This window comes from Streptomyces sp. NPDC025784 (genome assembly GCF_055558435.1).
Map to the genome: position 1 here is coordinate 211,811 of NZ_JBVHMN010000011.1, position 55,309 is coordinate 267,119.

58 protein-coding genes (1 of these 58 only partly in view) are annotated in these 55,309 nt (G+C 71.2%); 39 read left to right on the forward strand and 19 right to left on the reverse strand.

Annotated elements, in window-relative coordinates:
- From proS to ACZ4IF_RS25165, 18 genes are all read left to right on the forward strand, one after another.
- On the forward strand, positions 1–1,018 hold the 3' portion of the coding sequence (proS, locus tag ACZ4IF_RS25080) for a proline--tRNA ligase (RefSeq protein ID WP_467566420.1). It extends 398 nt beyond the left edge of the window; 1,018 of the gene's 1,416 nt are visible here — the last part of the coding sequence; its start codon lies beyond the left edge, outside the window; it ends in the stop codon at positions 1,016–1,018.
- 250 nt (positions 1,019–1,268) lie between these two features.
- On the forward strand, positions 1,269–1,865 hold the full coding sequence (locus ACZ4IF_RS25085; RefSeq protein ID WP_028802448.1) for a hypothetical protein: 597 nt from the start codon (positions 1,269–1,271) through the stop codon (positions 1,863–1,865).
- 296 nt (positions 1,866–2,161) lie between these two features.
- On the forward strand, positions 2,162–2,581 hold the full coding sequence (rpsP, locus tag ACZ4IF_RS25090) for a 30S ribosomal protein S16 (protein WP_028802449.1): 420 nt from the start codon (positions 2,162–2,164) through the stop codon (positions 2,579–2,581).
- A 2-nt stretch (positions 2,582–2,583) separates the two neighbouring features.
- On the forward strand, positions 2,584–2,823 hold the full coding sequence (locus ACZ4IF_RS25095; protein WP_003973401.1) for an RNA-binding protein: 240 nt from the start codon (positions 2,584–2,586) through the stop codon (positions 2,821–2,823).
- Between the two features lie 84 nt (positions 2,824–2,907).
- Entirely contained in the window at positions 2,908–3,450 is a 543-nt protein-coding gene (rimM, locus tag ACZ4IF_RS25100) for a ribosome maturation factor RimM (protein WP_359492397.1), read from the forward strand.
- The gene (gene trmD, locus ACZ4IF_RS25105; protein ID WP_467566424.1) at positions 3,450–4,271 is read left to right on the forward strand and encodes a tRNA (guanosine(37)-N1)-methyltransferase TrmD; all 822 of its coding nucleotides are present in this window, start codon (positions 3,450–3,452) and stop codon (positions 4,269–4,271) included. Before rimM ends, trmD begins: the two co-directional genes overlap by 1 nt.
- Before the next feature lie 132 nt (positions 4,272–4,403).
- Positions 4,404–4,754 (forward strand): 50S ribosomal protein L19, encoded by a 351-nt coding sequence (gene rplS, locus ACZ4IF_RS25110; RefSeq protein WP_028802452.1) that lies wholly within the window; start codon positions 4,404–4,406, stop codon positions 4,752–4,754.
- Between the two features lie 83 nt (positions 4,755–4,837).
- Positions 4,838–5,554: a signal peptidase I gene (lepB, locus tag ACZ4IF_RS25115; RefSeq protein WP_467566427.1), complete on the forward strand. Its 717-nt coding sequence runs from the start codon at positions 4,838–4,840 to the stop codon at positions 5,552–5,554.
- A complete protein-coding gene (gene lepB / locus ACZ4IF_RS25120; RefSeq protein ID WP_467566430.1) occupies positions 5,547–6,638 on the forward strand; it encodes a signal peptidase I in 1,092 nt (363 codons plus the stop codon). The genes lepB (ACZ4IF_RS25115) and lepB (ACZ4IF_RS25120) overlap by 8 nt, the downstream gene beginning before the upstream one ends.
- Positions 6,532–7,467: a signal peptidase I gene (gene lepB, locus ACZ4IF_RS25125; protein ID WP_467566696.1), complete on the forward strand. Its 936-nt coding sequence runs from the start codon at positions 6,532–6,534 to the stop codon at positions 7,465–7,467. The genes lepB (ACZ4IF_RS25120) and lepB (ACZ4IF_RS25125) overlap by 107 nt, the downstream gene beginning before the upstream one ends.
- Before the next feature lie 74 nt (positions 7,468–7,541).
- Positions 7,542–8,315 carry a signal peptidase I gene (gene lepB, locus ACZ4IF_RS25130; protein WP_359492385.1) on the forward strand — a complete coding sequence of 258 codons (774 nt, stop codon included), beginning with the start codon at positions 7,542–7,544 and terminating at the stop codon, positions 8,313–8,315.
- Between the two features lie 76 nt (positions 8,316–8,391).
- Positions 8,392–8,868 carry an NUDIX hydrolase gene (locus ACZ4IF_RS25135; RefSeq protein ID WP_028802456.1) on the forward strand — a complete coding sequence of 159 codons (477 nt, stop codon included), beginning with the start codon at positions 8,392–8,394 and terminating at the stop codon, positions 8,866–8,868.
- Between the two features lie 55 nt (positions 8,869–8,923).
- Positions 8,924–9,232 (forward strand): DUF2469 domain-containing protein, encoded by a 309-nt coding sequence (locus ACZ4IF_RS25140; RefSeq protein ID WP_003965949.1) that lies wholly within the window; start codon positions 8,924–8,926, stop codon positions 9,230–9,232.
- 179 nt (positions 9,233–9,411) lie between these two features.
- Entirely contained in the window at positions 9,412–9,813 is a 402-nt protein-coding gene (locus ACZ4IF_RS25145; protein ID WP_467566433.1) for a YraN family protein, read from the forward strand.
- A complete protein-coding gene (locus ACZ4IF_RS25150; protein WP_467566435.1) occupies positions 9,813–11,438 on the forward strand; it encodes a YifB family Mg chelatase-like AAA ATPase in 1,626 nt (541 codons plus the stop codon). Before ACZ4IF_RS25145 ends, ACZ4IF_RS25150 begins: the two co-directional genes overlap by 1 nt.
- Complete coding sequence (gene dprA / locus ACZ4IF_RS25155; RefSeq protein WP_467566438.1) at positions 11,435–12,580, forward strand: DNA-processing protein DprA; 1,146 nt, start codon at positions 11,435–11,437, stop codon at positions 12,578–12,580. The genes ACZ4IF_RS25150 and dprA overlap by 4 nt, the downstream gene beginning before the upstream one ends.
- A gap of 272 nt (positions 12,581–12,852) precedes the next feature.
- The gene (gene whiG / locus ACZ4IF_RS25160; RefSeq protein WP_028802460.1) at positions 12,853–13,695 is read left to right on the forward strand and encodes an RNA polymerase sigma factor WhiG; all 843 of its coding nucleotides are present in this window, start codon (positions 12,853–12,855) and stop codon (positions 13,693–13,695) included.
- Positions 13,696–13,835: 140 nt separating this feature from the next.
- The gene (locus ACZ4IF_RS25165; protein WP_359492483.1) at positions 13,836–14,393 is read left to right on the forward strand and encodes a TetR/AcrR family transcriptional regulator; all 558 of its coding nucleotides are present in this window, start codon (positions 13,836–13,838) and stop codon (positions 14,391–14,393) included.
- A 131-nt stretch (positions 14,394–14,524) separates the two neighbouring features.
- Here ACZ4IF_RS25165 and ACZ4IF_RS25170 read toward each other — a convergent pair whose 3' ends face one another.
- Positions 14,525–15,175, reverse strand: coding sequence for a murein hydrolase activator EnvC family protein (locus ACZ4IF_RS25170; protein WP_467566441.1), 651 nt, complete (start codon positions 15,173–15,175; stop codon positions 14,525–14,527).
- A 270-nt stretch (positions 15,176–15,445) separates the two neighbouring features.
- On the opposite strand from ACZ4IF_RS25170, the gene rpsB reads away from it, so the two are divergent.
- From rpsB to ACZ4IF_RS25200, 6 genes are all read left to right on the forward strand, one after another.
- Positions 15,446–16,345 carry a 30S ribosomal protein S2 gene (gene rpsB, locus ACZ4IF_RS25175; RefSeq protein ID WP_359492375.1) on the forward strand — a complete coding sequence of 300 codons (900 nt, stop codon included), beginning with the start codon at positions 15,446–15,448 and terminating at the stop codon, positions 16,343–16,345.
- A 96-nt stretch (positions 16,346–16,441) separates the two neighbouring features.
- Positions 16,442–17,278, forward strand: a complete 837-nt coding sequence (tsf, locus tag ACZ4IF_RS25180) for a translation elongation factor Ts (protein WP_359492373.1) — start codon at positions 16,442–16,444, stop codon at positions 17,276–17,278.
- Positions 17,279–17,469: 191 nt separating this feature from the next.
- A complete protein-coding gene (gene pyrH / locus ACZ4IF_RS25185; RefSeq protein ID WP_095936924.1) occupies positions 17,470–18,240 on the forward strand; it encodes a UMP kinase in 771 nt (256 codons plus the stop codon).
- A 188-nt stretch (positions 18,241–18,428) separates the two neighbouring features.
- Positions 18,429–18,986 (forward strand): ribosome recycling factor, encoded by a 558-nt coding sequence (frr, locus tag ACZ4IF_RS25190; protein ID WP_028802465.1) that lies wholly within the window; start codon positions 18,429–18,431, stop codon positions 18,984–18,986.
- Complete coding sequence (locus tag ACZ4IF_RS25195) at positions 18,986–20,125, forward strand: phosphatidate cytidylyltransferase (RefSeq protein ID WP_359492370.1); 1,140 nt, start codon at positions 18,986–18,988, stop codon at positions 20,123–20,125. Before frr ends, ACZ4IF_RS25195 begins: the two co-directional genes overlap by 1 nt.
- 306 nt (positions 20,126–20,431) lie before the next feature.
- Complete coding sequence (locus ACZ4IF_RS25200; protein WP_467566445.1) at positions 20,432–20,704, forward strand: hypothetical protein; 273 nt, start codon at positions 20,432–20,434, stop codon at positions 20,702–20,704.
- A gap of 230 nt (positions 20,705–20,934) precedes the next feature.
- On the opposite strand, the gene ACZ4IF_RS25205 is transcribed toward ACZ4IF_RS25200, so the two are convergent.
- A complete protein-coding gene (locus ACZ4IF_RS25205; protein WP_467566447.1) occupies positions 20,935–21,675 on the reverse strand; it encodes a hypothetical protein in 741 nt (246 codons plus the stop codon).
- Between the two features lie 111 nt (positions 21,676–21,786).
- A complete protein-coding gene (locus ACZ4IF_RS25210) occupies positions 21,787–22,125 on the reverse strand; it encodes a DUF6233 domain-containing protein (protein ID WP_467566450.1) in 339 nt (112 codons plus the stop codon).
- A 154-nt stretch (positions 22,126–22,279) separates the two neighbouring features.
- Between ACZ4IF_RS25210 and ACZ4IF_RS25215 the strand changes: the two genes are divergently transcribed.
- Positions 22,280–24,031 (forward strand): flavin monoamine oxidase family protein, encoded by a 1,752-nt coding sequence (locus ACZ4IF_RS25215; protein ID WP_467566452.1) that lies wholly within the window; start codon positions 22,280–22,282, stop codon positions 24,029–24,031.
- 442 nt (positions 24,032–24,473) lie between these two features.
- On the forward strand, positions 24,474–25,127 hold the full coding sequence (locus ACZ4IF_RS25220) for a hypothetical protein (RefSeq protein ID WP_467566699.1): 654 nt from the start codon (positions 24,474–24,476) through the stop codon (positions 25,125–25,127).
- A 140-nt stretch (positions 25,128–25,267) separates the two neighbouring features.
- Here ACZ4IF_RS25220 and ACZ4IF_RS25225 read toward each other — a convergent pair whose 3' ends face one another.
- Complete coding sequence (locus ACZ4IF_RS25225) at positions 25,268–25,810, reverse strand: hypothetical protein (protein WP_467566455.1); 543 nt, start codon at positions 25,808–25,810, stop codon at positions 25,268–25,270.
- Positions 25,811–25,894: 84 nt separating this feature from the next.
- On the opposite strand from ACZ4IF_RS25225, the gene ACZ4IF_RS25230 reads away from it, so the two are divergent.
- From ACZ4IF_RS25230 to ACZ4IF_RS25250, 5 genes are all read left to right on the forward strand, one after another.
- Positions 25,895–26,155: a hypothetical protein gene (locus ACZ4IF_RS25230; protein WP_467566458.1), complete on the forward strand. Its 261-nt coding sequence runs from the start codon at positions 25,895–25,897 to the stop codon at positions 26,153–26,155.
- Positions 26,156–26,326: 171 nt separating this feature from the next.
- Positions 26,327–27,433 (forward strand): dual-specificity RNA methyltransferase RlmN, encoded by a 1,107-nt coding sequence (gene rlmN / locus ACZ4IF_RS25235; RefSeq protein ID WP_467566461.1) that lies wholly within the window; start codon positions 26,327–26,329, stop codon positions 27,431–27,433.
- Positions 27,434–27,850: 417 nt separating this feature from the next.
- Positions 27,851–28,951, forward strand: coding sequence for a thiamine ABC transporter substrate-binding protein (locus ACZ4IF_RS25240; protein WP_467566464.1), 1,101 nt, complete (start codon positions 27,851–27,853; stop codon positions 28,949–28,951).
- 143 nt (positions 28,952–29,094) lie between these two features.
- A complete protein-coding gene (locus ACZ4IF_RS25245) occupies positions 29,095–30,705 on the forward strand; it encodes an ABC transporter permease (protein ID WP_467566467.1) in 1,611 nt (536 codons plus the stop codon).
- Positions 30,706–30,707: 2 nt separating this feature from the next.
- A complete protein-coding gene (locus ACZ4IF_RS25250) occupies positions 30,708–31,739 on the forward strand; it encodes an ABC transporter ATP-binding protein (protein WP_467566470.1) in 1,032 nt (343 codons plus the stop codon).
- Positions 31,740–31,911: 172 nt separating this feature from the next.
- Here ACZ4IF_RS25250 and ACZ4IF_RS25255 read toward each other — a convergent pair whose 3' ends face one another.
- From ACZ4IF_RS25255 to ACZ4IF_RS25285, 7 genes are all read right to left on the reverse strand, one after another.
- Positions 31,912–32,577: an LAETG motif-containing sortase-dependent surface protein gene (locus tag ACZ4IF_RS25255; protein ID WP_467566473.1), complete on the reverse strand. Its 666-nt coding sequence runs from the start codon at positions 32,575–32,577 to the stop codon at positions 31,912–31,914.
- A 159-nt stretch (positions 32,578–32,736) separates the two neighbouring features.
- Positions 32,737–33,849 carry an LOG family protein gene (locus tag ACZ4IF_RS25260; RefSeq protein WP_467566476.1) on the reverse strand — a complete coding sequence of 371 codons (1,113 nt, stop codon included), beginning with the start codon at positions 33,847–33,849 and terminating at the stop codon, positions 32,737–32,739.
- Positions 33,850–33,937: 88 nt separating this feature from the next.
- On the reverse strand, positions 33,938–34,345 hold the full coding sequence (locus ACZ4IF_RS25265; protein ID WP_467566479.1) for a VOC family protein: 408 nt from the start codon (positions 34,343–34,345) through the stop codon (positions 33,938–33,940).
- A gap of 95 nt (positions 34,346–34,440) precedes the next feature.
- Positions 34,441–36,108 carry a hypothetical protein gene (locus ACZ4IF_RS25270; protein ID WP_467566482.1) on the reverse strand — a complete coding sequence of 556 codons (1,668 nt, stop codon included), beginning with the start codon at positions 36,106–36,108 and terminating at the stop codon, positions 34,441–34,443.
- Positions 36,090–36,827 (reverse strand): ABC transporter ATP-binding protein, encoded by a 738-nt coding sequence (locus ACZ4IF_RS25275; RefSeq protein ID WP_095936936.1) that lies wholly within the window; start codon positions 36,825–36,827, stop codon positions 36,090–36,092. The genes ACZ4IF_RS25270 and ACZ4IF_RS25275 overlap by 19 nt, the downstream gene beginning before the upstream one ends.
- A gap of 282 nt (positions 36,828–37,109) precedes the next feature.
- Positions 37,110–38,492 carry an aspartate aminotransferase family protein gene (locus ACZ4IF_RS25280; protein ID WP_028802479.1) on the reverse strand — a complete coding sequence of 461 codons (1,383 nt, stop codon included), beginning with the start codon at positions 38,490–38,492 and terminating at the stop codon, positions 37,110–37,112.
- Positions 38,477–38,992 (reverse strand): Lrp/AsnC family transcriptional regulator, encoded by a 516-nt coding sequence (locus ACZ4IF_RS25285; RefSeq protein ID WP_095936937.1) that lies wholly within the window; start codon positions 38,990–38,992, stop codon positions 38,477–38,479. The genes ACZ4IF_RS25280 and ACZ4IF_RS25285 overlap by 16 nt, the downstream gene beginning before the upstream one ends.
- 214 nt (positions 38,993–39,206) lie before the next feature.
- Here ACZ4IF_RS25285 and ACZ4IF_RS25290 point away from each other — a divergent pair, with 214 nt between their 5' ends.
- Both ACZ4IF_RS25290 and ACZ4IF_RS25295 read left to right on the forward strand, forming a co-directional pair.
- The gene (locus ACZ4IF_RS25290; RefSeq protein WP_467566485.1) at positions 39,207–40,646 is read left to right on the forward strand and encodes a gamma-aminobutyraldehyde dehydrogenase; all 1,440 of its coding nucleotides are present in this window, start codon (positions 39,207–39,209) and stop codon (positions 40,644–40,646) included.
- Positions 40,647–40,872: 226 nt separating this feature from the next.
- A complete protein-coding gene (locus ACZ4IF_RS25295) occupies positions 40,873–42,063 on the forward strand; it encodes a polyamine ABC transporter substrate-binding protein (RefSeq protein ID WP_467566488.1) in 1,191 nt (396 codons plus the stop codon).
- 61 nt (positions 42,064–42,124) lie between these two features.
- Here ACZ4IF_RS25295 and ACZ4IF_RS25300 read toward each other — a convergent pair whose 3' ends face one another.
- The 5 genes from ACZ4IF_RS25300 to ACZ4IF_RS25320 form a co-directional block, all read right to left on the reverse strand.
- Positions 42,125–42,994: a carbohydrate ABC transporter permease gene (locus ACZ4IF_RS25300; protein ID WP_467566490.1), complete on the reverse strand. Its 870-nt coding sequence runs from the start codon at positions 42,992–42,994 to the stop codon at positions 42,125–42,127.
- A complete protein-coding gene (locus tag ACZ4IF_RS25305) occupies positions 42,991–43,962 on the reverse strand; it encodes a carbohydrate ABC transporter permease (RefSeq protein ID WP_467566493.1) in 972 nt (323 codons plus the stop codon). Before ACZ4IF_RS25305 ends, ACZ4IF_RS25300 begins: the two co-directional genes overlap by 4 nt.
- A complete protein-coding gene (locus ACZ4IF_RS25310; protein ID WP_467566496.1) occupies positions 43,956–45,296 on the reverse strand; it encodes an ABC transporter substrate-binding protein in 1,341 nt (446 codons plus the stop codon). The genes ACZ4IF_RS25305 and ACZ4IF_RS25310 overlap by 7 nt, the downstream gene beginning before the upstream one ends.
- Positions 45,293–46,297 (reverse strand): GNAT family N-acetyltransferase, encoded by a 1,005-nt coding sequence (locus ACZ4IF_RS25315; protein ID WP_467566499.1) that lies wholly within the window; start codon positions 46,295–46,297, stop codon positions 45,293–45,295. The genes ACZ4IF_RS25310 and ACZ4IF_RS25315 overlap by 4 nt, the downstream gene beginning before the upstream one ends.
- 150 nt (positions 46,298–46,447) lie before the next feature.
- The gene (locus ACZ4IF_RS25320) at positions 46,448–47,644 is read right to left on the reverse strand and encodes an exo-beta-N-acetylmuramidase NamZ family protein (protein ID WP_467566502.1); all 1,197 of its coding nucleotides are present in this window, start codon (positions 47,642–47,644) and stop codon (positions 46,448–46,450) included.
- 314 nt (positions 47,645–47,958) lie between these two features.
- Between ACZ4IF_RS25320 and ACZ4IF_RS25325 the strand changes: the two genes are divergently transcribed.
- The 4 genes from ACZ4IF_RS25325 (at position 47,959) to ACZ4IF_RS25340 (ending at position 50,033) form a co-directional block, all read left to right on the forward strand.
- The gene (locus tag ACZ4IF_RS25325; protein ID WP_467566505.1) at positions 47,959–48,348 is read left to right on the forward strand and encodes a sortase-dependent protein; all 390 of its coding nucleotides are present in this window, start codon (positions 47,959–47,961) and stop codon (positions 48,346–48,348) included.
- On the forward strand, positions 48,345–48,959 hold the full coding sequence (locus ACZ4IF_RS25330; RefSeq protein ID WP_467566508.1) for a class F sortase: 615 nt from the start codon (positions 48,345–48,347) through the stop codon (positions 48,957–48,959). The genes ACZ4IF_RS25325 and ACZ4IF_RS25330 overlap by 4 nt, the downstream gene beginning before the upstream one ends.
- Before the next feature lie 98 nt (positions 48,960–49,057).
- Positions 49,058–49,549 carry an RNA polymerase sigma factor gene (locus tag ACZ4IF_RS25335; RefSeq protein WP_467566511.1) on the forward strand — a complete coding sequence of 164 codons (492 nt, stop codon included), beginning with the start codon at positions 49,058–49,060 and terminating at the stop codon, positions 49,547–49,549.
- Positions 49,533–50,033, forward strand: coding sequence for a hypothetical protein (locus ACZ4IF_RS25340; RefSeq protein WP_467566514.1), 501 nt, complete (start codon positions 49,533–49,535; stop codon positions 50,031–50,033). Before ACZ4IF_RS25335 ends, ACZ4IF_RS25340 begins: the two co-directional genes overlap by 17 nt.
- 24 nt (positions 50,034–50,057) lie before the next feature.
- Here the strand turns inward: ACZ4IF_RS25340 and ACZ4IF_RS25345 are convergent, their stop codons facing one another.
- The 3 genes from ACZ4IF_RS25345 to ACZ4IF_RS25355 all read right to left on the reverse strand — a co-directional run bounded on the left by ACZ4IF_RS25345 (position 50,058) and on the right by ACZ4IF_RS25355 (position 52,795).
- On the reverse strand, positions 50,058–51,341 hold the full coding sequence (locus ACZ4IF_RS25345; protein ID WP_467566517.1) for an FAD-dependent oxidoreductase: 1,284 nt from the start codon (positions 51,339–51,341) through the stop codon (positions 50,058–50,060).
- Positions 51,342–51,684: 343 nt separating this feature from the next.
- Positions 51,685–52,317 (reverse strand): DUF305 domain-containing protein, encoded by a 633-nt coding sequence (locus ACZ4IF_RS25350; protein ID WP_467566519.1) that lies wholly within the window; start codon positions 52,315–52,317, stop codon positions 51,685–51,687.
- Between the two features lie 85 nt (positions 52,318–52,402).
- Positions 52,403–52,795: a DUF6153 family protein gene (locus ACZ4IF_RS25355; RefSeq protein ID WP_467566522.1), complete on the reverse strand. Its 393-nt coding sequence runs from the start codon at positions 52,793–52,795 to the stop codon at positions 52,403–52,405.
- A 373-nt stretch (positions 52,796–53,168) separates the two neighbouring features.
- On the opposite strand from ACZ4IF_RS25355, the gene ACZ4IF_RS25360 reads away from it, so the two are divergent.
- Entirely contained in the window at positions 53,169–54,533 is a 1,365-nt protein-coding gene (locus ACZ4IF_RS25360; RefSeq protein WP_467566525.1) for an FAD-dependent oxidoreductase, read from the forward strand.
- Positions 54,534–54,661: 128 nt separating this feature from the next.
- The gene (locus tag ACZ4IF_RS25365; RefSeq protein WP_467566528.1) at positions 54,662–55,213 is read left to right on the forward strand and encodes a hypothetical protein; all 552 of its coding nucleotides are present in this window, start codon (positions 54,662–54,664) and stop codon (positions 55,211–55,213) included.
- Positions 55,214–55,309: the final 96 nt, after the last annotated feature.

Consider the following 55,309-nt stretch of genomic DNA (forward strand, 5'->3'; position numbering starts at 1 on the left):
GATCAACCAGTGGGCCAACGTGGTGCGTTGGGAGATGCGCCCGCGCGTGTTCCTCCGTACGACTGAATTCCTCTGGCAGGAGGGCCACACCGCCCACGCCACCTACGAGGACGCCCGGGACTACGCCGCGTACATCCACCGCGAGGTGTATGCGGACTTCATGGTGAACGTCCTCGGCATCGACGTCGTCCTCGGCCGGAAGACGGCGAGCGAGCGGTTCGCCGGCGCCATCAACACCCTCACGCTCGAAGGGATGATGGGCGACGGCAAGGCCCTCCAGATGGGCACCAGCCACGAGCTCGGACAGAACTTCGCCAAGGCCTTCAACACCCAGTACCTGTCCAAGGAGGGCAAGCAGGAGCTCGTCTGGCAGACCTCCTGGGGGTCCTCGACCCGCATGGTGGGTGGCCTGATCATGTCGCACGGCGATGACAACGGGTTGCGGGTGCCCCCGCGGCTCGCCCCCGTGCAGGCCGTCGTCCTCGCGATCAAGGGGGACGAGGCGGTTCTGGCCAAGGTCCGCGAGATCGGCGACCGGCTCAAGGCGACGGGCGTACGCGTCCAGGTGGACGACCGCACGGACACCCCCTTCGGCCGCCGCGCCGTCGACTGGGAACTCAAGGGCGTACCCGTCCGCATCGAGGTCGGGCCCCGTGACCTGGAGAACGGCACCGCGATGCTCGCCCGGCGCATCCCCGGAGGCAAGGAGCCGGTCGCCATCGACGCCCTGACGAGTCTGCTCCCCACGGTCCTCGAAGAGGACCAGGCGCTGCTGCTCAGGCAGTCGCGCGAGCGCCGCGAGTCCCGGACCTCGGACGTGACGACGATCGAGGAGGCCGTCGAGGCCGCCGCCGCGGGCGGCTGGGCCCGCATCCCCTGGGCCGACCTCGGCGAAGAGGGCGAGGCCAAGCTCGCCGAGCACTCCGTGACCGTACGGTGTCTGGTCGCCGAGGACGGGTCGGTGCCCGATGCCGACGACGCACCGGGTAACGTCGCCGTCGTGGCGCGCGCTTACTGAGTAGGTCCCAGGCCGACCGAAAGACCTCTTGCGCATCTGCTGACTCCAGGTGCCCCGGCGCGCCGACCCCGTCTACGCGCCGGGGCGTACGTGTCCCTACGTACCGCCTTGGTACGAGCTGCGAGGCTTCTCCGCAGATCAGCGCACCCGCCCTCGTCAGGACACATCAGCGGCAACTGACGGGTACGTGCAAATTATTTGGGATGCCCCGGAATAGGAACACAGAGGCACCCCGGCTCGTTGTCACGACGTGAGCACGACACCACCTGTTCTCGCCGCAGAGCTGGCAGGGGCGTGGGCCGACATTCAGCGGCACCACCCCGAGCTGCCCGATCTTGCCGCGCCAGAGTCCCTGATCGGGGAGTCGTCGTCCGCCTGCGGGCACGAACTCTCCTTCGAACGACTGCTTCACGAGGCAGTCCACGGCATCGCCGCCGCCCGCGGAGTCCGCGACACCTCGCGCGCCGGCCGGTATCACAACCGCAGGTTCCTCGCGATCGCCGAGGAGTTGGGTCTCGACCATCCCGAGGAACCGCATCCCAGCAGCGGCTTCTCCCTGGTCACGCTCAACCCCGAGGCGAAGCGCCGGTACCGCCCCACCATCGAGCGGCTCCAGCGCGCGCTGAAGGCGCACTCGGCCGCGACCGCCGCCGACAGCGCCCGGTCGTTCCGCGGCCCGGCCGCGCGCCACGGCTCCTCCGGAGGGGGCGTCCGCGTCAAGGCCGTGTGCGACTGCGGCCGCAATGTGCGCGTCGTCCCGTCGGTGCTGGCCCAGGCGCCGATCGTGTGCGGAGGGTGCGGCAAGCCCTTCCGGATCCCCGAAGTGGTGGGCGCGGCGGCGTCCTGAGAGCACGGCTGCTCGTGGCAGCCGTGCTCAGCCGTCCAAGACGGCGGCACCTTGGGGCGCCGGGCGGCGTGACGGGCGCCCGGGGGCCGGCGCCGGGTGCCGATGAGCCATGGCCGGGCGCACCCCGCGGGTGAGGGCGACCCGCGGGGATGTGGCACAATGGCTAGCTGTACTCGACAGCCGCACAGGACCCCTCTCTCCTCCGGCTGACGCGTCCATCGGGCACTCGGGTACCGCAACCCCACGCGGCCATCTCGCCGTGCCCAACCACGTCAAGACCAGGAGACACCACTTCCGTGGCAGTCAAGATCAAGCTGAAGCGTCTGGGCAAGATCCGTTCGCCTCACTACCGCATCGTCGTCGCCGACTCCCGTACCCGCCGTGACGGCCGGGCCATCGAGGAGATCGGTCTGTACCACCCGGTGCAGAACCCCTCGCGCATCGAGGTCGACTCGGACCGCGCGCAGTACTGGCTGGGTGTCGGCGCGCAGCCGACCGAGCCCGTGCTCGCGATCCTGAAGCTGACCGGCGACTGGCAGAAGTTCAAGGGCCTGCCGGCCCCGGCTCCGCTGCTCGTGGCCGAGCCGAAGGCCACGCGCCCGTCCTTCGACGCCCTGGGCGGCGAGGACGAGGGCAAGGGTGAGGCCATCACCCAGAAGAAGAAGGCTGAGAAGAAGGACGAGGCCAAGGCCGAGTCCGAGTCGACCGAGGCCTGAGCATGCTCGAGGAGGCTCTCGAGCACCTCGTGAAGGGCATCGTCGACAACCCCGACGATGTGCAGGTCGCCTCGCGCAACCTGCGCCGCGGGCGCGTACTCGAGGTCCGGGTGCACCCCGACGACCTCGGCAAGGTGATCGGCCGCAACGGCCGCACCGCGCGCGCTCTGCGCACCGTCGTGGGCGCCATCGGCGGCCGCGGCGTCCGCGTCGACCTCGTCGACGTGGACCACGTCCGCTGATGTAACAGGCAGCACCGGCTCGGGCCGGGGAGGGCTTACGAGCCTTTCCCGGCCCGTAGTCGTATCGACAGGAGATCAAGCACAGTGCAGCTGGTAGTCGCTCGCGTCGGCCGCGCCCACGGCATCAAGGGCGAGGTCACCGTGGAGGTGCGTACGGACGAGCCGGAACTCAGGCTCGGACCGGGCGCCGTCCTGCTCACCGACCCGGCCTCCGCCGGACCGCTGACCATCGAGACGGGCCGCGTCCACAGCGGCCGTCTCCTGCTGCGCTTCGAAGGCGTACGGGACCGGAACGCCGCCGAGGCGCTGCGCAACACCCTGCTCATCGCCGACGTCGATCCGGAGGAGACGCCGGAGGACCCCGAGGAGTACTACGACCACCAGCTGATCGACCTGGACGTGGTCACCGCGGACGGCGTCGAGGTCGGGCGGATCACGGAGATCTCGCACCTGCCCTCGCAGGACCTGTTCGTGGTCGAGCGGCCGGACGGGACCGAGGTCATGATCCCGTTCGTCGAGGAGATCGTCACCGGCATCGATCTCACGGAACAGCGGGCCGTCATCGACCCGCCGCCGGGACTGATCGACGACCGCGCCGAGATCGCCTCCCCCAGGGACGAGGCGTAATGCGGCTCGACGTCGTCACGATCTTCCCCGAGTACCTGGAACCCCTGAACGTCTCGCTGGTCGGCAAGGCACGCGCGCGTGGACAGCTGAACGTGCACGTGCACGATCTGCGGGAGTGGACGTACGACCGGCACAACACCGTCGACGACACCCCGTACGGCGGCGGCCCCGGCATGGTCATGAAGACCGAGCCCTGGGGCGACGCGCTGGACTCCGTCCTGGCCGACGGCTACGAGACGGGCTCCCACGGGCCCGCCCTGGTGGTCCCCACGCCCAGCGGACGCCCCTTCACCCAGGAGCTCGCCGTCGAGCTCTCCGCATGCCCCTGGCTGGTCTTCACCCCCGCCCGCTACGAGGGCATCGACCGCCGGGTCATCGACGAGTACGCCACCCGCATGCCCGTCCACGAGGTGTCCATCGGCGACTACGTGCTCGCCGGCGGCGAGGCGGCCGTCCTGGTCGTCACCGAGGCCGTGGCGCGGCTGCTGCCCGGTGTCCTCGGCAACGCCGAGTCCCACCGCGACGACTCCTTCGCCCCCGGAGCCATGGCCAACCTCCTGGAGGGCCCGGTGTACACCAAGCCTCCGGCCTGGCGCGGCCGGGAGATCCCGGAGGTGCTGCTCAGCGGCCACCACGGGAAGATCGCCCGCTGGCGCCGCGACGAGGCGCTGCGCCGTACGACGGCCAACCGTCCCGACCTGATCGAGCGCTGCGACCCCGCCGTCTTCGACAAGAAGGACCGCGAGATGCTCTCGATCCTCGGCTGGCAGCCCGGCCCCGACGGTCGATTTTGGCGCACGCCCGAGGCCGTGGAAGAATAGACCGCTGCTGTGCGTCGTCCGGCGTGCGCCCCTGCCACAGGGGGACACGACGCCCGCCCCGGCGCGGCAGCGACTTCCGGAAAACCTAACTCCCGTTGATGACCTGTGGCATCAGCGAAGAAAGCAGACGAAATGTCTCACCTGCTCGACTCCGTCGACAGCGCGTCGCTGCGCAGCGACATCCCGGCCTTCCGCCCGGGTGACACCGTCAACGTCCACGTGCGCGTCATCGAGGGCAACCGCTCCCGTGTGCAGCAGTTCAAGGGCGTAGTCATCCGTCGCCAGGGCGCCGGTGTCCGCGAGACCTTCACGGTCCGCAAGGTCTCGTTCTCCGTCGGCGTCGAGCGCACCTTCCCGGTGCACACCCCGATCGTCGAGAAGATCGAGCTCGTCACCCGCGGTGACGTGCGTCGCGCGAAGCTGTACTACCTGCGTGACCTGCGCGGCAAGGCGGCGAAGATCAAGGAGAAGCGCGAGAACTGATCTGGCGCCGCCGCACGGGAGAACCGCTGGTGAACCCGTCGGCGCGAAGGTGTCACAGCGGGGCCGGATAACATCTGGCTCCGATGGACACCGAAGCACAGCACGTGGAGCGCGACCGCTCCTCCCGCCCTTCCGGATCCGAGGAGATCCCGGACACAGAGGGGCCGGAGGGACGGTCGCGTTTCGCGTTGGTGGACCGCGTCGCCGACCGGCTCCCGGGCGGGCGGATCACCTTGACCGTACTGGCCTGCCTGGCCTTCCTGCTCCTCGTGAGCCGCTTCGTGATGCAGCCCTTCGAGATTCCCAGCGGCTCGATGGAGTCCGGATTGAGGATCGGGGACCGCGTTCTCGTAAATAAGTTGGCGTACCGTTTCGGTGCCGAGCCGCGACGGGGCGATGTCGTCGTGTTCGACGGCACCGGCTACTTCGGAGACGCCGACTACATCAAGCGCGTGGTCGGTGTGGGGGGAGACCATGTGGTCTGCTGCGACCAGGAAGGGAGGCTCGAAGTGAACGGCCAGTCGGTCGACGAGTCGGCGTTCGTGCATCACGGGGACAGCCCGTCCGACGTCGCCTTCGACGTCGTCGTGCCCGCCGGCACTCTCTTCGTCCTCGGTGACCACCGCAGCGACTCCAGCGACTCCCGTGACCACCTGGGCTCACCCGGCGGCGGCATGGTCCCCGTCGACGACGTCATCGGCCGGGCCGACTGGGTCGCCTGGCCCGCCGGTCACTGGACACGGCTGACGCGCCCCGACGCCTACGCGCGCGTGCCCGCCGCGGACGGTGCCCATGGGTAACCGCGGCAAACCGCGCGGCGTGCCGACCAGCGCCGCCGAGAACCTGCTGCCCACCGGCACCCGGAGGGCCTCCGGAGGCGTCGCGCGCACCGGACGCGCCGAGCGGCGCAAGCTCCAGCGCAAGGTCAAGCGGCGCAGGCGCCGCTCGGCCATCAAGGAGATACCCCTCCTCGTCGGCGTCGCCGTCCTCATAGCGCTCGTGCTCAAGACCTTCCTCGTCCAGGCCTTCGTGATCCCGTCGGGCTCCATGGAGAACACGATCCAGATCGGCGACCGCGTCCTGGTCGACAAGCTCACCCCGTGGTTCGGTTCCGAGCCCCAGCGCGGTGACGTCGTGGTCTTCAAGGACCCCGGAGGCTGGCTCACCGCCGAGGAGACCAAGAAGAAGGACGACCCCGTCGTCGTCAAACAGGTCAAGGAGGGGCTCACCTTCATCGGCCTGCTCCCCTCCGACAACGAGAAGGACCTGATCAAGCGCGTCGTCGGGGTCGGCGGAGACACGGTCAAGTGCTGCGACGCGCAGGGCCGCGTCACCGTCAACGGCACGCCGCTCAGCGAGCCCTACATCCATGCCGACAACAAACCGTCGGACTTCGCCTTCGAGGTGAAGGTGCCCCAGGGACGCCTGTTCGTCATGGGCGACCACCGCGCCAACTCCGCCGATTCCCGCTACCACCGCTCCGACAAGTTCAGCGGCACCGTCTCCCTGAAGTCGGTCGTCGGCCGAGCCAGGTACATCGCGTGGCCCCTCGGACACTGGACCAGCCTGGAGGAGCCGGGCACGTACGCGTCCGTGGCCGACGCGCCTGGAGGGTCGACCTCCGCTCTCGCTCAGTCGCATAGGGTGGCCCCTGCGGATCCAGACGGATTGACCCCGCTCCCGACCCCTGCGGAACTCCCGCTCGTTATGGGAGTGGTGGGCCTGCGCCGAATACGGCGTGGGCGGCGGCACGGAGTGAGGAGTGGATGTGGGGGATGTGGCGGTCGGCGCACGGTCCGGACAAGACGGTCCCGAAGGGAAGCCGGAGCGGCCCGACGATTCGGCTTCCCCGGCCGTAGAGGACGCGTCGAATTCCGGGAGTGACGCCGCGGACGGCGGAGCCGCGGCCGAGCGGGACACGAAGTCGAAGAAGCAGCGCTCCTTCTGGAAGGAGCTGCCGATCCTCATCGGCATCGCCCTGGTCCTCGCGCTGCTCATCAAGACCTTCCTGGTGCAGGCGTTCTCGATCCCCTCGGACTCGATGCAGAACACGCTCCAGCAGGGTGACCGCGTCCTGGTCGACAAGCTGACCCCGTGGTTCGGCTCCGAGCCGGAGCGCGGCGAGGTCGTCGTCTTCCACGACCCCGACAACTGGCTCGCGGGGGAGCCCACGGCGAACCCGAACGCCCTGCAGACGGTGCTCAGTTGGATCGGTCTGATGCCGTCGGCCGAGGAGAAGGACCTCATCAAGCGCGTCATCGGCGTCGGCGGCGACACCGTCGAGTGCAAGGGCTCCGGCCCGCTGACCGTCAACGGCAAGGCGCTGAACGAGGAGTCGTACGTCTACCCGGGCAACACCCCGTGCAGCGTCGACGAGGACGGCGGCCAGTTCAAGGTCAAGGTGCCCAAGGGCATGATCTGGGTGATGGGCGACCACCGCCAGAACTCGAAGGACTCGCGCTACAACCAGATGGACAAGCACCACGGCATGGTTCCCGTCGACAAGGTCGTCGGGCGCGCCATCGTGAAGGCCTGGCCCATCAACCGCTGGGGCACCCTGCCCGTTCCGGACACCTTCGACCAGGACGGTCTGAGCAGCCAGGCCGCCGCGGCCGTGACCTCGCCCGACGCGGTGGCACTGGTCGGAGCCGTACCGCTGGTGCTGCTCGGGCGGCGTCGCAAGGCGTCCGGGCGGAAGACGGACGAGTCCTAGGAGGGCGCAGCCGGTGATCGTGATCCCGGCCATGGGCTGACCGCGGACCGTACCCCCGGGTAAGGTGCGGCCCTATGGGTGGCGAGAGCACGACGCGTACGGCCCCGCGCAGCGGTGGCACAGACAAGAGCCCGGCGGGCGGCCGGACCGGACAGGTGCTGTCCGGACTGGCTGTCGCGCTGGGCATTGTGCTGTTCCTCGGAGGGTTCGCCTGGGGGGCGGTGGTCTATCGGCCGTACACCGTGCCCACCAGTTCGATGACGCCGACGATCGACGCGGGCGACCGCGTGCTCGCACAGCGGGTCGACGGAGGCGAGGTCAAGCGCGGCGACGTCGTCGTCTTCAAGCAGTCGTCGTGGGGCGACGTGCCCATGGTCAAGCGCGTGGTCGCCGTCGGCGGCGACAAGGTCGCCTGCTGCACCGACGGCAAGCTCACCGTCAACGGGAAGCAGATCGACGAGTCGTATCTGCCCAAGGGATCGGCGGCCGAGCTGACGAAGATCCCGACCGTCACGGTCCCGGACGGCAATCTCTTCCTGCTCGGTGACGAGCGCAGCGGCTCCCTGGACTCCACCGCCCACCTGACCGACGCCGCCAACGGCACCGTGCCGCGCAAGGCGGTCAAGGGACGCGTCGACGCCGTCGTGTGGCCGATGAACGGCATGCTGGAGCGGCCGAGCGGCTTCGAGCCGCTGGGCAGCCTCTCCGAGCCGGGACCCCTGCGGCTGATCGTCTCGGCGGTGATCGCCGGCGCGGTGCTCGTCCTGGGCGGCGCGGCCTACGGCCCGATCGCCAACCGGGCGCGCCGACGGGCCGGGGCCCGCACGGAGCTCGCCGGTGCCCGCTGAGGTGCCGTACGACGCGAGTGGTGAGCACGGGCAGGACCCCTCGCCCGCCGTCGCCGACGCGGAGTACCGGGGCGGGCTGCGGAAGGTGGCCCGTGTGGTGCTGCTCGACCCCGAGGAACGCATTCTGCTGCTGCACGGGCACGAGCCCGGTGACCCCGCGGACGACTGGTGGTTCACCCCGGGCGGCGGCCTGGAGGGAGACGAGACCCGGGAGCAGGCCGCGGTCCGCGAGCTCGCGGAGGAGACCGGCATCACCGAGGTCGAACTGGGCCCGGTGCTGTGGCGGCGCATGTGCTCGTTCCCGTTCGCGGGCCGCCGCTGGGACCAGGACGAGTGGTACTACCTGGCCCGTACGACCCAGACGGTGACGGCGGCCGCCGGTCTGACGGAGCTGGAACGGCGCAGCGTCGCCGGAGCGCGCTGGTGGACGTGCCAGGAACTGACCGAGGCACATGAGACGGTGTATCCGACCAGGCTCGCCGAGCTGCTGCACAGGCTGCTCGACGAGGGTCCCCCGGCCACGCCCGAGGTCCTCGACACGGAAATCGTCTAGGGGCCCGCGGGGCTGGCGCACAATAGGGGGACGCACGGCTGAAGGGGAACATGCCATGAGCGCCGAGGACCTCGAGAAGTACGAGACCGAGATGGAGCTGAAGCTCTATCGGGAGTACCGCGATGTCGTCGGTCTGTTCAAATATGTGATCGAGACCGAACGGCGCTTCTACCTCACCAATGACTACGAGATGCAGGTGCACTCGGTCCAGGGAGAGGTTTTCTTCGAGGTGTCCATGGCGGACGCCTGGGTGTGGGACATGTACCGACCCGCACGCTTCGTGAAGCAGGTCCGCGTCCTGACGTTCAAGGACGTGAATATCGAGGAGCTCAACAAGAGCGATCTGGAGCTTCCGGGCGGCTGATGACCCAAGGCGCCGGCGGGCGGGGAGCCGCCGGCGGTCACCCCGCGGAGTCCCTGGGGCCCTGACGTGGAGCGGTCACCCCTGCGGGTGACGGGGTTTTCCACAATCGCGCGTTCGTCCACCAAGATCCACAACCGGGGCGGGACGGCCGCAGTGTTGGCGCCGGAGGTGGTGCCGACATGAACTCGTCCCAGGCACACAACGCACTCGGCAGGTACGGACAGGCACGCATCGCGCTCGGCAGGTACGGAGAGGACCTCGCCGCCCGCCGGCTGACCGAGGCCGGCATGACGGTCCTGGCGCGCAACTGGCGCTGCGGCAGGACCGGAGAGATCGACATCGTGGCCCGTGACGGCGACGCGCTGGTGATCTGCGAGGTCAAGACCCGCAAGGCGGGCTCCTTCGAGCACCCGATGGCGGCCGTCACACCGGCCAAGGCCCAGCGCCTGCGAGGCCTCGCCGAACGCTGGGTCCAGGAACACGGAGGGGCGCCCCCGGGCGGCGTCCGCATCGATCTGATCGGCGTCGTCCTGCCCGGCCGCGGCGCACCCGTCGTGGAGCACGCGCGGGGGGTGGCCTGATGGGATTCGCGCGTACGTGTGCGGTGGCACTGGTCGGTGTCGAGGGCGTCGTGGTCGAGGTCCAGGCCGATCTGGAGCCCGGGGTCGCGGCCTTCACCCTGGTCGGCCTGCCCGACAAGAGCCTCACGGAGAGCCGCGACCGGGTGCGGGCGGCGGTGGTCAACTCGGGCGCCGACTGGCCGCAGAAGAAGCTCACGGTCGGCCTGAGCCCGGCCTCCGTCCCCAAGGCCGGATCGGGCTTCGACGTCGCCGTCGCCTGCGCGGTGCTCGGCGCCGCCGAACGGATCGACCCACGGGTGCTCGCCGACGTCGTGATGATCGGCGAACTGGGCCTGGACGGCCGGGTCCGGCCGGTGCGCGGTGTCCTGCCCGCCGTTCTGGCGGCGGCGGACGCGGGATACGAGCAGGTGGTGGTGCCGGAGTGCGCCGCCGCCGAGGCCGCGCTCGTCCCAGGGGTCTCGGTGCTCGGGGTCCGCAGCCTGCGCCAGCTGATCGCGGCCCTCACCGACGAACCGATGCCCGAGGAGGACCCGGACGATCAGGGCCGCCCCGACCCGCTGCTGGCCGGACTGCGCGTGCCCGGCACAGGGGAGGCCACGGGCCTGTGCGGCACCACCCTCCCCGACCAGGACCAGGGCCACGATCTCGCGGACGTCGTCGGCCAGCTGTCGGCGCGCACCGCGATGGAGGTGGCCGCGGCGGGCGGACACCACGTCTTCCTGCAGGGACCACCCGGCGCGGGCAAGACCATGCTCGCCGAGCGCATGCCGTCCCTCCTGCCGGCCCTGAACCGGCAGGAATCCCTGGAGGTGACGGCGATCCACTCGGTCGCGGGCCTGCTGCCGCCGGGCAGACCCATGGTGGACGTCCCGCCCTACTGCGCACCGCACCACTCGGCGACGATGCAGTCGCTCGTCGGCGGCGGCAGGGGCCTGGCACGACCCGGCGCCGTGTCGCTGTCGCATCGCGGCGTGCTCTTCCTCGACGAGGCACCCGAGTTCAGCGGCTTCGCCCTCGACGCCCTCCGCCAGCCCCTGGAGGCGGGGCACGTCGTGATCGCGCGCAGCGCCGGGGTCGTGCGGTTCCCGGCGAAGTTCCTGATGGTGCTGGCGGCCAACCCCTGCCCGTGCGGACGCTTCAGCGCGACGAACGACTACTGCGAATGCCCTCCCTCAGCCATCCGCCGCTACCAGTCCCGGCTCTCCGGACCCCTGCTCGACCGGGTCGACCTGAGGGTCGAGGTCGAACCGGTCACCCGCTCGGAGCTGACGGCGCTCGGCGCCCGTGGCGAGTCGACGCGTACGGTGGCCGACCGGGTCCGAGCCGCCCGTGACCGGGCAGCCGGCCGTCTGTCCGGCACGCCGTGGCACACCAACGCCGAAATGCCCGGACGCGAGCTGCGCAGCCGCTGGCAGGCGCTGCCCGGGGCGATGGACGAGGCGGAGCGTGGACTGGAGCGCGGCCTGCTGACCGCGCGCGGCCTGGACCGTGTGCTCCGCGTCGCGTGGACCGTCGCGGACCTGTCGGGGCACGATCGGCCCGACGCCGGTGACGTCGCCCTGGCGCTCCAGTTGCGGACCGGCGTCCCGCGCGGGGTGCCGATGACGATCGGCTCGCCGACATGAGCGACGAGGCACGTATGGCCCGCGTCGCCCTCGCCCGCATCATCGAACCGGGCGACGAGGTGGGCGGGCGATGGCTGCGCGAGTTCGGGCCCGTGGAGGTGGCCCGGCGGCTGGTCGAAGGCGGCAGACCGCTGCCCGGGGTGACCGGGAAACGATGGGCGGGGCTGCGGGGACGGGCCGGGCGCGTCCGCCCCGAACAGGACCTCGCCCAGGCGCGGGCCGCCGGGGTGAGGTACGTCTGCCCCGGCGAGCCCGAATGGCCCGCGCAGCTCGACGACCTGGGCGATGCCCGGCCCACGGGCCTGTGGGTGCGCGGGAGCCCCAGTCTGCGGATGTGGGCGCTGCGCTCCGTCGCCGTCGTCGGTGCCCGGGCCTGCACCGAGTACGGCGCCCACATGGCCGCCTGCCTCGGCTCGGGCCTCGCGGAGCGGGGCTGGGTGGTGGTCTCCGGCGGCGCGTACGGGGTGGACGGCGCCGCGCATCGGGGAGCGCTCGGGGCGGGCGGAGCCACCGTCGCCGTGCTGGCCTGCGGCGTGGACCGGCCCTACCCGCGCGGACACGCGACCTTGATCACGAGAATCGCGGAACAGGGGCTCGTGGTGGGGGAGTTGCCACCCGGTGACCATCCGACCCAGAGCAGATTCCTCCTGCGCAACCGTGTCATCGCCGCGCTCACCCGGGGCACGGTCGTCGTCGAGGCGGCGTATCGCAGCGGCGCACTGGTCACGGCCCGTGCGGCGCAGCACCTCGGGCGGTTCACCATGGGGGTGCCGGGCCCGGCCACGAGCGGACTGTCGGCCGGAGTGCACGAACTGCTGCGCGGCGACGCGGTCCTCGTCTCCGACGCCGCGGACGTCGTGGAGCTGGTGGGTGACATCGGCGAGCTGGCCCCGGACCGGCGCGGTCCCGTGCTGCCACGAGATCTGCTGGACCCGGGCGCCGGACGCGTGCTGGCCGCGCTGCCGGCGCGCGGCCGGGCCGGAGCGGAGGAGATCGCCCGGGGCGCGGCGACCACACCGGACGACGCGGTCGGGAGGCTGTACGAACTCCGAGCACTTGGTTTCGTCGAACGACACGGCGACGGCTGGAAGTTGACACGCCAGGCGATGATCCCCGTCCCTGAAGATCGCCGAGGCTGCTGACCGAGCGTGTTCGGCCGTCCGGGCTAAAGCCGACAGCCTTGGGATTTCCCGCAGTTGGCGTCTCCCGACAGTCACGCAGGGCGACCACCGTCACGCGGAGGCAGATCACGTCAAGTGACTCCGCGTGAGGGTGATCCCCCCTTCTTCGCGCACTGCGACTCCTCAGTCACGCTACGCTCACGAGGATTCCGGCTCAGACGGACAATTCTCGACACCGACCGACAGGTCACTCAGGCAGCCCCAGTTCTCGGCAGAACGGCACAAGGCGACGAATGCCCCAGCACACCTCCGGGTCCGACCGGGCGGCGATCCCGCCAGCCGCTCGCGACGGCGGCAGCGTGCGCCCGCCCGCTCCCGCGACACTCGACGAGTTGTGGCGGTCGTACAAGGCGACGGGTGACGACCGGCTGCGGGAGCAGCTGATCCTGCACTACTCACCGCTGGTGAAGTACGTCGCGGGACGGGTGAGCGTCGGACTGCCGGCCAATGTCGAACAAGCGGATTTCGTCTCGTCGGGGGTGTTCGGGCTGATCGACGCGATCGAGAAGTTCGACATCGAGCGGGAGATCAAGTTCGAGACGTACGCGATCACCCGGATCCGGGGCGCGATGATCGACGAACTGCGGGCGCTGGACTGGATCCCGCGATCGGTGCGGCAGAAGGCCCGCAATGTGGAGCGCGCCTACGCGACGCTGGAGGCACGCCTGCGCCGCACCCCGTCGGAGGGCGAGGTGGCCTCCGAGATGGGCATCGCGGTGGAGGAACTGCACGCGGTGTTCAGCCAGTTGTCCCTGGCGAACGTGGTGGCCTTGGAGGAGTTGCTGCACGTCGGCGGCGAAGGCGGTGAACGCCTGAGTCTGATGGACACACTGGAGGACACGGCGGCCGACAACCCGGTCGAGGTGGCCGAGGACCGAGAGCTGCGCAGATTCCTCGCGCGGGCCATCAACACGCTGCCCGACCGGGAGAAGACCGTGGTCACGCTGTACTACTACGAAGGACTCACACTCGCGGAGATCGGCAACGTGCTCGGGGTCACCGAGAGCAGAGTGAGCCAGATCCACACCAAGTCGGTGCTCCAGCTGCGGGCGAAGCTGGCGAGTTTCGGCCGCTGACGGGCGGCGGGAGCACGCCGAATCGTCCCTGCCCCGCCGGTGTCGAGGCCCCGCCACCACCGCCGGGTGGGCGGAGTGGCTGCCGTCCGGGGCGGTCCGTCCGTACAGTGGTTGACGTGCCAAGGATTCGAGCGGCCTCCGTGGCCGAGCACCGGTCTATGCAGCGAGCCGCCCTGTTGGACGCGGCGCGGTCCCTGCTGTCCGAGGGCGGGACGGAGGCGCTGACCTTCCCGGCCCTCGCCGAACGCACGGGACTCGCGAGATCGTCCGTCTACGAGTACTTCCGCTCCCGCGCGGCCGTCGTCGAGGAGCTGTGCGAGGTCGACTTCCCCGTGTGGGCGGCCGAGGTCTCCGCCGCGATGGAGCGGGCGGACACCCCCGAGAGCAAGGTCGAGGCGTACGTCCGCCGGCAGCTCGCGCTGGTCGGCGACCGCCGGCACCGCGCCGTGGTCGCCATCTCCGCGAGCGAACTCGACGCCGGAGCGCGGGAGAAGATCCGCGCAGCTCACGGCGGCCTGGTCGCGATGATCGTCGAGGCGCTCGGCGACATGGGACACGCGGAACCACGGCTCGCCGCGATGCTCCTCCAGGGCGTGGTCGACGCCGCCGTGCGCCGCATCGAGCTGGGCGCCGCGGAGGAACCCGACGCGATCATCGACGCGACCGTTTCCATGGTTCTGCGGGGCGTGCGGGGCTGAGTCCGGCGCTTCCCGGCACGCGGACGGGACGCCGGGACCTGTGGTGGGCGGACGGGACGCCGGGACCTGTGGTGCGCGGACGGGACGCCGGGACCTGTGGTGCGCGGACGGGACGCCGGGACCCGTCTCCCTCACGTGGCGGGTGCCTGTGGCACCCCCGCCACCGGCAGCAGGCGTGACGGACCCGCGCGCAGCAGCCAGGGCGGGAGCAGCGACAGCGGGTCCAGATACGTACTGCCTCTCAGCAGTCCCCAGTGCAGGCACGACCTGGCACAGTGCGAGCCGCCGCCTTCGACAGTGCCGAGCAGGTCGCCCGCCGCGACCTCGTCGCCCTTGCGGACGGACGCCAGCACCGGCTCGTACGTCGTCCGCAGCGGCGCGGTGCCCGTGCCCGGCAGTTCGACCGAGACGACACCACGGCCCGCGACCCGGCCCGCGAAGGACACCCGGCCCGCGGCGACGGCACGGACCGGCGCACCCGGGGCCGCCCCGAGGTCCACGCCGCGATGGCCCCGGGAGTACGCGGTCGCCGGCGGTTCCCAGCCCCGTACGACGGGAGGGCGTGTCCCCACGGGCCAGGCGCGGCCGACCTTCGGCACCGGGTCGGCGGCGGAACCGTCTCCCGGATCCGAGGCCGAGTCCGAGGAGGGGGACACGGCCGGCGCCGGGGGTGCGGGGCCGTTCGCCCGGGCGGGGGCCGACGGGCCCACTGCGCCCAGCACGGTCGCCACCAGACCCAGCAACAGCCCGAGCCATGTACGCACACATCGTTTCGCTCGCATGCCGCCACCGTCCCGCAACGAGCCGATCACGGTCGGGATCTGTGGAGTACCGGCCGGTTGTGGACAGCGGCGTCACCCGGCGCCTCTCGGGTCCCGTACACTTCTGATGGCGATCCGGGTCACCGGGTCGACTTCGCACGCCCCGACACCTGGTCGTCAGCGACCGGTGTCAGCGCCTCTCGGTCCCTCGTGGCAAGGCGCATCGCGGGCGTCAGGCGCGAGTGTCGTCCGGCACACGCGGCACAACCGAGAACACCAAGGAGAACGGCCATGGCCGTCGTCACGATGCGGGAGCTGCTGGAGAGCGGCGTCCACTTCGGTCACCAGACCCGTCGCTGGAACCCGAAGATGAAGCGCTTCATCTTCACCGAGCGCAACGGCATCTACATCATCGACCTGCTCCAGTCGCTGTCGTACATCGACCGCGCCTACGAGTTCGTCAAGGAGACCGTCGCCCACGGCGGCACGGTCATGTTCGTCGGCACGAAGAAGCAGGCGCAGGAGGCCATCGCCGAGCAGGCCACCCGCGTCGGCATGCCCTACGTCAACCAGCGCTGGCTGGGCGGCATGCTCACCAACTTCTCCACCGTCTACAAGCGTCTGCAGCGCCTCAAGGAGCTCGAGCAGATCGACTTCGAGGACGTCGCCGCCTCCGGTCTCACCAAGAAGGAGCTTCTCGTGCTCTCGCGCGAGAAGGCCAAGCTGGAGAAGACCCTCGGTGGTATCCGCGAGATGCAGAAGGTGCCCAGCGCCGTCTGGATCGTGGACACCAAGAAGGAGCACATCGCGGTCGGCGAGGCCCGGAAGCTCAACATCCCGGTCGTCGCCATCCTCGACACCAACTGCGACCCCGACGAGGTCGACTACAAGATCCCGGGCAACGACGACGCGATCCGCTCCGTCACCCTGCTCACCCGCGTGATCGCCGACGCCGTCGCCGAGGGCCTCATCGCCCGCTCCGGTGCCGGCAAGGCCGAGGGTGACAAGGCCGCGGGCGAGCCGCTCGCCGCGTGGGAGCGCGACCTGCTCGAGGGCGAGAAGAAGGCCGACGACGCCGAGGTCCAGACCTCCGCCGAGACGGAGAAGGTCGCCGACGCCGAGCAGGCCGACGCTCCGGCCGCCGAGGCCGAGGCTGTCGAGGCTCCGGCCGCGGACGCCGAGCAGGCCTGACCCCTCACCCCTTCGGGTTTGTGAACGGCGGGGGCCCACGAAGCCCCCGCCGTTCACCCCGTAGATCTTCAGACTCCGAGAGAGATTCCAGGAATCATGGCGAACTACACCGCCGCTGACGTCAAGAAGCTCCGTGAGCTCACCGGCGCCGGCATGATGGACTGCAAGAAGGCCCTGGACGAGGCCGACGGCAACGTCGACAAGGCCGTCGAGGCGCTGCGCATCAAGGGCCAGAAGGGCGTCGCCAAGCGCGAGGGCCGCTCCGCCGAGAACGGCGCTGTGGTCTCCATCATCGCTGACGACAACACCTCCGGTGTCCTGGTCGAGCTGAAGTGCGAGACGGACTTCGTCGCCAAGGGCGAGAAGTTCCAGGCCGTCGCCAACCAGATCGCGCAGCACGTCGCCGCGACCTCCCCGGCCGACCTCGACGCGCTCCTCGGCTCCGAGATCGAGTCCGGCAAGACGGTTCAGGCGTTCGTCGACGAGGCCAACGCCAACCTGGGCGAGAAGATCGTCCTGGACCGCTTCGCCCAGTTCTCCGGCGCCTACGTCGCGTCGTACATGCACCGCACCATGCCCGACCTGCCCCCGCAGATCGGTGTCCTGGTCGAGCTGGACAAGGCCGACGCCGACCTCGCCAAGGGCATCGCGCAGCACATCGCCGCCTTCGCGCCGAAGTACCTCTCCCGTGAGGACGTCCCGGCCGAGGTCGTCGAGTCCGAGCGCCGCGTCGCCGAGGAGACCACTCGCGCCGAGGGCAAGCCCGAGGCCGCCCTCCCGAAGATCGTCGAGGGTCGCGTCAACGGCTTCTTCAAGGAGGCCACCCTGCTGGGCCAGCCCTACGCGCTGGACCAGAAGAAGTCCGTCCAGCAGATCCTGGACCAGGCCGGTGTCGCCCTGAAGCGCTTCTCGCGCATCAAGGTCGGCATCTGAGTCCGTACCGCGATCGACGCGCGACCCCGATAGGGTCGACAGCAGTCGTCCCGGTACGCCGGCACCCGCGCGTGCGTGCCGGACGACAGCAGATCTGACGAGGAGGCCATTGCCGAGCATGGGATGCGAACGACACCCCACCGGCAATGGCCTTCTTCGTATGTGCGACACGTAAAAGAGGCGAGATCTCCATGACCACCACCCAGGCCGACAAGGGCGAGAAGACCGACGACGGCAAAGGCGCGGGACGCTTTCTGCTGAAGCTTTCCGGTGAGGCGTTCGCCGGTGGCGGCGGGCTGGGCGTCGACCCCGACGTGGTGCACAAGATCGCCCGCGAGATCGCGGCCGTCGTGCGCGGCGGCGCCCAGATCGCCGTCGTCATCGGCGGCGGCAACTTCTTCCGCGGCGCCGAACTCCAGCAGCGCGGCATGGACCGGGCCCGCTCCGACTACATGGGCATGCTCGGCACCGTCATGAACTGCCTCGCCCTCCAGGACTTCCTGGAGAAAGAGGGCATCGACAGCCGCGTGCAGACCGCCATCACCATGGGGCAGGTCGCCGAGCCGTACATCCCGCTGCGCGCCGTGCGCCACCTGGAGAAGGGCCGCGTCGTCATCTTCGGCGCCGGTATGGGCATGCCGTACTTCTCCACCGACACCACCGCCGCGCAGCGCGCCCTGGAGATCGACGCCGAGGCGCTGCTGATGGGCAAGAACGGTGTGGACGGGGTCTACGACTCCGACCCCAAGACCAACCCCGAGGCAGTCAAGTTCGACTCGCTCAGCTACGGCGAGGTCATCACCCGTGACCTCAAGGTCGCCGACATGACGGCCATCACGCTGTGCCGGGACAACAAGCTGCCCATCCTGGTCTTCGAGCTCCTGGCCGAGGGCAATATCGCGCGGGCCGTCAAGGGTGAGAAGATCGGCACACTCGTGGGCGACCAGAGCGGCCGGGCCTGACGGGGACCGTCACGGACGGGGACGGACCCCGGGACGGGGACGGACCCCGGCCGAGGACGGACCCTGACCGGGGGATGGACAATGTCCTGCCGGTCCGGAACCGTGCAGGAATAAGACGCGACGCAGCCGGCCGCCGACCCGACGAGGAAACAGCTGCCGGGCCTACTCAAGACACGCAGGAGCAAGTGGTGATCGAAGAGACCCTCCTCGAAGCCGAGGAGAAGATGGAGAAGGCCGTCGTGGTCGCCAAGGAGGACTTCGCCGCGATCCGCACCGGCCGTGCGCACCCGGCGATGTTCAACAAGATCGTGGCCGACTACTACGGCGCACTGACGCCGATCAACCAGCTGGCCTCGTTCGCGGTGCCCGAGCCGCGCATGGCCGTGGTGACCCCGTTCGACAAGAGCGCGCTGCGCAACATCGAGCAGGCGATCCGCGACTCCGACCTGGGCGTCAACCCCAGCAACGACGGCAGCATCATCCGGGTGGTGTTCCCCGAGCTGACCGAGGAGCGCCGCAAGGACTACATCAAGGTCGCCAAGACCAAGGGCGAGGACGCCAAGGTCTCGATCCGTTCCGTGCGCCGCAAGGCCAAGGACGCCATCGACAAGCTGATCAAGGACGGCGAGGTCGGCGAGGACGAGGGCCGTCGTGCGGAGAAGGAGCTCGACGACACCACCGCGAAGTACGTCGCACAGGTGGACGAGCTCCTGAAGCACAAGGAAGCGGAGCTGCTCGAGGTCTGATGAACGACTCTTCCTGGGGAGCGCCGCCACAAGCCGGGTACTGGGGGCCGTCCGAGCAGGGGCCTGTCCAGGGGGCAGGTCCGGCGGGTCCCACGTACGATGCGCATGACGCGCAGCAGACTCGCCCGATGCCCATCGTGCCCGGCGAACCCGCACACGGCGGAGACCAGGATGACGACCCGGGGGCCGCTCGGCTGAGTGGCCCCCTGTTCCGCGACGACCCATCGTCGGCGGTGCCCCTCGGGGAGCCGTCGCATCACCCGCAGAGCCCGCAGGAGCCCATGCCCAGCGCCGCCCCCCAGCCCGCCCCCGCACCGCAGAAGAAGAGTGCGGGACGCGACCTGGGCGCGGCCATAGGCGTGGGCGTCGGGCTCGGCGTCGTGATCGTCGCGTCGTTGTTCGTCGTCAAGGCCGTCTTCGTGGGCGTGGTGGCGGTCGCCGTGGTGGTGGGGCTGTGGGAGCTCACCTCGCGGCTCGAGGAGCGCAAGGGCATCAAGGCGCCGCTCGTCCCGCTGGCGCTCGGCGGGGCCGCCATGGTCGTCGCCGGTTACGTCCGCGGCGCCGAGGGTGCCTGGGTGGCGATGGCGCTCACCGCGCTGGCCGTCCTGGTCTGGCGGATGACGGAGCCGCCCGAGGGCTATCTGAAGGACGTCACGGCGGGGGTCTTCGCGGCCTTCTACGTGCCGTTCCTGGCGACGTTCGTGGCCATGATGCTGACCGCCGACGACGGGCCGCGCCGCGTCCTGACGTTCCTGCTCCTGACGGTCGTCAGCGACACGGGCGCGTACGCGATCGGCTGGCGCTTCGGCAAGAACAAGCTGGCGCCGCGCATCAGCCCCGGAAAGACCCGTGAGGGCCTGTTCGGAGCGGTCACCTTCGCGATGGCGGCCGGCGCGCTGTGCATGCAGTTCCTGATCGACGGCGGCAGCTGGTGGCAGGGTCTGGTCCTCGGCCTCGCGGTCGCGGCCAGCGCCACCCTCGGCGACCTCGGCGAGTCCATGATCAAGCGGGACCTGGGCATCAAGGACATGGGCACGCTGCTGCCGGGGCACGGCGGCATCATGGACCGGCTGGACTCATTGCTGCCGACGGCTCCGGTGGTCTGGCTGCTCCTGGTGATCTTCGTGGGCTCCGGCTGACCTCGACATCCGTCACCGGCCTGCTGTTTTGAGGGTGAGGGCCCGCCGTTCCACGGAACGGCGGGCCCTTTCCGTGCCGAGCCGTGTGCGCCCGCCGTGCCGAGTCGTGCACCGACGGTCTGCCGGGGCGGGAGCCGTCGCCGGGCCGGAGTGCGGGTGCGGGGCGACTGATCTAGCGTCGGAGGCAGAAGGGCGCTCCGCCGAGCCGACGGGTGCGGGGGCCCAGGGCCACGGCCGTACACCGGCCGCGTCCGATGCTCGGCGCCGAGCTTGCACGAGCCCCGACCCCGAAGAGCAGGTGTCCCCATGCGCATGTCGGCCCGTTTCGCCGGTGTCCTCATCGGTCTGCCCCTCGCACTCGGCGGCGTGGCCATCGCCGCCCCCGCCGCCCACGCGGACATCCCGGCCTGCACGAACATGGTCCAGCAGACGGGCGTCCAGGTCTCGGACGCCGTCACGGCGGCGTGCACGCGAGGCGTGCACAACGACCTGCAGGGCTGTGTGAGCGCCCTGACCGCCGCGGGCGTGCCGGGCGGTGCCGCGAACGGTGCCTGCCGGCTCGCGGCCAACCCGCCGTGACGGTCCGCGTCCCGACCGGCTCAGGCCGTTGGGAGGTGAAGGTCCGACGCGGGGGCTGATCACCCCGGCCGCCGCGACCGGTGGGGTGCGCGCATGCCACGGCCACGGCCACGGCGCTCGCTGCGGCGGCCGTCCCGGTCGGGTGGCCGTCCCCGGCCGCTGCGATCGGTGGGGTGGCCGCCCGCCGTCGCCGCCGCGGTCCGGCGGTCGCACGTGAGGACCCGCCGCCGTCAGCAGTGGCAGAGCAGATCGACGACGACAGCCTCGGCATGCAGGTCGTCGAGGTACGCGTCGGCCCGCTCCCAGTAGCCGTCGCTCCGCCCGTCCGACCACGTGCCGTCGAGGGCGAGCAGGGCGAAGCCGGGCACCGCACTCAGGACCGCCGACCGCCGGGCCTCCTCGTGCTCCTGAGTGAAGTACGCGATCGGATCGTTCAGCAGGAACGACATGTCGAAGTGCGGATCGCCGGCGACGGCCCGCTGCGCCACCTCCTGCACCAGCGGCTGAGCCAGGTGATCCCTCTTGGCCTCCTCGCGGGAGTAGCCGTCGGGGTCGGAGTCGTGACGGGCGACGAAGTGGGACAGCGGCAGGGCCTTTGGGTGCTGCGCGGTCAGTTCGTGCCAGGCGGCGAGCAGGGCGTCGTACCTGTGCGCCGACCGCCGCCGCATCGCGTCGAAGTCGAGCATCCCCCGTGGCCCGCCGGAGCACTCCAGCGGACCGAGGGGTTCGAGGTCCGCCTTCCTGCGGGGGACGGTGGAGGCCGTGACGAGCCTGCGGTCGCCGTCGTGCGCCGGCAGGACGAGGTACGGGGTGCCCGCACCGGAGCCGATGGCCCACCAGTCCCACTCGCCGACCGGATTCCACTCGTCGGTGAGGTTGATGTCGTAGGGCGCCATGGCGGCGGCTATCGCTTCCGGAAGCTTCCGCGGCTTGGTCGCCGGCAGGCACACCGTGACGATGAACTTGGTCATACGCGGGATCGTAGAGCCGGGGCGTTCCCCGAGGCCTTGCCCCCCCACGACGCCCGCGGTCGGCCCCACGCCGCCGCGGAGCGCGGGGGTGTACGGCGGCGCCGGCCCGGCTCAGTCGAGGACCCCGAGCTCGCTGTCCGGCCGACAGTGCGAGCAGGCGTCGACCCCCTCGGTGAGGGCCCGCAGCGCCTGGTCGCGCGGGATGCCGCGTACGCGTTTGCCGGCCATGTGGCAGCCGCCCACGTGCACCGCGACCGGCGGCCTCTCGCTGCCGATGCCGACTTCGAGCAGCCAGTCGGGCACCGGTGGCCGTGCCTGCCGGCCATGGTCCCGCTCCACCTCGCGCCGCTCGATGTCGGCGATGCGTCGCTGTACCCGGGTGAGCGAGAGGATCAGCCACGTCTCCAGCGTGCGGAGCCTCGGCAGGTCGGGCGGCAGGTCATCGTGCACATGTTCGATTCTATGACCGCGCCGCGTCGGGGGCACTCCTCGCCCCGAGGGGTGCATCCCTGCGACTCGCCCGCCACCGCTCGCTAGCACCTCGAAAATGCCTGGATTGGTAGGTTATGGCGCGATCACAGCCAGTTACCTACCGAAGACATCCATGCTGAGAGGGCCGGAGATGGGCGAACTGACGCGCCGCGATGTGTTCAAGGGGACCGGGGCTCTCGGCGCCGCTGCCGTCGTCGACGGAGCACTGGGGACGCCGGCACGGGCGCGTCCGCGGGGCGAGGAGGCGGCCGAGGCCGACGTCGTCGACGTTGCGGTCATCGGCGCCGGGGTGTCCGGGGCGTACGCCGCCTGGCGTCTGCTCGGCCCGGAAGCGGAGCGCAGCAGCGCGCTCAAGAAGCTTCGGCGCAGTGGCCGCGGTCCCCTCAGGGTGCACCTGTTCGAGGGCAGCGAGCGCGTCGGCGGCCGCCTCTTCTCGGTGACGCCGCCCGGTATGCCGCATCTGCACGCCGAACTGGGCGGGATGCGCTACCTCGACAACCAGCCGGTCGTGGCCGACCTCGTGGAGCATCTCGGGTTGCCGACGGATCCGTTCCCGGTCGACGAGCCGCAGAACCTCGTCTACCTGCGCCGGCACCGCTTCACCCAGGCCCAGTGGAACGACCCGGCGGTCGTGCCCTACGACCTGCCGGCCGCGATCCGGGGCAAGTCGCCGGACGATGCGCTCGTGTCGGTCATCGAGCGTTTCGTCCCCGGCGCCGCCGGGATGAACCAGAAGGCGTGGGACAAGATCAAGCCGACGGCGTCGGCCAACGGCCGGCACCTCTACGACATCGGGTTCTGGAACCTGCTGCTCGACGCGGTCGGGCAAGAGGGGTGGTCGTTCCTCCGAGACGGCTTCGGCTACGGATCGGTGGTGGCCAACGTCAACAGCATCGAGGCCATGGAGGCGTCGGTGGCCGACTTCGTCGGCTCCCCGGCACCGCAGTACCTGCTGCTGCGCAACGGCTACCAGACCGTGCCCGAGGAACTCGTCCGGCGGTTCGAGGCGGAAGGCGGGACCGTCCACCTCCATCACCAGGTACGCCGGATCGACCGGGAGACCGTCCACGGCGAGGAGGTGCTGGCCCTCGCTCTCTCCGTCTGGCCCACGGGCCGGCCGCGCACCGTCCGGGCACGCCACGTCGTTCTGGCGATGCCCCAGCGCTCGATCGAACTGCTGGACCCGGACACCTTCCTCTTCACCAGCGACCGGTTCCTGTCCGACCTCGGCTCGATCGTCCCGAGGCCCGCCTCCAAGCTCTTCCTCGGTTACGACCGGCCGTGGTGGGAGGATCTCGGCCTGCGCGCCGGCCGCTCGGTGAGCGACCTGCCGCTGCGCCAGACCTACTACTGGGGCGTCGAGGGCAAGCAGCCCGGGGCCGACCCGGCCGACCGCAACGCCCTGCTGCTGGCCTCCTACAACGACCTCAGCGACGTGGAGTTCTGGAACGAGCTGCTGACGCGGCCGCACCGCCTCGCCCCGGTGGCGGTGACCCGGCCGCCACGGCCGATGGACGCCTCGGCGCCGGGGACGCTGGTCGATGAGGCACAGCGGCAGTTGCGCGAGCTGCACGGCCCCGACGCCCGTATCCCCGACCCGACGTCGGCCTACTTCCAGGACTGGGTGCAGGACCCGTACGGAGCGGCCTTCCACTTCTGGCAGGTGGGAGCGAAGAGTTGGGAGATCATGCCACGCATGCGGCACCCGCTCCCCGACGCCAACCTGTACGTCTGCGGCGATGCCTGGTCGACCGGACAGGGATGGGTCTACGGCGCGCTCACCCAGGCCGAGCTGATGCTCGAGGAGCACTTCGGCCTGCCCCGTCCGACGTGGCTCTCACCGAGCACCTACCTCGGCCCGTAGGCCGCCGGCCCGTCACGCGAGCGGTGGTCGGCGGGGTGTCGCGGAGAAGGCCGGTCGGGCCGCGCCGCGAGAACGCGGCCGGGGTCGCCACGTGAAGGTGCACTCGGGCTTGAGGCAGAGGACGACCGGCCTCCGGCACGGTGACCGACGTCGACAGCTGCCGATCGACTCCAGTCGCGTTACGATGCGCGGCCCGGAGGTGATCATGAGCCTTACCGTTCCGCCGGCCCCGTGCGACATCGCGGAAGTATTTCCAGAGCTCGTGCCGTACGCGCGGACAACCACCCTGTTGTACCCGCGCGCCGGTAGCCCCGTACGGGATGAAAGCTCGCTGGGTGGGCCGCTCCTCTGGCCCGCCGAGGAGCCCTGGCCGACGTGTGCGGCTCCCGACCACTACAACCCTGCCCGCGGTTGCGCGTCGGTCGGTCCGGCCCCCGTCGCCATGGTGCCAGTGCTGCAGCTCATCCCTCGCGACGTCCCGGCATTGGGTTTCCCGGTCGGGGCCGACGTGCTCCAAGTGCTCTGGTGCCCGCTGATCCATTCCGAACACGACCAGCACTCGCCGGTGCCGGTACTGCGGTGGCGATCCCTCGCCGTCCTCGCGGATCGTCCACTGCTGGACGAGGCGCCGCGCCCTTACGAGTTCGATGACGAGTACGTCCCACGGCCCTGCGTGATACACCCCACTGAGACCGTGGAGTACCCCAACTGGGACTTGCCCGCGGAGTTGTCCGAGCGCGTGGGCAAGTGGAGCGAGGAGCTGGAGCGGTCCTGCGGCATCTCCTACTACGACGCCTTCACCACCCAGCAGAGCAAGGTGGGCGGATACCCCGGCTGGACACAGCCACCGAACTGGCCGCACTGCGCCTGCGGCTCACGGATGGAACACTTGCTGACAATCTCGGCGAGTGAATCGTGCGGCCGCTGGCTCCCGGTCGAGGAGCGCACCGGTCCCGGCTGTGGCTGGGAAACGTCCGACGACCCGGAACTGCAGCATGACAGCCACGAAATGATCATGGGTGACTGTGGAGGCGTCCATGTCTTCGTGTGCCGCACCTGCCCCACCTGGCCCACAGTCCACCGCTATGACTGCTGAGCCGCCGGTCGCCGAAGTCGGGCTGCGCGGTTCAGAGCCCGTCTCGCCGCGCAGAGGACCGATCGCTTCTGAACCCGTAGCTCGTGCGTCGCGTGTCTCAAGGAGCTTGCACGGCGGATGTCGCCGAATGCTCCTGTGGATCAGGGCCCATAATCGAGATCCCTGCCACCGCCGGCCTCGATCAGCCAGGACAGCGAACCGCTGCCGAACGGCCAGCCGGTGGTGGCCACATCGACCCAGCCGTTGCCCGGCCCATCGGACCCCGCGTCCCACCACCACCAGCTGCGGTCGTCGCCCATGCCCTCATCGGTCGGGTCGAAGTAGTAGAGCCAGTCCGACAGCGTCCAAGACCCTTGGCTCAACGGTGATGTCCGCTTGGGCCTCATCGCCCGCCACTTCTGCAGCCAGGCCTCTGTATCGAATGCTCGGCCGGGCTCCGGCTCCGCGGGCGCAGGGGCGCAGCGCTGCACGAACTCCGTCGGCAGTAGCTCCGGCCATCGCTCGAACGTCGGCCAGTCACCCGTGCGCCGGACCACACACGCGAGCACGGCGCGGGCATTCGCGATGACCCGCGTCGGATCCTCGGCGGTGAACCGGACACGCACGAGAAACGGCTGCCGGCGACCGTCTTCGGCCCCGAGGCCGGACAGAAGACGCCGCAGCTCGCCCTTGATGATCTCCACGGCGAAGCAGTGTGCACGGCCACCGGCTTCGTCGCATCCCAAAAGGGCTCACCACGGCCGCCAGGTCCTGATCTACAACCGGCCGTGCTCCTGGGGCACGGGCCACAGCCTCAAGAAAGACTGTTCGCTCTCGATGACGACCTGACTACGGAGGGGTACGAGGAGCTGCGCAAGACGTTCGAGGCGCTCAGTGCCTCCACCAAGTTCGTCTGTCTGTTCTTCACGGCCGACCCGGAGAACGGCATCCACGCCATCCACCGGGGAGACGCCCGTCTCGAACCGGACCGCACCTTCACCTGGCTCTGCAGCGAGCAGCTCCCGGTCGCTCCCCAGCCGCTCGAGTGACGGCCCTGGGCGGACGCCATCTCGATCACGTCGGCGACGAGCGGGCAGTCTCCTGGACCGTCCCTGGGCCGTGCGAGGTCGACCGAAGCTGACAGACGGCACTCATGGGTGACCGCCCCCACCCCGCTCTGGCCTGGGCCGGTCGAGTTGATCTGCGACACTGGAAGGGTTATGCCGAAGCCCGGAGAACTCACTTTCGTCGCCCCGCGCGGAGCCAAGAAGCCGCCGCGGCACCTTGCCGATCTCACGCCCGCCGAGCGCAAAGAGGCTGTCGCCGCGATCGGCGAGAAGCCGTTTCGCGCCAAGCAGCTCTCGCAGCACTACTTCGCGCGGTTCGCGCACGACCCTGCGGAGTGGACGGACATCCCGGCCGCGTCACGCGGCAAGCTCCAGGAAGCGCTGCTTCCCGAGCTGATGACCGTCGTGCGGCACCTGTCCACCGACCAGGACACCACCCGCAAGACCCTGTGGCGGCTCTTCGACGGCACACTCGTCGAGTCCGTGCTGATGCGGTACCCGGATCGGGTGACCATGTGCATCAGCTCCCAGGCCGGCTGCGGGATGAACTGCCCGTTCTGCGCGACCGGCCAGGCCGGCCTCGACCGGAACCTGTCGACCGGCGAGATCGTGCACCAGATCGTGGACGGCATGCGTGCCCTCAGGGACGGCGAGATCCCGGGCGGCCCGGCGCGGCTGAGCAACATCGTCTTCATGGGCATGGGTGAGCCGCTCGCCAACTACAAGCGGGTGGTCGGAGCGATCCGTGCCCTCACCGACCCCGAGCCGGACGGGCTCGGACTCTCGCAGCGCGGCATCACCGTGTCGACGGTGGGGCTCGTCCCCGCCATCCACCGCTTCGCCGACGAGGGCTTCAAGTGCCGGCTGGCCATCTCGCTGCACGCACCCGACGACGAACTGCGCGACACGCTCGTGCCCGTCAACACGCGGTGGAAGGTGCGCGAGGTGCTGGACGCCGGCTGGGAGTACGCGGCCAGGTCCGGGCGCCGGCTGTCCATCGAGTACGCCCTCATCCGCGACATCAACGACCAGGCATGGCGCGGTGACCGGCTCGGGCGGCTGCTCAAGGGCAAGCCGGTGCACGTCAACCTCATCCCGCTGAACCCGACCCCGGGATCGAAGTGGACCGCCTCGCGACCCGAGGACGAGAAGGCGTTCGTCGAGGCGATCGCCGCCCACGGCGTGCCGGTGACCGTCCGGGACACCCGCGGTCAGGAGATCGACGGGGCGTGCGGACAGCTCGCGGCCACCGAGCGTTAGACCTCCGGCACGACACCGGCCCGGCCACCGGGTGCGCCGGGCCGGCGGGCGCACCACGATCCGGGCCGCGGGACGCGCTGCGATCCGGGTCGCCGGGCGCGCCACGATCCGGGCCGGCGGGCGGCCTCCCGACGGCCGTGCCACGGCCCCGGGGACCGGGCGTCGGCCCCGCGGTCACCGCGCGCCGGGCCCGCAGGGCCCAGACGGTACGCTGAGGTCTGTACGTACATCTTCATATTCCGACAGGGGAGCGCCACAGCGCTGAGAGTGCGGGACAGACCGCAGACCCTCTGAACCTTGCCCAGGTCATTCTGGGTAGGAAGTTCGGTCATCACTCAAGCTGTTGCGCCCTGCCCGGGACCTGTCAGAGGTCCCGGGCAGGGCCGCGTCTCTTCCTGGCCACCCAGGAGGAAATCAGTGAGCACCACCAAGAAGTTCGCAGCCGTGGCCATAGGCCTCGGCCTGGCCACGCTGTCCGCGTGCGGGTCGTCGGGCGACGGCGGCTCGGCGGACCCGAAGACCGTCACGCTCGTCAGCCACGACTCGTGGGCCGTGTCGAAGAGCGTGCTCAAGGACTTCGAGAAGCAGTCCGGCTACAAGGTCAGGGTCCTCAAGGACGGTGACGCCGGGCAGGCTGTGAACAAGGCGATCCTCACCAAGGACAATCCGCAGGGCGATGTCTTCTTCGGCGTCGACAACACCCTGCTCTCCCGTGCCCTCGACAACGGGCTCTTCCAGCCGTACGAGGCGAAGGGCCTGGACCAGGTGCTTCCGCAGTACCGCGTCGATCAGGGCAAGCACCGGGCCACGCCCGTCGACTCGGGCGACATCTGCGTCAACTACGACAAGGCCTACTTCAGCGAGCACAAGCTGACGCCCCCGCAGTCCTTCGACGATCTGATCAAGCCCGAGTACAAGAACCTCCTCGTCACCGAGAACGCGTCCACGTCCTCGCCCGGCCTCGGCTTCCTGCTGGGCACCGCCGCGAAGTACGGCGACGGGAACACCTCCGGCTCGAACGGCGGAGGCTGGCAGGACTACTGGAAGAAGCTCAAGGCCAACGGCGTGAAGGTCGTCGACGGCTGGGAGCAGGCCTACGACGAGGAGTTCTCCGGGTCCGCCGGCGGCAAGAAGGCCAAGGGCGACCGGCCGCTGGTCGTCTCGTACGCCTCGTCCCCGCCCGCCGAGGTGATCTACGCCAGCCCGAAGCCGAAGACGGCGCCCACCGGGGTCGCCACCGGCACCTGCTTCCGCCAGGTCGAGTACGCGGGGCTGCTGAGCAACGCCGGGAACGCCAAGGGCGGCAAGGCGCTCATCGACTTCATGCTCACCAAGGAGTTCCAGGACGACATGCCGCTGAACATGTTCGTCTACCCGGTGCGGGAAGCCGCCCAGGTGCCCGCGGAGTTCGACCAGTACGGCCCGCAGGCCAAGAACCCCGAGACCATGGCGCCCGACAGGATCGCCGCCAACCGTGACCAGTGGGTCAAGTCGTGGACCTCGCTCGTACTGAAGTAGCCGACACGTCCGAAGCCGTGGCCAAGGCGCCGACGCCCCGGGAGACCGGGAGCGGGCGGCGCGGAGGCGGCGGCCTCGGAGGCGAGGGACGCGGCCGACGGCGCGGAGCGGGCGGGCGCGCGAACGCGGCCCGGCTCGGCCTCATGGCCGTGCCCGTCGCGTTCTTCGCCGTCTTCTTCGCCTACCCCGTCGCCGCGATCGTGGCCCGCGGCCTGAAGAGCGACGGGCAGTGGCGACTGGGACGGATCGCGGACGTGCTCACGCAGCCCGACATCCGGCACGTGCTCTGGTTCACCACCTGGCAGGCGCTCGCCTCGACGGTGCTCACGCTGCTGATCGCGCTCCCCGGCGCGTATGTGTTCGCGCGCTTCGATTTCAGGGGCAAGCAGGTCCTCAGGGCCGTGGTGACGGTGCCCTTCGTGCTGCCGACCGTCGTCGTCGGCACGGCGTTCCTGGCGCTGGTCGGCCGAGGCGGCCTGCTCGACGAGCTGTGGGGCGTGCGGCTCGACACCACGGTCTGGGCCATTCTGCTCGCGCACGTCTTCTTCAACTACGCGGTCGTCGTACGGACCGTCGGCGGGCTGTGGGCGCAGCTCGACCCACGCCAGGAGGAGGCCGCGCGGATGCTCGGCGCCTCGCGGTTCGCGGCCTGGCGCAAGGTGACGCTTCCGGCGCTGAGCCCGGCCGTGGCCGCCGCCGCGCTCATGGTGTTCCTCTTCACCTTCACCTCCTTCGGCGTGGTGCAGATCCTCGGCGGCCCCACCTTCTCCACCCTCGAAGTCGAGATCTACCGGCAGACCTCGCAGATCTTCGACCTCGCCACGGCGGCGGTGCTGACGCTCATCCAGTTCGTGGCCGTGGGCGCGATCCTCGCCGTGCACGCGGGGACGGTGCGGCGCAGGGAGACCGCGCTGCGCCTGGTGGCCCCGGAGACGACCGCGCGCCGGCCGCGGGGGGCCGGTCAGTGGGCGCTGCTCGGGGGAGTTCTCGCGAGCGTCGCCGTCCTGCTCGTGCTCCCGCTCGGGGTGCTCGTCCAGCGCTCGCTCGACACACCGGGCGGCCATGGCTTCGCCTACTACAGGGCGCTGACCTCCGACGACGGAGGTGCCTTCCTCGTCGCGCCGGTCACGGCGATCGGTACCTCGCTGGAGTACGCCCTCGCCGCCACCGCGATCGCCGTCGTCATCGGCGGACTGGCGGCCGCCGCCCTCACCCGCCGTGACGCGGGCCGTCTCGTACGGGGCTTCGACGCGCTGCTCATGCTGCCGCTCGGCGTCTCCGCCGTGACGGTCGGTTTCGGATTCCTCATCGCGCTCGACGAACCGCCGCTGGACCTGCGGAGCAGCTGGATCCTGGTGCCGCTCGCGCAGGCGCTGGTCGGGGTCCCCTTCGTGGTGCGGACGATGCTGCCCGTACTGCGGGCGGTGGACGGACGGCTGCGTGAGGCGGCGGCCGTGCTCGGCGCCTCGCCCTGGCGCGTGTGGCGCGAGGTCGACCTGCCGATGGTGCGGCGGGCGCTGCTGATCGCGGCCGGGTTCGCCTTCGCCGTGTCGCTCGGCGAGTTCGGGGCGACCGTGTTCATCGCGCGGCCCGACAACCCGACGCTGCCGGTCGCGGTGGCACGTCTGCTCGGGCGGGCGGGCGATCTCAACTACGGCCAGGCGATGGCCCTTTCGACGATCTTGATGGTGGTGTGTGCGGTGGCGCTGCTGCTCCTGGAGCGGGTACGGACGGACCGGACGAGGGAGTTCTGACCATGCTCGAACTCGCAGGCGCGACCGTGCGCTTCGGCGCGCGGGCCGCGCTCGACGCCGTCGGTCTCGACGTGGCGGAGCACGAGATCGTCTGCGTGCTCGGGCCGAGCGGCAGCGGCAAGTCGACGCTGCTCCGGGTCGTCGCGGGACTTCAGGCGCTGGACGCCGGGCGGGTGTGCCTGGACGGCCGGGACCTGGGCGGTGTCCCCGCGCACAAGCGGGGCGTGGGCCTGATGTTCCAGGACCACCAGCTGTTCCCGCAGCGGGACGTGGGCGGCAACGTCGCCTTCGGGCTGCGGATGCACGGCGCACCGAAGGGCGAGCAGGCCGCACATGTCAGGGAGTTGCTGGAGCTCGTCGGTCTTCCGGGGGCCGCGTCCAGGGCCGTCGGGGAGCTGTCCGGCGGTGAGCAGCAGCGGGTCGCGCTGGCCCGCGCGCTCGCCCCGCGCCCTCGTCTGCTGATGCTGGACGAGCCCCTCGGCCAGCTGGACCGATCCCTGCGCGAGCGGCTCGTCGTCGAACTGCGCCAGCTCTTCGGGGAGTTGGGCACGACGGTGCTGGCCGTCACGCATGACCAGGGCGAGGCCTTCGCGATCGCCGACCGGGTCGTGGTGATGCGGGACGGCCGTATCGCCCAGTCCGGTACGCCGCTGGAGGTCTGGCAGCGCCCCGCGGACGCCTTCGTGGCCCGTTTCCTCGGTTTCGACAACGTCGTCGAGGCGACGGTGAGCGGCGAGGCCGCGGACACGCCGTGGGGCAAGGTGCCGGTGCCGCAGGGCTCCCGGCAGGGGACCGGCACGCTCCTCGTGCGGCCCGCGGGCGTACGGCTCGTGGACCGGGCCGACGGGCTGCGCTGCACCGTCGCCGCACGCACCTTCCGGGGCACCCATGTCGCCGTACAGCTGCAACCGGAGGGCGCGCCGCGGCTCGAGGCGGCGTGCGCGCTGCGCGACGCGCCGGCGCCCGGTGACGTGGTCGGAGTGGCGTTCGACGTCGCCGAGATCGCCGTGCTCGGGGGCCCGGGCGGCGCGTAGCGCGCGCCCCGCGCCGTCGCTCGGCCGGCGAACGCCGCTGCGTCGCCGACCGCCCCGCAGAGAGCCCGCGGACTGCGCGCGGCCCGCGGCCCGCGGACGGCGTCCGGCCCGCGGACACGGGTGTGGCCCGCCCCCGGGAAGGGGACGGGCCACACCTGCGTACGGTGGTGCGTCAGCTGGTCTTCGAGGCGCGACGGCGCATGCCGAAGAAGACCGCTCCGCCGCCGACCACGACGAGCGCGCCGGCGATACCGGCGATCATGCCGGTGTTGGAGTTCGCACCGGTCTCGGCGAGGTTGGAGTCACCAGTCGCGGGCGACGGGGAGTTGTCCCCGGTCGTCGCGGGAGCGGTGGTGCTCTCGGAGGCCGACGGGGTCGGCTCGTCCGAAGGCGTCTCCGACGGCTTGGGGGTCTCCGAAGGCGACGGCGTCTCCGTGGACTTGCAGGCCTCGGAGGGGGCGGTCAGGTTCGGGGAGATGTCCTCGTCGACGATGTTCCCGGCCTTGATGTGCACGCGGTACACGGCCTTGGGGGACCAGTCCTCCGAGAACGTCACGGTGGCGCCCTCACGGGTGCCGGTGACCGTCTTGGTGCCGACCAGCTTCTCGTCGGCGCCGTTCGACTCGAGGTAGACCGAGACCTCTGCGTCCTTGCCCGAGGCGTCGGTGTCGGTCACGGTGATGATGCCCTTCCCGTTGTCGTCGCAGGAGGCGACGGCCGAGAAGTCACGGATGTTGCAGGCGAGTGCGTTGCCCGCAACGCCGAGCGCGAGCGCGGCCGAGGCGGATGCAACACCGAGGATGCGCACGGAACGTGCGGTACGGCGAGATATGGACACGATTGCCCTTCACAGATTGCGCAACTGCGGGGGGTGAGGGGGGATTTGTTGTGAAGCGTGCTGCGACAACAGCACCCCCAGGAGTCTCACAGGTTTATAAGCGTCACCTAAGGGCTGTCAATGCGTAGACCCTGCCCGGACGTCGGCTTTGCCTTGTCATTAACCACCGAGGCGTTTGAGCGCCTCCGGAGCGTCCTCGATACGGTCCACGAGCGTGATGCGCGACTCCATCGAGCGGTCCCGGGCCAGTGACTGGAGCAGTGGCCAGGTGGGGTACTTCTCGGTCCAATGTGTCTGGTTCACCAGGACCATGGGGGTCGGCTCGCCCCGCGACTCGTAGTAGTTCGGGGTCGCGTTGTCGAAGATCTCCTGCACGGTCCCGGCCGCGCCCGGCAGGAAGACCACGCCGGCGTTCGAGCGGGCCAGCAGGCCGTCCTCGCGGGTGGCGTTGGCGAAGTACTTGGCGATGTGCGCCGCGAACGCGTTGGGCGGCTCGTGGCCGTAGAACCAGGTGGGGATGCCGACCGACGCGCCGCCGGAGGGCCACCGCTCCCGCACGTCGAAGGCGGCGTGCGCCCAGTCCGTCACCGACGGTCCGAACGACGGTGCCTTGGCGAGCAGTTGCAGGGCCTCGCGGAGCATACGGTCGTCGAAGGGGGCCGCGTACGCACCGAGGTTCGCGGCCTCCATCGCGCCGGGTCCGCCGCCGGTGGCGACCGTGTAACCGGCACGCGCCAGCTCCCGGCCGAGGCGCGCGGCCCCCGCGTACTCCTCGCTGCCGCGTGCCATCGCGTGGCCGCCCATCACGCCGACCACCCGTGCGCCGACCAGGAGTTCGTCGAGCGCGTCCGAGACGGCGTCGTCGTGGACGGAGCGCAGCATCGAGGCGAATATGTCCCCGTCGGCCTTGGTCTGCTGGAACCAGGCGTACGCGCGGGCGTCCGGCGTCGCCTCGTATCCCGAGTCGAGTGCCTCGAAGAGCTCGTCGGGGGAGTAGAGCACGCCGCGGTACGGGTCGAAGGGCAGCCCGGGTACGGGCGGGAAGACCAGGGCGCCCGCGGCCCGGACCGCGGCCGCCGCCTCGGGGTCCATGGGGCAGCCGAGGAAGACGGCTCCCGCGCTGTCCACGGACAGCAGCGTCTTCGTACGGTTCGTCAGATCGACTGCCTGGACCCGGAACCCGGAGAGAGAACTGCCCGCCGCGACGACCTCGTCGAACTCGGCGAGGGACTCGATCTCACGGTCGTCGGACGTGTGTGGTGTCGGCTGCACCCGGTCATGCTAGGGCCTGAACGGCCCGCACCCCGGGGCCGGGACGGAAATCCGTCCCGTGCCGACCGGGGTGCGCGGGGCGTGCGGGTCAGCCCTGGACGGCCGCCGGGTCCATCCACATGACCTCCCAGGTGTGGCCGTCCGGGTCGTCGAAGGCGCGGCCGTACATGAAGCCGTGGTCCTGCGTCTCGCCGGCGGCCGAGCCGCCCGCCGCGATCGCCCCGTCGACCAGTTCGTCGACCTTCTCGCGGCTCTCGGCGCTCAGACACAGCAGCACTTCGCTGGTCTTCGTCGCGTCCGCGATCTGCTTCTTCGTGAAGTCCGCGTAGCGCTGCTTGCTCAGCATCATCGCGACGATGGTGTCGCTGATCACGACACAGGCGCAGTCGTCGGTCGTGAACTGCGGGTTGATCGTGTAGCCGAGCTCCGTGAAGAACTTCTTCGAGGTGTCGACGTCGGCCACGGGCAGGTTCACGAAGATCATCTGCTGGTACATGCGAGGTCTCCCGTCGGTGATGTGGCGTTCGGAGAGGTAGACCGCGGGTCCGCGCGGAACTCATCGCCCGGCGCGGACTCTTTTCGTACGGGCTTTCACTGCACCAGGGGCAGTGCGGCCAATTCGGCGATCACCCAGGTGAGCGGGGTGAACAGGGCGAGCAGCGCGGCGACCCGGAGCGCCGCGGCGCCGCGCAGCACGGTGGCGGGCGCCCCGAGCCGCAGCAGCGCGGCCGTGGTGTCCGCGCGGGCCTGCTTCGCCTCGACGGCGGCCGTCGCCAGGGTCAGCAGGGTGGACCCCGCGACCAGCAGGGTTCCGAGGGTGGTCAGCGGCCCGAATCCGGGCTGCTCGCCGGTGTACAGCGTCGCCATGGCGTAGCCGCCGCAGGCCACCGCGCACACGACACCGAGCGGCTGCCCGATGCGCCGGGACTCCGCCTGCAGGACACGTCCGGCGAGCAGCCGCAGCGCACCCGGCCGTACGGCCTGGAGCAGCCGGCCGCACAGATAGGTGAGCGCCGGTCCCGCCATCGCCAGTCCGAGCGCGGTGAGCACCCAGCCGACCAGCACCCCGGCCGGGCCGTCGGCGAATCCGCCGGGCAGCGTGAGCCCGGCGGCGGAAGGGGAACGGCCCGCGTACGTCTCCACGGCCAGCCCCGCCGCGACCGTCGCCGCGCCCCACGGCAGACCGCCGGGCGTGGTCTCGACGGGCGGGAGGCGGCGCGGGTCGAACTCGACGGCCGGGCGGATCTGCCGACGGCGGCGAGCGGGGGCCTCGGCGGCCTCCTGAGCGTCCGGCGCCTCGGGGCGGGAGTCCTGGGTGTCCCGCCGGCGGCCGGCCCGCGCACGGCCCCCGCGCTCGTCGCGAGCCTCGGTGTCGGCGTGCGCCTGGGGGCCGTCGCGCTCCGTGTCGCCGTACGCCTCCGCGGTCCAGTGGAAGTCCGGACCCGCGTCGGCCACGTCGTCGCCGGCGACGGCGTCGAGGAGGTCGGAGTAGAAGTGCGGGTCGGGGACGCGGGAGGCTTCCCCGCCGGCGCGGGCCGCCGCGTCGCCGTCGGCGCCCCGGGCGGCGGGCGCGCCGGTGTGTCCGGGGGTGTCCGCACCGGCGGAGCCCGCCGTGGTGTCGGTCTCGGCCCCCTGCGCCGTGGAGCGTTCCGTCCGGTCGGCGGTGCGGCTCGCGGAGCCGTCCGCCGCGATCTGCCGTGCCGTGATCCAGGTGCGGCCGTAGGAGTCCACGACGCGGCGCGGCCTGCCGCCCCGCGGACGCAGCGCCACCGCGACCGCGGCGGACGCCGCGAGCGGCACCAGCGCCAGCAGGGTCAGTGCCGCGGGCAGCGGCAGGGAGCTGTCCGTGGCGAGGAACTCCGCCGCCGCGCCGTCCAGGGGCATGCCCGTGAGGTCGCCCCGCAGATACAGGAACAGGACCAGGGCGAGCACCGAGCCGAGGGTGGTGGACAGGGCGGTGGTGGCCGTCGAGATGGCCATCAGGCGCCCCGGGCCGAGCCCGATGGCCGCGAGGCCGGGGCGCGGCCGGGTACCGGGGTCGGTGCGGGCGACCGCGACGGCGAAGTACACGGTCGTCGCCACGGGCACCGCGCACCAGGCGAGCCGCAGTGCCGAGCCGGGCGAGCCGTCCGGGTGCGTCATCGCGTACCCCAGCGCGCACAGCAGCAGGAACCCGGTACCCGTCGAGGCGGCGGCCACCAGCAGCCGGCGGACCTGGACGAGGGGCTGCGCGCCGCGGGCTAGACGGAGAGCGAGCACGCGGCCCGGCCTTCCGTCTCGGTGACCGGGGGCAGGTGGACGGTGTTCACGCGTCGTCCGTCGAGGAGCGACACCGTGCGGTCGGCGAGGGCCGCGGTGTCCGCGTCGTGCGTGGCGAGGACGACCGTGATGCCGTGCGAGCGGGCGGCCGCGGTGAGCGTGCGCAGCACATGGGTGCGGTCGGCGCGGTGCAGCGAGGCGGTCGGCTCGTCGGCGAAGAGCACGGTGGGCGCGGGGACGAGGGCCCGCGCGATGGCGACGCGCTGCCGCTCGGCCTGGAGCAGGGTGTGCGGGCGCTTGCGGGCGCAGCCCCCGATGTCGAGCCGCTCCAGCCACTCCAGGGCGGTGGTCTTGGCGGCCCTGCGTCCGGTACCGCGCAGCATCAGCGGCAGCGCGGCGTTCTCCCAGGCGTTCAGCTCGGGGATCAGCACGGGGGCCGGGTCGATCCAGCCGAAGCGGTCGCGGCGCAGACGTTCGCGGCTGAGCGGGCCCATGGTGTGCACGGGCACGCTGTTGAACCAGACCTCGCCCTCCTGCGGCAGCAGCTGGCCCGACAGGCACTGGAGCAGGGTCGTCTTGCCGCTGCCGCGCGGGCCGCCGACGGCGAGGATCTCGCCCTCTCGAACACCGAGCGAGACACCGCTGAGCGCGGGCGAGCCGTTGTGATTGACGTGCAGGGCGCGTGCCCAGAGCACGTCGTTGTCCGGCGGGGCCACCATCGCGTACACCTCGGTTCAGATCTGATTTGCCAGGCCAAGTCCCCCGGACGAGGGAACGAAGGCAGGGCCGATCGGTCACTGGGCACGCTAGGGAGTCGGGGCCGGGAGGCCGGACAGCACGCGGCCCCGGGCCGCCCATTCTCACTCGAACGGGGGGCACCGGGGCCGGTGTTGATCAACCAGGAGGAAGACCGGAGCTTCGCCGGGGCGTCGTGGCCGCCAGGCCGCGCCCCGGGGTCACGACCCCGGGAACGCGCCTCGGGCGCACGGCCCGCGCGTGGATCAGAGCTTCGCCCACGCCTCCGTCAGCACCTGACGGATGATCCCCTCGATCTCGTCGAAGGTCGACTGGTCGGAGATGAGCGGCGGCGACAGCTGGATGACCGGGTCACCGCGGTCGTCGGCGCGGCAGTACAGGCCGTACTCGAAGAGCTTCTTGGACACGAAGCCGTAGAGCACGCGCTCCGACTCCTCGTCCGTGAAGGTCTCCTTGGTGGCCTTGTCCTTCACGAGCTCGATGCCGTAGAAGAAGCCGTTGCCGCGGACGTCGCCGACGATCGGCAGGTCGTGCAGCTTCTGGAGGGTGCTGAGGAAGGCGCTCTCGTTGTCCAGCACGTGCTGGTTGAGGCCCTCGCGCTCGAACAGGTCGAGGTTGGCGAGGCCCACCGCCGCGGAGACCGGGTGGCCGCCGAAGGTGTAGCCGTGCAGGAAGGTGTTGTCGCCCTTGTAGAACGGCTCGGCGATGCGGTCGGAGACGATGCACGCGCCGATCGGGGAGTAGCCCGAGGTCATGCCCTTGGCGCAGGTGATCATGTCCGGTACGTAGCCGAACTTGTCGCAGGCGAACGTGGTGCCCAGGCGGCCGAAGGCGCAGATGACCTCGTCCGAGACGAGCAGCACGTCGTACTGGTCGCAGATCTCCCGCACCCGCTGGAAGTAGCCGGGCGGCGGCGGGAAGCAGCCGCCGGCGTTCTGCACCGGCTCCAGGAAGACGGCGGCGACCGTCTCCGGGCCCTCGAAGAGGATCTGCTGCTCGATCTGGTCGGCGGCCCAGCGGCCGAAGGCCTCCGGGTCGTCGCCGTGGATCGGGGCGCGGTAGATGTTCGTGTTGGGGACCTTGTGCGCGCCGGGTACCAGCGGCTCGAAGGGGGCCTTCAGGGCCGGCAGGCCGGTGATGGACAGGGCGCCCTGCGGGGTGCCGTGGTAGGCGACCGCACGCGAGATGACCTTGTACTTGGTGTGGTGGCCGCGGAGCTTCCAGTACTGCTTGGCGAGCTTCCACGCGGTCTCGACGGCCTCGCCGCCTCCGGTGGTGAAGAAGACCTTGTTCAGGTCGCCGGGCGCGTGGTGGGCGAGGCGCTCGGCCAGCTCCACGGCCTTGGGGTGGGCGTAGGACCACACGGGGAAGAAGGCCAGCTCGGCGGCCTGCTTGGCGGCCACCTCGGCCAGCTCCTGGCGGCCGTGGCCGGCCTGGACCACGAACAGGCCCGCAAGACCGTCGAGGTACTTCTTGCCCTTGTCGTCGTAGATGTAGGTGCCCTCACCCCGGACGATGGTGGGAACGGGCGCGTTCTCGTACGAGGACATGCGGGTGAAGTGCATCCACAGGTGGTCGTACGCGGTCTTGCTGAGGTCCTTGGTGCTCACGGCTATCGGGTTCCCCACATGTAGGTCTGCTTCTTGAGCTTCAGGTAGACGAAGCTCTCGGTGGAGCGCACCGCGGGCAGGGCCCGGATGCGTTTGTTGATGACGTCCAGCAGGTGGTCGTCGTCCTCGCAGACGACTTCTACGAGGAGGTCGAACGAGCCCGCGGTCATCACCACGTACTCGACTTCCGGCATGGCGGTCAGCGCGTCGGCCACCGGTTCGAGGTCGCCCTCGACGTTGATGCCCACCATCGCCTGCCGGCGGAAGCCCACGGTGAGCGGGTCCGTGACGGCGACGATCTGCATCACGCCCTGGTCGAGCAGCTTCTGGACGCGCTGGCGCACGGCCGCCTCGGACAGGCCCACGGCCTTGCCGATCGCGGCGTACGGGCGGCGTCCGTCCTGCTGCAGCTGCTCGATGATGGCGAGGGAGACGGCATCCAGCTGGGGGGTGCCGTTCCTGGACTCGCGGGAGTCCCTGGGGTCTGCGCTTCGACTGGCCACGGCCTCACTGTGCACGACGTATCGACAGTTCCGCAAGGTCGCAGCGATGAAATTCGTTGTTTACGAGGACGTGTCTTGCGGATTTCGCAGCTCTGGCCGGACCAGGGGTGTTGAAAACGTGGATCCACGGATTAGGGTGGGCCCCTCAGGTATCTCAGGTAGTGGACACCTGGGTGTCCCAGGTAACCGGACAGCTGAGTCAACGCACATCTGACAGGAGGGCCGGGCAGTGAGCACCGAGCTGCGTCGTCTGCGCAATTACATCGACGGAGAGTTCCGCGATGCCGCCGATGGGCGGACCACGGAGGTGGTCAACCCCGCGACCGGTGAGGCGTACGCGACCGCGCCGCTCTCCGGACAGGCCGACGTCGACGCCGCGATGGCGGCCGCCGCCACGGCCTTCCCGGCCTGGCGCGACACCACGCCGTCCGAGCGCCAGAAGGCCCTCCTGAAGATCGCGGACGCCTTCGAGGAGCGGGCCGAGGAGCTCATCGCGGCCGAGGTCGAGAACACCGGCAAGCCGATCGGGCTGACCCGCTCCGAGGAAATCCCGCCGATGGTGGACCAGATCCGCTTCTTCGCGGGCGCCGCACGCATGCTCGAGGGCCGCTCGGCCGGCGAGTACATGGAGGGCATGACCTCGATCGTCCGCCGCGAGCCGGTCGGCGTCTGCGCGCAGGTCGCGCCGTGGAACTACCCGATGATGATGGCCGTGTGGAAGTTCGCCCCGGCCCTGGCGGCCGGCAACACGGTCGTCCTCAAGCCGTCGGACACCACGCCCGCCTCCACCGTCCTGATCGCCGACATCATCGGCGGCATCCTCCCCAAGGGCGTCTTCAACGTCATCTGCGGCGACCGCGACACCGGACGTGCGATGGTCGAGCACCCGACCCCGGCGATGGCGTCCATCACCGGCTCCGTGCGCGCCGGCATGTCGGTCGCCGAGTCGGCGTCCAAGGACCTCAAGCGCGTCCACCTGGAGCTCGGCGGCAAGGCCCCGGTCGTCGTCTTCGAGGACACCGACATCGCCAAGGCCGTCGAGGACATCTCCGTCGCGGGCTTCTTCAACGCCGGCCAGGACTGCACGGCCGCCACCCGCGTACTCGTCCAGGAGTCCATCCACGACGAGTTCGTCGCCGCGCTCGCGAAGGCCGCCGCCGAGACCAAGACCGGTCAGCCGGACGACGAGGACGTGCTCTTCGGCCCCCTGAACAACCCGAACCAGCTGAAGCAGGTCTCCGGGTTCATCGAGCGCCTGCCCGCTCACGCCAAGGTCGAGACGGGCGGCCACCAGGTCGGCGAGAAGGGCTACTTCTACGCCCCGACCGTCGTCTCCGGCCTCAAGCAGGACGACGAGATCATCCAGAACGAGGTCTTCGGCCCGGTCATCACGGTCCAGTCCTTCTCGGACGAGACGCAGGCCGTCGAGTGGGCGAACGGCGTCGACTACGCCCTCGCCTCCTCCGTGTGGACCAAGGACCACTCCCGCGCGATGCGCCTGTCGAAGTCGCTCGACTTCGGCTGCGTCTGGATCAACACCCACATCCCGCTGGTCGCCGAGATGCCGCACGGCGGCTTCAAGAAGTCCGGCTACGGCAAGGACCTGTCGGCGTACGGCTTCGACGACTACACGCGCATCAAGCACGTGATGACCTCGCTCGACGGCTGACCGCCCACCGCCACGGGCCGCGCCGCCGCCATGGCGGCCGGGCCCGGCGGCCGGGCATGTGAGGCGAACAGCGCGGCCCCGGACGGGAATCGACCGTCCGGGGCCGCCGTCGTGCACGGTCCGCTCGCCGGTCCCGGCCGGTGATCGACAGGGTGTCGGGTCGGCGCGCGACCGCTCGACGCAGCGTCCATTGTCGGCGCGGAGCCGTCGGCGGCATGCTGCCCGCGTGCCAGCGATTCGGAACACCTCAGCCCTGTCCCGCCGGTCCCTGCTGCGCGCCCTGGGCGGGGGCGCGGCGCTCGGCGCCCTCGCCGGCTGCGGGGTGCCCGCCGCGTACGTCGCGCCCGGCGACCGGACCGCAGCGGACCTCTCCGCCACGGACAAGCGGCTGACATGGGCGAACTGGCCGCTCTACATCGACACCGATGACGACGACACGGGCAAGCGGCCCACCCTGGACGCCTTCGAGAAGCGCACCGGCATCTCGGTCGACTACATCGAGGAGATCAACGACAACGACGAGTTCTTCGGCAAGATCAGTCCGTCGTTGATGAACCACCAGCGGACGGGCCGCGACCTGATCGTCATCAGCGACTGGATGTGCGCCCGCTTCGTCCGTCTCGGCTGGGTCCAGGAGATGGACCGGTCCGCGCAGCCCAACGTGACCAAGTACCTCGACCCGCTGCTGCGTTCGCCCGCCTTCGACCCCGGCCGCAAGTCGACGGTGCCCTGGCAGTCGGGCATCACCGGGATCGCGTACAACCACCGCAAGCTCGGTCGCGAGATCCGGCACGTCTCCGATCTGTGGGCCGACGACCTGAAGGGGCGCGTCACCCTGCTCTCCGGCCTGGACGAGGCCTTCGCGCTGCTCATGCAGGGCAACGGGGTCGACATCACCCAGTGGACCGCGGACGACTTCCACCGGGTCTGCGACCAGGTCGAGAAGCATGTGCACGGCGGGCAGATCCGGCGCTTCACCGGCAACGACTACATCAAGGACCTCTCCAGCGGCGACGTCCTGGCCTGTCAGGCCTACTCCGGCGACGTGATCCAGCTCCAGGCCGACAACCCCGACATCCGTTTCGTCGTCCCCGAGGAGGGCGCCGAGCTCTGGGCCGAGTCGCTGATGATCCCCAACCTGGCCCGCCACAAGACCAACGCGGAGAAGCTCGTCGACTACTACTACGAGCCGGAGGTCGCCGCCGAGCTGGCCGCCTGGGTCAACTACGTGTGTCCGGTCCCCGCCGCCCAGGACGTCCTGGCCTCCTCCAAGGACAAGGACACCGCCGCCCTCGCCGAGGACCCGCTGATCTTCCCGGACGCGGCCATGCGCAAGCGGCTCGCGATCGCCCGGGACATCGACTCCGGCGAGCGCGCCGAGTTCGCGAAGCGCTGGAACGCCATCGCCGGGCTCTAGGCACGGTGCGGGCCGGCCCGTCGAGCATCGTCCGCGCTTCGCGCCGGCCGGCGCGTCCCCTCTACTTGAGGCCGCTGAGCATGACGCCGCGGATGTAGTGCTTCTGCAGCAGCAGGAAGAGGATCAGGACCGGCAGGACGCTCAGCACGAGACCGGCCATGACGATGGGCATCGTGCGGGTCGGGTCGACGTGGTCCTGAAGGAGCTGGATGCCGACGGGCAGGGTCATCACGTCCGGGTTGGCGGTCGACACGAGCAGCGCCCAGATGTACTCGTTCCAGGCGTCGACGAAGGTCAGCAGTCCGAGCGTGACCACGACCGGCTTGGTCTGCGGCACCACGATCCGCCACCACACTGCGAACTCGCCGGCCCCGTCGATGCGTGCCGCCTCCAGGACCTCGTCCGGGATCGAGAGCATGAACTGGCGTGTCAGGAAGATCCCGAAGCCGTTGACGAGGAACGGCACGGCCAGCGCCGCGATGCTGACGGTCAGACCCGCACCGCCGCGGCCCAGCAGGTCGTTGCCGCCCGCCAGCGGCCAGTGCACCAGGATCAGGAAGTGCGGGATGAAAAAGAGGAACGGCGGGAACATCATCGTCGACAGCACCAGGCGGAAGATGAAGTTCCGTCCGGGGAAGCGGAGTTTGGCGAGCGCGTAGCCGGCCAGGGACGACGTGAGCAGCACCGATCCGGTGATCAGGGCGGTCGCGACGACGCTGTTGCGGAAGAGCACCGGCAGATCGAGCTGGTCGACCGCCGCCCGGTAGTTGGACACGTCGAACGCCTCGGGCAGGAACCGGTACGGCAGCGTGCCCGCCTCGTCGGGCCCCTTGAAGGACGTCATCACCATGTCGAGGAACGGCACCACCGTGAGCACGGCGCCGGTCACCACCACCAGATACGACAGCCACGGGAAACGGCGGCGGATCATGCGTCCTCCCCTTTGCGCCGGAAGATCCACAACTGCACCAGGGTGACCACGAGGACCACCACGAACAGCACGAAGGCGGCGGCGCTCGCGGCGCCCCAGTCGCCGTAACTGAAGGCCTGCCGGTACATCTCCAGCGCGGCCACGTTGGTCGCGTCCCCCGGCCCGCCCTTGGTCATCACGATGATCAGCGCGAACGACTGCAGGCCGGTGAGGAACTGGGTGATGCACACGAACAGCAGGGACGGCCGCAGCAGCGGCAGCGTGATCCTCCAGAAGACGGTGACCGGACCGGCGCCGTCGAGCGCGGCGGCCTCGTAGTACGACTCCGGAATGGACTTCAGCCCGGCGGTCAGTACGAGGATCGCCGAGCCGAGCGACGCCCAGGCCTGCACGACGACGACCGAGGGCAGCGCGGTGTCCGGGTCCTGGAGGAACGCGACCGAGCCGAGCCCGAGGGCGTTCAGGACGCCGTTGACCAGGCCTCCCGGCTCGTACATGTACTTCCACACGTTGCCGACGGCGACGACGGTCGTGACGATCGGCAGGAAGTACAGGGTGCGCCACAGGCCCTGGAACCGGAGCTTGTCGATGGAGGTGGCCACGAGCACCGATCCGGCGAGCGCGAGTGCCACGGTGCCCAGGGCGAACAGCAGGGTGTTGGTGAGGATCGGCGCCAGGAACGTCGACCCCTCCGCGAACAGATCGGTGAAGTTGTCCAGGCCGACCGGATCGATGTCGCCGAGCTCGAACCCGGCCCAGCGGGACATCGACAGCAGCAGCGCGAAGCCGAGCGGCAGGATCAGAAAGACGGCGAAGAACAGCAGCGTCGGCGCCAGGAAGAGATAGGCGACGGCCACCTGACGGCGCCGGGCCCGGGGCCCGGTCCGCCTGCGGTCCTCAACGGGGGGCCGGGCGGACCGCACACCGCGGGCCCGCTCCGTGGTCTCGGGCGCCAGGGTGTTCACCATGAGCGCGACACCTCCTGATCGACCTGGCGGCGGGTGGTGCGCAGTGCCTCGTCGACCGACTGCTGACCGGTCCACAGCGCCTCGATGTTCTTGCGCAGCAGCGACTTGGCCTGCTGCGCGCCCGGTACGTTCGGCTCCGGCACCGCGTATCCCAGCGCGTCGAGGAACGGGCGCAGATTCGGATCGCCGCCCTTGCCGAGGAGTGTCCGCATGTCGTCGGCGCGGCCCGTCAGGGAGCCCACCGACACCTGGAGGGCGCTCATCCTGGTCGCGGTCACGCCCTTGCCCGCGCCCTTCACGCCGACCTTCTCGGTGTTGAGCCAGCGCAGGAAATCCCAGGCCTCGCGCGGGTGTTCACTGGTCGCGTTGACCCCCAGCATGAAGCCGGTGGAGAGCGTGGCGCGCGTGTCGTCCGCCGCGGGCACGGGCAGCGGCGCGACGCCCACGTCACGGTAGCCCTCGCCCATCTGGGCCTTCAGGCTCCCGGTCCACCAGCCGGCGCTGATGACCATGGCCACCTGACCGGACTGGAACGCCTTGTAGACGTTGACGCCGGGGGCGCTCGCCCCCTTGGTCACGAGGCGGTGCTCCAGGTCGAACACGGCCCGGCCGGCCGGCGAGTCGATGGCGGTGCTCCTGCCGTCCGCGGCGACGAACGCTCCGCCGGCTGCGTTGAGCAGGGCGAGTGTCTGGCCGACCGTGGTGGAGTCGTCGTAGGTCGACAGGCCGAACCCCTGGACCAGCGTGTTGCCGTACCCGTCCCGCTTCGCGGTGCGGTACGCCGTTTCCTCCAACTCCCGCCAGGTGCGCGGGGGATGAGCGACGCCGGCCTCGCGCAGCAGCCGCTTGTTGTAGTACAGGGCGTACGTCTGCACCTCGGTGGGGTAGCCGTAGACCGTGCCGCCCACCGACGAGGAGCCGACCGCGGCCCGGCCGTAGCCGCTCCTGATCTCCTCGGCGTGCTCCGGCGGCGCCGGCCGCAGGACGCCGGCCTGGACGAGCTGGCCGTTCCACAGGCAGTACGGGTGCAGGATGTCGGCGCCCTGGCCCGCGGCCTGCCGGACCATGAACGTGGTCAGCAGGTCCGTGAACTCGACCGCCGTCGTCCGCACCTTGACCCGGTCGTGCAGCGCGTTCCACTCGTCGACCGGACCCCTCAGGGCTTCCGCCGCCTCCCCGCTCGCGTAGTGCGAGAGCAGGGTGAGGACGACCGGATCACCGGGCCGCCCGGTGCCCCGGTGCGGTCCGGCGCATCCGGAGACCAGCAGCGCCGAGGGGAGCGCGAGCGCGAAGTGGCGCCGGCTCAGGCCGCCGACGCGGCGCGACGGCGTCATCCGGCGGCCTCCCGGCGCATCACACGGAACACCCTGGTCGTGGTGAAACCGGTCCTGCGGTACAGGTGGCCCGCGGGGGACTGCTCGCCGGTCCACAGGAACCACGCGGAGTGCGCACGGCGCGCCCGCATCCGCTCCAGGACCAGGTGGAGCAGGACCTTGCCGAGGCCGGTGCCGCGCAGGTCCTCCAGCACGCCGAACGGGCCGAACCGCTCGTCCACCTTGTCGAAGGTGCCGTGCATCGCCCAGCCGACCAGCCGGCCCGAAGGGTCCCGGGCGACGACGATCCGGTCCAGCGGCGTGCCCGCGGCCAGCGACTCCCGGATCGTGCACGCCCAGTCCGGGCCGAAGTGGGTCCCGGCGAGCGCGAACAGGTCCACCAGGTCGTCGTCGCGCGGTGTGGCGAAGCGGTATCCGGACGCCGTCAGTTCGTCCCGGCGGCGCGCGACGTCCTCCGGGATGCGATAGCCGACCAGGCCGCGGTGCATCGCCGCCGCCTCGTACAGCGTGCGGAAGCCCAGGGATTCGAGGAGCCCGGCGGCTTCCGGGTACGCCTCGGCGTCCAGGCCGGGGAGGACGTAGTTCGGCGTGTACGAGGAGAAGTCCACCCGGGTGCGGCCGTGCCGGTGCAGCCAGTCCAGGGCCTCGGTCAGCAGGTGGCGGCCGAGGCCGCGTCCGCGGACTGCCGGGTCGACGAAGAAGAACGGGATCCAGCCCTGGTCCGGCTCCAGATCGGTGCCGGCCATCGGCGTCAGACGGCGCACCGCGTAGGCCGCGCCCACGATGCGGTCGCCGTCGACGGCGACCCGCAGGCCCTCCGGATCGAAGTTGGCGTCGAGCAGCACCAGGGAGCGGAAGCGGTCCGGGGTGATCGCGTCGGCCGGCGCACTGCGGCGCCACGCCTCCACCAACTGCGGGCCGTCGCCCGCGCGGAAGCCACGCGTCCCGGTCCGTGAGGCCGTCGTGGATGTCGTCGTGGATGTCCTCGTGCGGTCGGTCATCGACGGGGGTGTCCTTCCATACGCGGGTCGCGGCCGGCGTCGGGCGTCGACCGCAGCCCTGTCTCGGTCCGGTGCGGGGCGCTCCGTGCGACGGCGCTCGGCACGCGGTCCGCGAGGGCGAGCCGGGCGGCGCCACCGGGGCGGGTGGTCTCAGGCGTAGAGCAGCACGTCGTCCCCGGCCCACCGGCCGGGCGGCCCCGGCGGATCGCACAGCGGCAGCGGGTCGTCGCCCGCGTCGACGGTGCGCCGCAATCGGTCGGACCCCCACAGCAGGTCGACGAAGTGACGGTGGCCGGTCCCCTCCGCGCCGCCGTCCGCGCTACGCCAGGCGAAGTCGTCGGGGTACAGCCGCCGCAGCGTGGCGAGCATCGCGACGGCGGTGCGCACGGGGGCGAACGCCTCGCGGTCGGTGATGTGGAGCTGGACCCCGCGCAGCGGCCGTCCGGCGTGTTTGTGGAAGGTCGGTACGTACCGCAGATCACGGAAGTGCACTCCGGGCAGGGCGAGTTCGGCGAGCGCGGGCGCGAACCGCGCGTCGATGTACGGGGCCCCGACGATCTCGAACGGCTGCGTGGTGCCCCGGCCCTCCGAGAGATTCGTCCCCTCGAACAGGCAGGTGCCGGGGTAGACGGTGGCGGTCGCGGGCGTCGGGATGTTCGGCGAGGGCGCCACCCAGGGCAGGCCGGTGGCCTCCGCGTCCGCGGCGCGCCGCCAGCCGGCCGCCTCGACGACCGTCAAGTCGGCTGCGGTGCCCGCCACTTGGGGGACGAGTGAGGCGTTCAGGAGGCGGGCGACCTCGCCGCAGGTGAGACCGTGCCGGACGGGCATCGGGGCGCGTCCGACGAAGCTGGCCCATCCGGGGTCGAGCAGCGGGCCCTCGCTGACGAGCCCCCCGAGGGGATTCGGCCGGTCCGCGACGACGAACCGCACGCCCGTGCGGGCCGCCGAGACCAGCAGGTCGAACATGGTCCACACATAAGTGTAGAACCTCGCCCCGATGTCCTGGAGGTCGTACACCAGGGCGTCCACGCCGCTGTGGAGCAGCAGCTCGTCCAGGTGCTCGCCGTCGCACCGGTAGGTGTCGTGGACCGGCAGTCCGGTGGCGGGATCGGCCTGCGCGGCCTCGCTCTCGCCCGCCTGGCCGGTTCCGTGCAGCCCGTGCTCCGGACCGAACAGGGCGACCAGCCGCACGCCGGCGTCGAGCAGCGCGGGCGCGGCCGGACGCAGGTCGGGCAGGACGCCGGTGTGGTTGGTCACGAGCCCGATGCGGCCGGGTCCGGCGAGTCCGGGCGAGGCGTGCAGTCGCGCGATCCCGGTCGTCACCGCGGCGCGCTCGTCGGTGCTCATCCTCTGCCCCCGTCTGCCGGTGACCTCTCTCAGCGGTAGCTGGAAATGTACTGGGATGTCCCGGAATTCTGGGGAACCACGGGGGCACGTCGAGCCGGACGCGCCGTGACGCGGTCGCCGGGACCGGCACCCCGCCCCCTGCCGAGGTCAGGGCAGCCCCCACCCGTACGCCTCCCTGGCGCCCCCCGGGGAATTCGGACGGCCGGTGACTTTGCCCGTTCTTTACAACCTGCCCCGGTGCCGCCTCGTCTCTCCGCTCGATCCGTGATCCCGTCCGGCACCGGCCGGGCGGACCGACGAGAGAGAGCGATCCCATGCGCCGAACTGTCCTCAGCGCCGCGGCACTCGCGTGCACCGCCGTACTGGCGGGCACCGTGCCCGCGTTCGCCGACGGTGCGTCCCCGAGCCCGAGCGCCGCCCCCACCCGGGCGAGCAGCGAGCCGTCCCCGGTGCCCAGCGCCCAGCCCACCCGCGCGCCCAGCCCGGTGCCCACGCGCGCGTCGAGCCCGGCGCCCACCCGCGCACCGTCCCCGGGCCAGGTCTCCGTCAGGCCGTCGGGTGCGCCCGACACCGGCGTGACGGCTGCCGAGACCCCGGGATCCGGTTCCGGGAGCGGACTGATCGGCGGAGCCGCCGCCGCGGCGCTCGTCGCGGGCGGCGGGGCGGTCTTCGTCGTACGCCGCCGCCGGGCGACCGGGGCATGACCCCGCTCTCCAGGCGCGCCTTCGGTACGGCGACGGCGGCCGCGCTGCTCGCGGGCTGCGGCGGCCGACCGGCCCACGGGACGGCGGCCCCGCGGCGGACCCGGAGCACACCGGCGCCGTCGCGGGCCTCCTCCACGGCCCCGCACGCCCTCGCGCGTTCGGCCCCGGTCCGGCTGCGGATCCCGGCCATCGGGGTCGACACCCCGGTCATGCGACTCGGACTGGCGGCGGACGGCACCGTGCAGGTGCCCCCCGTCACCGCGCACGACCGGGCGGGCTGGTACCGGCACTCCCCGACACCCGGTCAGACCGGCCCGTCGGTCATCCTCGGCCACGTCACGGTCGGGGCCTACGGCGACGGGGTCTTCCGCCGTCTGGCACGGCTGCGCCGGGGCGACCGGATCGTGGCACGCCTGGAGAACGGCACGGCGGCGGAGTTCGCCGTCAGCGCCGTACGGACCGTCGCCAAGGCGGACTTCCCCGCGGACGACGTGTACGGGGACGTGGACCGCCCGGAGCTGCGCCTGATCACCTGCGGCGGTGCCCGGACCGGCGACGGGTACCTCGACAACGTCATCGTCTTCGCCGCGCTGAGCTCCACCACGCCCTGACCCGACGGCAACCGTGCCGGGCCGGCGGAACGTACGCCGCCCGCCCGGCATCCTCCCCCACGAGTGCCGTACGAGTGCCACCACGACCATGGAGAGCGTTGAAACGGTCCCGCGACAAGGCAGCGTCCGAACTGTTCGCCGCCCTCTACCCGCGCCTCGCCGGCTGGTGCCGCCGTCTCGTCGACGACGACGAGACCGCCCACGAGATCGCCTCGGAGGCGTTCACCCGGCTCTGGGCCCGCTGGTCGTCCGTCGAGGAGCCGCGCGGTTTCCTCTACGTCACCGCGGCCAACCTCGTCCGGGACCACTGGCGCAAGCTGGAGCGCGAACGCAGGGCCGTACGCCGTGCCACCACCGAGGCGGCCGTCCGCCCCCACACCGAACAGGCCGATCCGTCGGTGCGGCTGCTGGTGCAGTCGCTGCCCGAACGACTGCGCGTCCCGATCCTGCTGCACTACTACGCTGACATGCCGATCCGGGAGGTGTCCGAACTGACCGGGCGCAAGGAAGGAACCGTCAAGGCCGACCTCCACGCGGCCCGGGAACTGCTCCGTGTCCACCTGAGGAGAAGCCTTGACCACACGCTTTGACGACGGCTCGGAGCCCGGACCCGACGACCCACTCGCGGTCATCCTGCGGCCGCCCGCCGAATTCCTCGGACCGCCCGCCGGCCGTTACGAGGCGGTCCGGCGTGCCGCGGCCCGCCGCAGGCTGCTGCGTGCCGCGGCCGGTCTCGGCGTGTCCTGCGCCGTCGCCGCCCTCGTCGCGCTGCCCCTCCACCTGGCGGCGCCCTCGGCCCCCGCGCCCCCGGCGGTCCCCCTGGCGCCGCCGCCCGCCGACGGCCGCACGGTGCCGCCCGCCCCGTCGCCGACCCCCACTCCGTCCGCTTCGCCCGTTCCCTCGCGGCCCACCGGCTCGGTCACGTCCCGCCCCACCCGGAGCCGACAGACCGAGCAGTCCCGCACCCCGGACGGCCGGGTCGTGCCCACCCCCGACGCCTCGGCGACGCCGACCGTCGCGCCGTCGGCGGCCCGGAGCGGGGCGAGCACACCCGAGAGCGGCCCCCGGCGGTAGCCCCCGGTGGCAACCGGGCCGCGGTCAGGGCACGATGACCCGTCGGGCGGCGTGCGCGGCGATGCGTGTGGCGACGTACTCCGTACCGGCCACGAACCGCATCATCGGCCCGTACGTCGGGGCGGCGAGCGAGCCGGCGAAGTACAGGCCGGGGACGGAGGATTCGAAGCCCGTCTTCAGACGAGGTGCCTTCGACCCCGGGACGCACGCCAGGGCACCGCGCACCGTGGAGGAGAGGAAGGGCACCGCGTCCAGGTCGAGCCGGTAGCCCGTGGCCGCGAGCACATGGTCGACGGTGAGGGCCTCGGACGCACCGCGTGGCCCGGCGACCTCCAGGCGCACCCCGGTTCGGGCGGCCTCGGCCCGGGTGACACGGCACGAGGTGCGCACCCGGAGCACGCCCTCCACGCGGTCCCGCAGCCACCAGCCGCCCGACGGCCCGAGCGCCCGCCGGAACAGCAGCATCCGGGCCGCGGCGGGCAGCCGCCGCACCGCGCCGGGAGCCCTGCACACCGCGGCCAGGGTCCAGCCCGTGCCCAGCGGGGAGTAGGGCCGGGCCATCCGCCGCCACCGGGCGCGGGCCGAGCCCGGCGTACTGCCCCACAGGACGTGGTCCTCACGGACCAGCACCTGCACCTCGGCGCCGGCCTCGTGCAGCAGCGCGGCGCTCTCCAGCGCGGACTGGCCGCCGCCGATCACGGCGACGCGCCGGCCCGCGTACGGCGACAGGTCGGTGTGATGGCTCGTGTGCGACACGAGTGCCCCGCGCCCCGCTCCGTCGGGGCACAGGTGCATCAACTCCGCGGGAACATGGGCGAGTCCGTTCAGGCCGGTGGCCACGACGACGGCAGCGGCGGCGAGTTCCCGGCCGTCGTCCAGCCGGACCGCGAACCCGGAGTCCGTCGTGGCCCGGTCGACGTTCACGACCCTGGCGGGGTCCACCTCCCCCACGTGGTGCTTCTGGAACCACTGCCCGTAGCGCACGAAGACGTCGCACGGGATCGGCGTGAGTTCGGTCAGTTCCGGTTCGCCGTGTGCGCGGCGGAAGTCCGCCAGCCGGGCACCGGGTACCGGGGCGGACAGATCGACGGCGTCCGGTGTCGACTTCAGGAACATCCCGGTGGCCATGGCGTGCCGCCAACTGCCGAGAGTCTCGCCGAACACGAGCACCGGCACGCCGGTGGCCCGCAGGTGCGCCGCCACCGACAGTCCGTACGGACCGGCCCCGATCACGACGACCGGAGGCGGTCCACTCCCCACGAACGCCCGCTTCCGGGCAGGGCGTTGCTCAGGAAGCGACTGCGTCATGCATCCCCCCGCTGGTCCCCGCGCCGCCTTCCCCAAGGCGGCGCGACACGTCGGGATGGCGCGTCCGCAGAGCTCGCGTCGCGCCCGTCCCCCCTCCGTCGCTCAGTGTCGCCCGTATCCCGCCGTCGCACAGCGATATCGGCGCACGTTGCCCAAAACATGGTCGAACCGTGAACATGCGACACCTCACGGTTCCCCACCGCCCCATCGGTCACGGCGGACGCGTGCGCGGAGGACGCCGGGTGCCGCCGGCGAACCAGGCGCGTGCCGGGCGCCGGCGGCGGATCCGGAGCGCCTCGGGCCGACAGGGGGCCGGAGCCTGCGCCGGCCCCCTGAAGCGACGTCAGCCCTGGCCGAGCAGCCCGTTCATCTCGGTGATCTCGCCGTTCTGTGCCGTGATGATGTCGTCGGCCATCGACGTGGCAGGTCCTGACCTGCCTTTGGCCTTCTCGGTGCCGGCCATCTCGACGGCGCCGTTGTGGTGCTCGACCATCATGGTCAGGAACATGGTGTCGAACTCCTTGCCGGAGGCGGCCTTCAGTGAGGCCATGTCCTTCGTGGACATCATTCCGGACATGCCGGCGTGGCCGGAGTGGTTCATGCCGGGCATGGAGGCCGCGGAACCCGCGGCCGGCACCTTCGCGCCCCAGGACCTCAGCCAGCCGGTCATGGTCGCGATCTCCGGGTCCTGGGCCTTCTCGATACGTGCGGCGAGGTCCTTGACCTCGGCGGAGGAGGCCTGATGGGAGGCAAGCGCCGCCATCTCCACTGCCTGCCGGTGGTGCGGGATCATGCCCTGCGCGAAGGAGACGTCCTGCGCGTTGTGGGGGCCGCCGGACGGGTCGGCGGTCGCGGACGGGGAGGCCGCGGAGTGACCTGAGTGACCGCCGTCGCCGCAGGCGGTCAGGACGAGCGCGGCGGTCGCGGTGACCGCGACGAGAGCGGCGCGGCGTGCGCGGGTGGACTTGTCGGACATGCGTGAACTCCTGCGAAGGGAAGGTGACGTACTGATCCGGGCGTGCGTGAGCGCCGCGCCGGTGTCGGCGCGGTGCCGGGTGCCTCTAGATCCGCAGGAGTTGGAGTTCGGCGAGTGAGGGGGGCGCGCGTGCGCCGTCGGGCGCGTCGGCCGTGGACGGGCACGCGGCGTCGGCGCGGGCGGGGACGGCCGTCGGGTCGGGCGCGAGCGCGGGCAGCGCCGGTCCGCCACCGACGGCCCCCGACGCGCAGGTCGAGTCGGCGTGCCGGACGTGGCTTCCGCCGCAGTGGCCGTCGGGGCAGTCGTCGTGCGGGGTGGCGGTGGCCGCCATGGGCCGTGCGTGACGGTGCTCCGGGACGCCGCCGCCGGGGGCCAGGGCGTGCATGCCCAGCAGTCCGGCGAGCAGGCCGAGGACGAGCAGCGCCCGCCACCGCCGCACGGGCGGCCGGGGAGCGGGGGCCTGCTCGCGGCGCTTCATCGGGTTCATCCTAGGGCCTGTCGGAACGGCGCCCGGCGCGGCCCGGAGGGTGGCCCGGCGCCATGTCCGGCCTCGCCCGGAGGACGGCCCGGCGGGTGTCCGGTGCGGGCGCCCGGCGTGCCGGGTGATGTACTCGGGGCCGCGTCCGGTGCGGCGAGCGTGCGTGCGGGGCGTCGCCGGGCGGACGGGAGAGGCTGAACGGGCCGTGCGGGGCACGGGCCGGCCGGGGGCAGGGGAGCCGCCGTGGAGCGGGGACCGCGCCCCATAAGGCCGCCTTATGAGGTCATAGCCCGGACCCGACTACTGACTTAGGCTTGCCTTAGCTTAGGCTTCCCGTCGAGTCCGCCTGCCCCTGCTCGAAGGGAACCTGATCATGCCTCGCCCTCTGCGGGTAGCCATTGTCGGAGCCGGCCCGGCCGGGATCTACGCCGCCGACGCGCTGCTGAAATCCGCAGTGGCCGCCGAGCCCGGAGTGTCCATCGACCTCTTCGAGCGGATGCCGGCCCCGTTCGGTCTGATCCGTTACGGCGTCGCGCCCGACCACCCCCGCATCAAGGGCATCGTGACGGCCCTGCACCAGGTGCTCGACAAGCCGCAGATCAGGCTCTTCGGCAACGTCGACTACCCGCGGGACCTCAATCTGGACGACCTGCGCGCGTTCTACGACGCGGTGATCTTCTCCACGGGCGCCACCGCCGACCGCGCGCTCGACATACCCGGCATCGGCCTCGACGGCTCGTACGGCGCGGCGGACTTCGTCTCCTGGTACGACGGGCACCCGGACGTGCCGCGGACCTGGCCGCTCGACGCGCGCAAGGTCGCCGTCCTCGGCGTCGGCAACGTGGCGCTCGACGTGGCACGCGTGCTGGCGAAGACCGCGGACGAGCTGCTGCCGACCGAGATCCCGCCGAACGTCTACGAGGGACTCAAGGCCAACCAGGCCCTGGAGGTCCACGTCTTCGGCCGTCGCGGCCCCGCCCAGGCGAAGTTCAGTCCGATGGAGCTGCGGGAGCTCGACCACTCGCCGAACATCGAGGTCATCGTCGACCCCGAGGACATCGACTACGACGAGGGCTCCATAGCCACCCGGCGCGGCAACAAGCAGGCCGACATGGTCGCCAAGACCCTGGAGAACTGGGCCATCCGCGACACCGGGGACCGCCCGCACAAGCTCTTCCTGCACTTCTTCGAGTCGCCCTCGGAGATCCTCGGAGAGGACGGCAAGGTCGCCGGGCTGCGCACCGAGCGCACCGCTCTCGACGGCACCGGCAACGTGAAGGGCACCGGCGAGTTCAAGGACTGGGACGTCACCGCCGTCTACCGCGCCGTCGGTTACCTGTCCGACAGCCTGCCCAAGCTGCCCTGGGACGTCGACTCGGGCACGGTCCCCGACGAGGCCGGCCGCGTGATCGAGGACAGCGGGGAGCACCTCCGGTCGACGTACGTCACCGGCTGGATCCGGCGCGGCCCGGTGGGTCTGATCGGTCACACCAAGGGCGACGCCAACGAGACGGTCGCCAGCCTGCTGGACGACCACGTGAACGGCCGGCTGCACACCCCGGTGTCGCCGGAGCCGGAGGCCGTGGACGCGTTCCTCGCGGAGCGGGAGGTGCGCTTCACCACGTGGGACGGCTGGTACCGGCTCGACGCCGCGGAGAAGGCGCTGGGTGAGCCGCAGGGGCGCGACCGCGTGAAGATCGTCGAACGTGAGGACATGCTCAAGGCGAGCGGCGCCTAGGAGTTCGATGGAAGCGCGCGAGGCCCGGACCGTGACGGTCCGGGCCTCCGTCGTTCCCGGCGCGGCCGGTCCGTCGCTGGGCCAGGGGCGGTTTTGAACACGTTCAAGAAAGGGCGTACGCTGCTGCCATGAGCGACAGAGCCGCCCTCCTCAAGGGCATCCGCGCATGGCTGGTCTTCTTTGTCGTCTGCCTGGTGCTCAGCGGCGCCACGGCCTTCCCCCTGGTGCACGAACTGCGCTGGACGGATGGCCTGTTGAGGTCCCTGTCCGTGCCGGAGTACCTGCCCGCACTGACGGACTGGATCGATCGGGTGCGGCAGGGGCTGGACGCCGCCGACTCCGACTACCCGTTCCTCCTGTACGGCACGGACTGGCTGGCCTTCGCCCACCTGGTGATCGCGACCGCGTTCTGGGGGCCCTACCGTGACCCGGTCCGCAACATCTGGGTCGTCGAGTTCGGCATGATCGCCTGCGCCGGCATCGTCCCCCTCGCCCTGATCTGCGGACCGATCCGCGGAATTCCCTTCTGGTGGAGCGTGATCGACATGTCCTTCGGCGTCCTCGGAGTGATCCCGCTCCACATCGTCCGCAAGAGGATCAAGCGGCTGGAGGCGCTCACCGCGAACCCCGCTCCTTCGCCGGCCCCCGGTCCGCACGTCCCTCCGGCTCCGGCTGCCTGAGCGCGGTCATCGCGATCCGCTGGGCGACCGGGTTCATGGACGCGCCCTTCGCGTCGGTGGAGTTCACCGAGTGGACGAGGGCGCGCGACAGGTCCC

What these genes read in the sequence shown, in the direction of transcription:
- ACZ4IF_RS25095 (WP_003973401.1), top strand. Translation starts at nt 2,584, where the DNA reads ATGCTCGAGGAGGCTCTCGAGCACCTCGTGAAGGGCATCGTCGACAAC.
- trmD (WP_467566424.1), top strand. Translation starts at nt 3,450, where the DNA reads ATGCGGCTCGACGTCGTCACGATCTTCCCCGAGTACCTGGAACCCCTG.
- rplS (WP_028802452.1), top strand. Translation starts at nt 4,404, where the DNA reads ATGTCTCACCTGCTCGACTCCGTCGACAGCGCGTCGCTGCGCAGCGAC.
- lepB (WP_467566427.1), top strand. Translation starts at nt 4,838, where the DNA reads ATGGACACCGAAGCACAGCACGTGGAGCGCGACCGCTCCTCCCGCCCT.
- lepB (WP_467566430.1), top strand. Translation starts at nt 5,547, where the DNA reads ATGGGTAACCGCGGCAAACCGCGCGGCGTGCCGACCAGCGCCGCCGAG.
- lepB (WP_359492385.1), top strand. Translation starts at nt 7,542, where the DNA reads ATGGGTGGCGAGAGCACGACGCGTACGGCCCCGCGCAGCGGTGGCACA.
- ACZ4IF_RS25140 (WP_003965949.1), top strand. Translation starts at nt 8,924, where the DNA reads ATGAGCGCCGAGGACCTCGAGAAGTACGAGACCGAGATGGAGCTGAAG.
- ACZ4IF_RS25145 (WP_467566433.1), top strand. Translation starts at nt 9,412, where the DNA reads ATGAACTCGTCCCAGGCACACAACGCACTCGGCAGGTACGGACAGGCA.
- ACZ4IF_RS25150 (WP_467566435.1), top strand. Translation starts at nt 9,813, where the DNA reads ATGGGATTCGCGCGTACGTGTGCGGTGGCACTGGTCGGTGTCGAGGGC.
- dprA (WP_467566438.1), top strand. Translation starts at nt 11,435, where the DNA reads ATGAGCGACGAGGCACGTATGGCCCGCGTCGCCCTCGCCCGCATCATC.
- whiG (WP_028802460.1), top strand. Translation starts at nt 12,853, where the DNA reads ATGCCCCAGCACACCTCCGGGTCCGACCGGGCGGCGATCCCGCCAGCC.
- ACZ4IF_RS25170 (WP_467566441.1), bottom strand. Translation starts at nt 15,175, where the DNA reads ATGCGAGCGAAACGATGTGTGCGTACATGGCTCGGGCTGTTGCTGGGT.
- rpsB (WP_359492375.1), top strand. Translation starts at nt 15,446, where the DNA reads ATGGCCGTCGTCACGATGCGGGAGCTGCTGGAGAGCGGCGTCCACTTC.
- tsf (WP_359492373.1), top strand. Translation starts at nt 16,442, where the DNA reads ATGGCGAACTACACCGCCGCTGACGTCAAGAAGCTCCGTGAGCTCACC.
- pyrH (WP_095936924.1), top strand. Translation starts at nt 17,470, where the DNA reads ATGACCACCACCCAGGCCGACAAGGGCGAGAAGACCGACGACGGCAAA.
- ACZ4IF_RS25195 (WP_359492370.1), top strand. Translation starts at nt 18,986, where the DNA reads ATGAACGACTCTTCCTGGGGAGCGCCGCCACAAGCCGGGTACTGGGGG.
- ACZ4IF_RS25200 (WP_467566445.1), top strand. Translation starts at nt 20,432, where the DNA reads ATGCGCATGTCGGCCCGTTTCGCCGGTGTCCTCATCGGTCTGCCCCTC.
- ACZ4IF_RS25205 (WP_467566447.1), bottom strand. Translation starts at nt 21,675, where the DNA reads ATGACCAAGTTCATCGTCACGGTGTGCCTGCCGGCGACCAAGCCGCGG.
- ACZ4IF_RS25215 (WP_467566452.1), top strand. Translation starts at nt 22,280, where the DNA reads ATGCTGAGAGGGCCGGAGATGGGCGAACTGACGCGCCGCGATGTGTTC.
- ACZ4IF_RS25220 (WP_467566699.1), top strand. Translation starts at nt 24,474, where the DNA reads ATGGTGCCAGTGCTGCAGCTCATCCCTCGCGACGTCCCGGCATTGGGT.
- rlmN (WP_467566461.1), top strand. Translation starts at nt 26,327, where the DNA reads ATGCCGAAGCCCGGAGAACTCACTTTCGTCGCCCCGCGCGGAGCCAAG.
- ACZ4IF_RS25245 (WP_467566467.1), top strand. Translation starts at nt 29,095, where the DNA reads ATGGCCGTGCCCGTCGCGTTCTTCGCCGTCTTCTTCGCCTACCCCGTC.
- ACZ4IF_RS25250 (WP_467566470.1), top strand. Translation starts at nt 30,708, where the DNA reads ATGCTCGAACTCGCAGGCGCGACCGTGCGCTTCGGCGCGCGGGCCGCG.
- ACZ4IF_RS25265 (WP_467566479.1), bottom strand. Translation starts at nt 34,345, where the DNA reads ATGTACCAGCAGATGATCTTCGTGAACCTGCCCGTGGCCGACGTCGAC.
- ACZ4IF_RS25275 (WP_095936936.1), bottom strand. Translation starts at nt 36,827, where the DNA reads ATGGTGGCCCCGCCGGACAACGACGTGCTCTGGGCACGCGCCCTGCAC.
- ACZ4IF_RS25300 (WP_467566490.1), bottom strand. Translation starts at nt 42,994, where the DNA reads ATGATCCGCCGCCGTTTCCCGTGGCTGTCGTATCTGGTGGTGGTGACC.
- ACZ4IF_RS25305 (WP_467566493.1), bottom strand. Translation starts at nt 43,962, where the DNA reads ATGGTGAACACCCTGGCGCCCGAGACCACGGAGCGGGCCCGCGGTGTG.
- ACZ4IF_RS25310 (WP_467566496.1), bottom strand. Translation starts at nt 45,296, where the DNA reads ATGACGCCGTCGCGCCGCGTCGGCGGCCTGAGCCGGCGCCACTTCGCG.
- ACZ4IF_RS25315 (WP_467566499.1), bottom strand. Translation starts at nt 46,297, where the DNA reads ATGACCGACCGCACGAGGACATCCACGACGACATCCACGACGGCCTCA.
- ACZ4IF_RS25320 (WP_467566502.1), bottom strand. Translation starts at nt 47,644, where the DNA reads ATGAGCACCGACGAGCGCGCCGCGGTGACGACCGGGATCGCGCGACTG.
- ACZ4IF_RS25325 (WP_467566505.1), top strand. Translation starts at nt 47,959, where the DNA reads ATGCGCCGAACTGTCCTCAGCGCCGCGGCACTCGCGTGCACCGCCGTA.
- ACZ4IF_RS25330 (WP_467566508.1), top strand. Translation starts at nt 48,345, where the DNA reads ATGACCCCGCTCTCCAGGCGCGCCTTCGGTACGGCGACGGCGGCCGCG.
- ACZ4IF_RS25345 (WP_467566517.1), bottom strand. Translation starts at nt 51,341, where the DNA reads ATGACGCAGTCGCTTCCTGAGCAACGCCCTGCCCGGAAGCGGGCGTTC.
- ACZ4IF_RS25350 (WP_467566519.1), bottom strand. Translation starts at nt 52,317, where the DNA reads ATGTCCGACAAGTCCACCCGCGCACGCCGCGCCGCTCTCGTCGCGGTC.
- ACZ4IF_RS25355 (WP_467566522.1), bottom strand. Translation starts at nt 52,795, where the DNA reads ATGAAGCGCCGCGAGCAGGCCCCCGCTCCCCGGCCGCCCGTGCGGCGG.
- ACZ4IF_RS25360 (WP_467566525.1), top strand. Translation starts at nt 53,169, where the DNA reads ATGCCTCGCCCTCTGCGGGTAGCCATTGTCGGAGCCGGCCCGGCCGGG.
- ACZ4IF_RS25365 (WP_467566528.1), top strand. Translation starts at nt 54,662, where the DNA reads ATGAGCGACAGAGCCGCCCTCCTCAAGGGCATCCGCGCATGGCTGGTC.